At 64.6% G+C, this 56,184-nt stretch carries 57 protein-coding genes, 2 tRNA genes and 4 pseudogenes (1 of these 63 only partly in view); 27 read left to right on the forward strand and 36 right to left on the reverse strand.

The window, feature by feature from the left end; all coding sequences use genetic code 11:
• The coding region (locus GJ630_RS20020; protein ID WP_252718766.1) for a hypothetical protein at positions 1-196 on the reverse strand (196 nt) is incomplete at its 3' end.
• Here GJ630_RS20020 and GJ630_RS08720 point away from each other — a divergent pair.
• Complete coding sequence (locus GJ630_RS08720; RefSeq protein ID WP_252718767.1) at positions 176-610, forward strand: CapA family protein; 435 nt, start codon at positions 176-178, stop codon at positions 608-610. The genes GJ630_RS20020 and GJ630_RS08720 overlap by 21 nt on opposite strands.
• Positions 611-649: 39 nt before the next feature.
• On the opposite strand, the gene GJ630_RS08725 is transcribed toward GJ630_RS08720, so the two are convergent.
• Together GJ630_RS08725 and GJ630_RS08730 are read right to left on the reverse strand one after the other, a co-directional pair.
• Entirely contained in the window at positions 650-1,369 is a 720-nt protein-coding gene (locus GJ630_RS08725; RefSeq protein ID WP_014039809.1) for a DICT sensory domain-containing protein, read from the reverse strand.
• Positions 1,370-1,379: 10 nt separating this feature from the next.
• Positions 1,380-1,760, reverse strand: a complete 381-nt coding sequence (locus GJ630_RS08730; RefSeq protein ID WP_023843165.1) for a hypothetical protein — start codon at positions 1,758-1,760, stop codon at positions 1,380-1,382.
• A gap of 97 nt (positions 1,761-1,857) precedes the next feature.
• On the opposite strand from GJ630_RS08730, the gene GJ630_RS08735 reads away from it, so the two are divergent.
• Positions 1,858-2,469, forward strand: a complete 612-nt coding sequence (locus GJ630_RS08735; protein WP_008310273.1) for a translation initiation factor IF-2 subunit beta — start codon at positions 1,858-1,860, stop codon at positions 2,467-2,469.
• Positions 2,470-2,505: 36 nt separating this feature from the next.
• Here GJ630_RS08735 and cysK read toward each other — a convergent pair whose 3' ends face one another.
• Positions 2,506-3,432 (reverse strand): cysteine synthase A, encoded by a 927-nt coding sequence (gene cysK, locus GJ630_RS08740; protein ID WP_050037707.1) that lies wholly within the window; start codon positions 3,430-3,432, stop codon positions 2,506-2,508.
• 119 nt (positions 3,433-3,551) lie between these two features.
• Here cysK and GJ630_RS20310 point away from each other — a divergent pair, with 119 nt between their 5' ends.
• The gene (locus GJ630_RS20310) at positions 3,552-3,677 is read left to right on the forward strand and encodes a hypothetical protein (protein WP_008310277.1); all 126 of its coding nucleotides are present in this window, start codon (positions 3,552-3,554) and stop codon (positions 3,675-3,677) included.
• A 19-nt stretch (positions 3,678-3,696) separates the two neighbouring features.
• Here GJ630_RS20310 and GJ630_RS08745 read toward each other — a convergent pair whose 3' ends face one another.
• Together GJ630_RS08745 and GJ630_RS08750 are read right to left on the reverse strand one after the other, a co-directional pair.
• Positions 3,697-4,398 carry an SOS response-associated peptidase gene (locus GJ630_RS08745; RefSeq protein WP_191449741.1) on the reverse strand — a complete coding sequence of 234 codons (702 nt, stop codon included), beginning with the start codon at positions 4,396-4,398 and terminating at the stop codon, positions 3,697-3,699.
• A 34-nt stretch (positions 4,399-4,432) separates the two neighbouring features.
• On the reverse strand, positions 4,433-6,082 hold the full coding sequence (locus tag GJ630_RS08750) for a thiamine pyrophosphate-binding protein (protein WP_191449742.1): 1,650 nt from the start codon (positions 6,080-6,082) through the stop codon (positions 4,433-4,435).
• A gap of 161 nt (positions 6,083-6,243) precedes the next feature.
• On the opposite strand from GJ630_RS08750, the gene GJ630_RS08755 reads away from it, so the two are divergent.
• From GJ630_RS08755 to GJ630_RS08770, 4 genes and pseudogenes are all read left to right on the forward strand, one after another.
• Positions 6,244-6,630, forward strand: coding sequence for a hypothetical protein (locus GJ630_RS08755; RefSeq protein WP_191449743.1), 387 nt, complete (start codon positions 6,244-6,246; stop codon positions 6,628-6,630).
• Between the two features lie 62 nt (positions 6,631-6,692).
• Positions 6,693-7,972 (forward strand): annotated as a pseudogene (locus GJ630_RS08760) (TIGR00300 family protein).
• A 298-nt stretch (positions 7,973-8,270) separates the two neighbouring features.
• Positions 8,271-9,761: an ATPase domain-containing protein gene (locus tag GJ630_RS08765; RefSeq protein ID WP_191449744.1), complete on the forward strand. Its 1,491-nt coding sequence runs from the start codon at positions 8,271-8,273 to the stop codon at positions 9,759-9,761.
• Between the two features lie 6 nt (positions 9,762-9,767).
• Positions 9,768-11,168: a PAS domain S-box protein gene (locus GJ630_RS08770; protein ID WP_050037702.1), complete on the forward strand. Its 1,401-nt coding sequence runs from the start codon at positions 9,768-9,770 to the stop codon at positions 11,166-11,168.
• A 14-nt stretch (positions 11,169-11,182) separates the two neighbouring features.
• On the opposite strand, the gene GJ630_RS08775 is transcribed toward GJ630_RS08770, so the two are convergent.
• Both GJ630_RS08775 and GJ630_RS08780 read right to left on the reverse strand, forming a co-directional pair.
• A complete protein-coding gene (locus GJ630_RS08775; protein ID WP_050037701.1) occupies positions 11,183-12,049 on the reverse strand; it encodes a ZIP family metal transporter in 867 nt (288 codons plus the stop codon).
• A gap of 45 nt (positions 12,050-12,094) precedes the next feature.
• A complete protein-coding gene (locus tag GJ630_RS08780; protein ID WP_174878657.1) occupies positions 12,095-12,802 on the reverse strand; it encodes an SDR family NAD(P)-dependent oxidoreductase in 708 nt (235 codons plus the stop codon).
• A 97-nt stretch (positions 12,803-12,899) separates the two neighbouring features.
• Here GJ630_RS08780 and aroA point away from each other — a divergent pair.
• The 3 genes and pseudogenes from aroA (at position 12,900) to GJ630_RS08795 (ending at position 16,109) form a co-directional block, all read left to right on the forward strand.
• Positions 12,900-14,187, forward strand: a pseudogene (gene aroA, locus GJ630_RS08785) (3-phosphoshikimate 1-carboxyvinyltransferase).
• A gap of 94 nt (positions 14,188-14,281) precedes the next feature.
• A complete protein-coding gene (gene aroC, locus GJ630_RS08790; RefSeq protein ID WP_146417489.1) occupies positions 14,282-15,481 on the forward strand; it encodes a chorismate synthase in 1,200 nt (399 codons plus the stop codon).
• A gap of 1 nt (position 15,482) precedes the next feature.
• On the forward strand, positions 15,483-16,109 hold the full coding sequence (locus GJ630_RS08795) for a uracil-DNA glycosylase family protein (RefSeq protein WP_191449745.1): 627 nt from the start codon (positions 15,483-15,485) through the stop codon (positions 16,107-16,109).
• Here GJ630_RS08795 and GJ630_RS08800 read toward each other — a convergent pair whose 3' ends face one another.
• Positions 16,110-16,652: a hypothetical protein gene (locus tag GJ630_RS08800; protein WP_023843164.1), complete on the reverse strand. Its 543-nt coding sequence runs from the start codon at positions 16,650-16,652 to the stop codon at positions 16,110-16,112.
• 100 nt (positions 16,653-16,752) lie between these two features.
• On the opposite strand from GJ630_RS08800, the gene GJ630_RS08805 reads away from it, so the two are divergent.
• The 11 genes from GJ630_RS08805 to GJ630_RS08855 all read left to right on the forward strand — a co-directional run bounded on the left by GJ630_RS08805 (position 16,753) and on the right by GJ630_RS08855 (position 23,497).
• Entirely contained in the window at positions 16,753-17,505 is a 753-nt protein-coding gene (locus GJ630_RS08805; RefSeq protein WP_050006899.1) for a hypothetical protein, read from the forward strand.
• Between the two features lie 26 nt (positions 17,506-17,531).
• A tRNA-Ser gene (locus GJ630_RS08810) sits at positions 17,532-17,615 on the forward strand.
• Positions 17,616-18,108: 493 nt separating this feature from the next.
• Positions 18,109-19,371 (forward strand): PGF-pre-PGF domain-containing protein, encoded by a 1,263-nt coding sequence (locus GJ630_RS08815; protein ID WP_014039793.1) that lies wholly within the window; start codon positions 18,109-18,111, stop codon positions 19,369-19,371.
• A 45-nt stretch (positions 19,372-19,416) separates the two neighbouring features.
• Positions 19,417-19,716: a DUF5785 family protein gene (locus GJ630_RS08820; RefSeq protein WP_004593490.1), complete on the forward strand. Its 300-nt coding sequence runs from the start codon at positions 19,417-19,419 to the stop codon at positions 19,714-19,716.
• Positions 19,717-19,771: 55 nt separating this feature from the next.
• Complete coding sequence (locus GJ630_RS08825) at positions 19,772-20,110, forward strand: hypothetical protein (RefSeq protein WP_064288342.1); 339 nt, start codon at positions 19,772-19,774, stop codon at positions 20,108-20,110.
• 108 nt (positions 20,111-20,218) lie between these two features.
• Positions 20,219-20,992 carry a GTP cyclohydrolase III gene (locus tag GJ630_RS08830; RefSeq protein ID WP_014039791.1) on the forward strand — a complete coding sequence of 258 codons (774 nt, stop codon included), beginning with the start codon at positions 20,219-20,221 and terminating at the stop codon, positions 20,990-20,992.
• A gap of 67 nt (positions 20,993-21,059) precedes the next feature.
• On the forward strand, positions 21,060-21,635 hold the full coding sequence (locus GJ630_RS08835; protein ID WP_050037694.1) for a CBS domain-containing protein: 576 nt from the start codon (positions 21,060-21,062) through the stop codon (positions 21,633-21,635).
• 86 nt (positions 21,636-21,721) lie between these two features.
• Positions 21,722-22,189, forward strand: a complete 468-nt coding sequence (locus GJ630_RS08840; RefSeq protein WP_186764074.1) for an N-acetyltransferase — start codon at positions 21,722-21,724, stop codon at positions 22,187-22,189.
• 32 nt (positions 22,190-22,221) lie between these two features.
• Positions 22,222-22,295: transfer RNA gene (locus tag GJ630_RS08845), tRNA-Thr, on the forward strand.
• 35 nt (positions 22,296-22,330) lie between these two features.
• On the forward strand, positions 22,331-22,735 hold the full coding sequence (gene msrB, locus GJ630_RS08850; RefSeq protein ID WP_014039788.1) for a peptide-methionine (R)-S-oxide reductase MsrB: 405 nt from the start codon (positions 22,331-22,333) through the stop codon (positions 22,733-22,735).
• 48 nt (positions 22,736-22,783) lie between these two features.
• Entirely contained in the window at positions 22,784-23,497 is a 714-nt protein-coding gene (locus GJ630_RS08855) for a hypothetical protein (RefSeq protein WP_014039787.1), read from the forward strand.
• On the opposite strand, the gene GJ630_RS08860 is transcribed toward GJ630_RS08855, so the two are convergent.
• From GJ630_RS08860 to GJ630_RS08885, 6 genes are all read right to left on the reverse strand, one after another.
• Complete coding sequence (locus tag GJ630_RS08860; RefSeq protein ID WP_014039786.1) at positions 23,470-23,727, reverse strand: glutaredoxin; 258 nt, start codon at positions 23,725-23,727, stop codon at positions 23,470-23,472. The genes GJ630_RS08855 and GJ630_RS08860 overlap by 28 nt on opposite strands.
• A gap of 66 nt (positions 23,728-23,793) precedes the next feature.
• Complete coding sequence (ndk, locus tag GJ630_RS08865; protein ID WP_008310318.1) at positions 23,794-24,258, reverse strand: nucleoside-diphosphate kinase; 465 nt, start codon at positions 24,256-24,258, stop codon at positions 23,794-23,796.
• A complete protein-coding gene (locus GJ630_RS08870) occupies positions 24,258-24,623 on the reverse strand; it encodes a 50S ribosomal protein L24e (protein ID WP_191449748.1) in 366 nt (121 codons plus the stop codon). Before GJ630_RS08870 ends, ndk begins: the two co-directional genes overlap by 1 nt.
• A 2-nt stretch (positions 24,624-24,625) precedes the next feature.
• Positions 24,626-24,853 (reverse strand): 30S ribosomal protein S28e, encoded by a 228-nt coding sequence (locus tag GJ630_RS08875; RefSeq protein WP_004516764.1) that lies wholly within the window; start codon positions 24,851-24,853, stop codon positions 24,626-24,628.
• 11 nt (positions 24,854-24,864) lie between these two features.
• Positions 24,865-25,227 carry a 50S ribosomal protein L7Ae gene (gene rpl7ae / locus GJ630_RS08880; RefSeq protein WP_004593501.1) on the reverse strand — a complete coding sequence of 121 codons (363 nt, stop codon included), beginning with the start codon at positions 25,225-25,227 and terminating at the stop codon, positions 24,865-24,867.
• 213 nt (positions 25,228-25,440) lie between these two features.
• Positions 25,441-26,454 (reverse strand): nitronate monooxygenase family protein, encoded by a 1,014-nt coding sequence (locus tag GJ630_RS08885; RefSeq protein WP_044951725.1) that lies wholly within the window; start codon positions 26,452-26,454, stop codon positions 25,441-25,443.
• Between the two features lie 87 nt (positions 26,455-26,541).
• Between GJ630_RS08885 and tmcA the strand changes: the two genes are divergently transcribed.
• The 5 genes from tmcA to GJ630_RS08905 all read left to right on the forward strand — a co-directional run bounded on the left by tmcA (position 26,542) and on the right by GJ630_RS08905 (position 32,213).
• The gene (tmcA, locus tag GJ630_RS08890) at positions 26,542-28,779 is read left to right on the forward strand and encodes a tRNA(Met) cytidine acetyltransferase TmcA (protein ID WP_191449749.1); all 2,238 of its coding nucleotides are present in this window, start codon (positions 26,542-26,544) and stop codon (positions 28,777-28,779) included.
• The gene (locus GJ630_RS08895) at positions 28,776-29,273 is read left to right on the forward strand and encodes a DUF456 domain-containing protein (protein ID WP_191449750.1); all 498 of its coding nucleotides are present in this window, start codon (positions 28,776-28,778) and stop codon (positions 29,271-29,273) included. The genes tmcA and GJ630_RS08895 overlap by 4 nt, the downstream gene beginning before the upstream one ends.
• The gene (locus GJ630_RS19510) at positions 29,270-29,434 is read left to right on the forward strand and encodes a hypothetical protein (RefSeq protein WP_004593509.1); all 165 of its coding nucleotides are present in this window, start codon (positions 29,270-29,272) and stop codon (positions 29,432-29,434) included. The genes GJ630_RS08895 and GJ630_RS19510 overlap by 4 nt, the downstream gene beginning before the upstream one ends.
• A gap of 126 nt (positions 29,435-29,560) precedes the next feature.
• Positions 29,561-31,162, forward strand: a complete 1,602-nt coding sequence (locus GJ630_RS08900) for a class I adenylate-forming enzyme family protein (protein ID WP_191449751.1) — start codon at positions 29,561-29,563, stop codon at positions 31,160-31,162.
• Between the two features lie 76 nt (positions 31,163-31,238).
• On the forward strand, positions 31,239-32,213 hold the full coding sequence (locus GJ630_RS08905) for an LLM class flavin-dependent oxidoreductase (protein ID WP_151103032.1): 975 nt from the start codon (positions 31,239-31,241) through the stop codon (positions 32,211-32,213).
• Between the two features lie 4 nt (positions 32,214-32,217).
• Here GJ630_RS08905 and GJ630_RS08910 read toward each other — a convergent pair whose 3' ends face one another.
• From GJ630_RS08910 to GJ630_RS08950, 10 genes are all read right to left on the reverse strand, one after another.
• Positions 32,218-32,949, reverse strand: a complete 732-nt coding sequence (locus GJ630_RS08910) for a GNAT family N-acetyltransferase (protein WP_014039779.1) — start codon at positions 32,947-32,949, stop codon at positions 32,218-32,220.
• Between the two features lie 68 nt (positions 32,950-33,017).
• Complete coding sequence (locus GJ630_RS08915) at positions 33,018-33,377, reverse strand: hypothetical protein (RefSeq protein ID WP_044951721.1); 360 nt, start codon at positions 33,375-33,377, stop codon at positions 33,018-33,020.
• 11 nt (positions 33,378-33,388) lie between these two features.
• On the reverse strand, positions 33,389-35,050 hold the full coding sequence (locus tag GJ630_RS08920; protein ID WP_191449752.1) for an FAD-dependent monooxygenase: 1,662 nt from the start codon (positions 35,048-35,050) through the stop codon (positions 33,389-33,391).
• A complete protein-coding gene (locus GJ630_RS08925; protein WP_191449753.1) occupies positions 35,043-36,707 on the reverse strand; it encodes an electron transfer flavoprotein subunit alpha/FixB family protein in 1,665 nt (554 codons plus the stop codon). Before GJ630_RS08925 ends, GJ630_RS08920 begins: the two co-directional genes overlap by 8 nt.
• 2 nt (positions 36,708-36,709) lie before the next feature.
• Positions 36,710-37,564: an electron transfer flavoprotein subunit beta/FixA family protein gene (locus tag GJ630_RS08930; protein ID WP_191449754.1), complete on the reverse strand. Its 855-nt coding sequence runs from the start codon at positions 37,562-37,564 to the stop codon at positions 36,710-36,712.
• A gap of 204 nt (positions 37,565-37,768) precedes the next feature.
• Positions 37,769-38,098, reverse strand: a complete 330-nt coding sequence (locus GJ630_RS08935) for a ferredoxin family protein (protein ID WP_004593526.1) — start codon at positions 38,096-38,098, stop codon at positions 37,769-37,771.
• Positions 38,099-38,147: 49 nt separating this feature from the next.
• Positions 38,148-39,104 (reverse strand): alpha/beta hydrolase fold domain-containing protein, encoded by a 957-nt coding sequence (locus GJ630_RS08940; RefSeq protein ID WP_371727263.1) that lies wholly within the window; start codon positions 39,102-39,104, stop codon positions 38,148-38,150.
• A gap of 37 nt (positions 39,105-39,141) precedes the next feature.
• Positions 39,142-39,264 (reverse strand): hypothetical protein, encoded by a 123-nt coding sequence (locus GJ630_RS20315; protein WP_014039773.1) that lies wholly within the window; start codon positions 39,262-39,264, stop codon positions 39,142-39,144.
• On the reverse strand, positions 39,236-39,391 hold the full coding sequence (locus GJ630_RS08945; protein WP_154020795.1) for a hypothetical protein: 156 nt from the start codon (positions 39,389-39,391) through the stop codon (positions 39,236-39,238). Before GJ630_RS08945 ends, GJ630_RS20315 begins: the two co-directional genes overlap by 29 nt.
• A 57-nt stretch (positions 39,392-39,448) precedes the next feature.
• Positions 39,449-39,820, reverse strand: coding sequence for an Hsp20/alpha crystallin family protein (locus GJ630_RS08950; protein WP_023843159.1), 372 nt, complete (start codon positions 39,818-39,820; stop codon positions 39,449-39,451).
• 251 nt (positions 39,821-40,071) lie between these two features.
• Between GJ630_RS08950 and GJ630_RS08955 the strand changes: the two genes are divergently transcribed.
• The gene (locus GJ630_RS08955; protein ID WP_191449755.1) at positions 40,072-42,513 is read left to right on the forward strand and encodes a PAS domain S-box protein; all 2,442 of its coding nucleotides are present in this window, start codon (positions 40,072-40,074) and stop codon (positions 42,511-42,513) included.
• 8 nt (positions 42,514-42,521) lie between these two features.
• Here the strand turns inward: GJ630_RS08955 and GJ630_RS08960 are convergent.
• The 11 genes and pseudogenes from GJ630_RS08960 to GJ630_RS09010 all read right to left on the reverse strand — a co-directional run.
• Positions 42,522-44,259: pseudogene (locus GJ630_RS08960) on the reverse strand (glutamate--tRNA ligase).
• 180 nt (positions 44,260-44,439) lie between these two features.
• The gene (locus GJ630_RS08965) at positions 44,440-45,375 is read right to left on the reverse strand and encodes an ArsA family ATPase (protein WP_050037683.1); all 936 of its coding nucleotides are present in this window, start codon (positions 45,373-45,375) and stop codon (positions 44,440-44,442) included.
• An 87-nt stretch (positions 45,376-45,462) separates the two neighbouring features.
• Complete coding sequence (gene idsA3, locus GJ630_RS08970) at positions 45,463-46,503, reverse strand: geranylfarnesyl diphosphate synthase (RefSeq protein WP_129754872.1); 1,041 nt, start codon at positions 46,501-46,503, stop codon at positions 45,463-45,465.
• Positions 46,504-46,507: 4 nt separating this feature from the next.
• Positions 46,508-47,854, reverse strand: coding sequence for a ribonuclease J (locus GJ630_RS08975; protein WP_014039766.1), 1,347 nt, complete (start codon positions 47,852-47,854; stop codon positions 46,508-46,510).
• Positions 47,855-48,118: 264 nt separating this feature from the next.
• Positions 48,119-49,606 (reverse strand): hypothetical protein, encoded by a 1,488-nt coding sequence (locus tag GJ630_RS08980; RefSeq protein ID WP_191449756.1) that lies wholly within the window; start codon positions 49,604-49,606, stop codon positions 48,119-48,121.
• 170 nt (positions 49,607-49,776) lie between these two features.
• Positions 49,777-50,529 carry an isopentenyl phosphate kinase gene (locus GJ630_RS08985; RefSeq protein WP_191449757.1) on the reverse strand — a complete coding sequence of 251 codons (753 nt, stop codon included), beginning with the start codon at positions 50,527-50,529 and terminating at the stop codon, positions 49,777-49,779.
• Positions 50,526-51,509 (reverse strand): mevalonate kinase, encoded by a 984-nt coding sequence (gene mvk / locus GJ630_RS08990; RefSeq protein ID WP_014039763.1) that lies wholly within the window; start codon positions 51,507-51,509, stop codon positions 50,526-50,528. Before mvk ends, GJ630_RS08985 begins: the two co-directional genes overlap by 4 nt.
• A 67-nt stretch (positions 51,510-51,576) precedes the next feature.
• A pseudogene (locus GJ630_RS08995) lies at positions 51,577-53,759 on the reverse strand (PAS domain S-box protein).
• A 370-nt stretch (positions 53,760-54,129) separates the two neighbouring features.
• Positions 54,130-55,467 (reverse strand): cytochrome P450, encoded by a 1,338-nt coding sequence (locus GJ630_RS09000; protein WP_191449758.1) that lies wholly within the window; start codon positions 55,465-55,467, stop codon positions 54,130-54,132.
• A gap of 70 nt (positions 55,468-55,537) precedes the next feature.
• Positions 55,538-55,918 carry a DUF5518 domain-containing protein gene (locus tag GJ630_RS09005; RefSeq protein WP_014039760.1) on the reverse strand — a complete coding sequence of 127 codons (381 nt, stop codon included), beginning with the start codon at positions 55,916-55,918 and terminating at the stop codon, positions 55,538-55,540.
• Positions 55,919-55,976: 58 nt separating this feature from the next.
• Positions 55,977-56,184, reverse strand: partial view of a DUF5518 domain-containing protein gene (locus GJ630_RS09010; protein WP_014039759.1) — the 3' portion only. Its footprint extends 176 nt past the window's final position; 208 of the gene's 384 nt are visible here — the last part of the coding sequence; the start codon falls outside the window, past its right edge; the stop codon is at positions 55,977-55,979.

Raw genomic sequence — 56,184 nt, forward strand, 5'->3', positions numbered from 1 at the left:
CGAGATCGGCCGACCTCTCGATCGCCGTCGTCGCCGTCCACGACCAGTCACCCCAGCTACGCCGCCGACGGCGACAGTCCCGGCACGGCATACACACCGCTGGACCCGAACCACCCGCTGACTCGCCGCCGCGTCGGAGGGCGCGCTGGCGGCGGCCCGCGACGCCGACCCCGACCTGCTCGTCGTCACCGCTCACTGGGGGCCGAACTGGGTGACCGAACCGGGCGAGACACAGCAGGCCTTCGCCCGTTGGCTGGTGGACAACGGGGCCGACGTGGTCCACGGCCACAGCGCCCACGTCATCCAGGGGGTCGAGGTGTACCGCGGTCGCCCCATCATGTACGACACCGGTAATTTCGTCGACGACTACGCGGTCAAGGACGGCTACCGCAACGACCGGAGCTTCCTGTTCGAACTCCATATCGAGGACGGCCGGCTGGCCGCGCTCGAACTCACGCCGGTCGAGAACGCGTACACACAGGTCGGACGCGCCGACGAAGCGGTGGCTGAGTGGCTTCGTGAGACACTCCGGGAGCGCTCTCGGCCCTTCGGAACGGCTATCGAGCGTAATGGCCTCGGACTTCGGGTCCCGCTGTCATGTCCGGCATAGCATCCGCTGGGTGTTTCCGGGCCGACTCGTGGTCAGTTGCTACTCGTCGACAGCCACAACCGCCGTCATGATTTCGTCGACCAGCCGTGCGTTGTACGTCCAGAGACCACGAAACGGTCCGTCCTCGGTTTCTTCGGCGACGAGTGCACACTTGTTCTGGTCGTCGCCGGCGGCGTCGAACGCCAGCAGCCACACCTGTTCGAGCACGGTGTCTGTGAGCGGATGGAACGAGATTCCGGGAATCGCTGGCGGCTCCCAGTCGTCTCGTCCGTAAACGTGGATGTCGAGGTCCGTGTCGCTGGCGAGCGTCTGGTATCGGGCGCGCTGAGAGCGGAAGATCGACAGCGACTGGAAGCTCACTCGAAGCGTTCCCTTCCCGACGCGGTAGGCCCTGTCCTCGAACTCGTGCGACGTTGCGAGCAACTGTGCCGGCGTGAGCGATGCGAGGAGCGTGTTCGCCAGCGCCGAGTGGAGAAGCTGCCGGTCCGGGTCACTGTCAGGCACCCTGCTGTCGTCGGGCTCTGTCGTCGGCTTACATAAGAACGCCTGCAGCGCTGTGAGTGGCGGTGTCCCGGCGAACGCGCCGTCGCGGCGGACGACGACAAACGCGTTCTGGTGTCCAGTCGGGAGTTTCCGCCAGGTGGCGTCGATTCCCTGAGTTGCCAGACGCTCTACCACAGTCTTCGTTGCGGGCGGACCGTACACAGTTATCTCCACGTCCGAGTCCTCGAAGCGTCGGAGGAGGGTACGAACTGTCATCGGCCCACGATCAGTCCTCGTGGTCTGTCTCGGCGGTATCCAGATCGGTTATCGTCGCCAGAACCTCGGCCGTGGATGGCGACAGCGATGCCAGCGTCGCGGTCCGCTGGGCAGCGTCGTAGCTAATAACGCCAGCGTCATCGAGAACAGGGAGGTGGCGGTGGTGGAGCGACGTGCGGGTATCGTCCCAGTTGCGGGCGTCGGTGTCTCGACCACGCGCGCTGGACCAGCCCACGACCACGTCAGTGAGTTCCGCGATTGAGGCCGAGTCGTGTTCGGCGAGGTAAGTGTATATCATCCGCCGGGGCTCGGCTGCCAGCGCCCGTAATAGCGTATCGAGTCGCTCGGACGCGAGTCCCGGCGTCTCCACAGGCTGTTCGTGCTGATCCATGTCAATCAATTATCCACTCTCAGTATTAATATCATTGGCCGATAGGAGATCACAGATGTGACGGAATCCATTTACGTGCCAGCACCGTCTAAGATGTATGAACTACGAGTCCGCCCTACAGCGTGCGTACGACGTACTACCAGACCAACCCCGGGAAGCCGGCGAACGGCTCTCGATTCCCGACCCCGAGGGCCAGACCGACGGGGCGTTCACACGCCTGACGAACTTAGAGGCAATCGCCGACGCAGTCTCGCGGGACGCCCAGCATCTCCACCGCGCCATCCAGCGCGAGTTCGGGACCAACGGCCAGTTCGACGGCGGCGAAGCCCGCTACAACGGGTCGTTCGACACCGCTGATTTCGAGGCCGCCATCGACGCGTACGTCGCCGAGTACGTCACCTGTTCCGAGTGTGGCCTGCCCGACACCGTCCTCAAGAACGAGGACGGCGTCGACATGCTGCGCTGTCAGGCCTGCGGTGCGTTCCGCCCGGTCGCCAAGGGCGCGAGTTCGAACACCCAGCAGGACCGACCCACGCTCGAAGAGGGCGAGACCTACGAGGTCAAGATCACCGGCACCGGCCGCGAGGGCGACGGTGTCGCCGAGAAAGGGAAGTACACCATCTTCGTCTCCGGAGCGCGCGAAGGGCAGGTCGTCGAGGCCTACATCGAGAGCATCAGCGGCACGCTGGCGTTCGGCCGGGTCGCCTGAAGGCTGTTTTCGCCGCATCGCAGCGACGGTTCTCGCTTAGTCCCACAGGTCCGTCGAGAGGTATCGTTCACCGGTGTCCGGCAGGACGGCGACCACCGTCTCGTCGGGGTTCTCGGTGGCGTACTCCGCGGCCGCGTGCAGCGCCGCACCCGATGAGATGCCGACCATAATCCCCTCCTCGCTGGCGAGTCGGTGGGTCGCCTCCATGGATTCCGCCTTGCTCGCGGTCCGCACCTCGTCGACGAGGTCGCGCCGGAGAATGTCCGGAACGAACCCGGGACCGATACCCTGGATGTCGTGGCTGTCCGGGGCATCCGCCGAGAGCAGTTTGGACTGTTCAGGCTCGACGGCGACCGATGTGAGATCCGCGCCGACCTCCTCCTCGATGTACTCCGAGATACCGGTGATCGTGCCGCCGGTCCCGACGCCGGCGACGACGGCGTCCACGTCGCCGTCGGTATCGGCCCATATCTCCGGACCCGTCGTCTCGCGGTGGGCACGCGGGTTCGCCTCGTTCTCGAACTGCCGGGCACGTACGGTACCGGGCGCATCTGCGAGTTCGTTCGCGCGCTCGATTGCCCCGCTCATGCCGCCATCGGCCGGCGTGAGTTCGAGGTCCGCGCCGAGCCCCGACAGCAACTGCCGGCGCTCCTCGCTCATCGATTCGGGCATCGTCAGCACGCAGTCGTACCCCCGTGCAGCGCAGACAGCAGCCAGCCCGATACCGGTGTTGCCGCTGGTCGCTTCAACGACCGTCCCGTCGGCGGGGAGGTCGCCTGATTCGGCGGCCGCCTCGACCATGTACAGCGCGATGCGGTCCTTGACGGAGTAAGGATTGGCCGCTTCGACCTTGCCGAGCAGATTGTCCGCGAAGCTGTCGAGACAGACCAGCGGCGTGTCGCCGATGAGCTCAGTCACACTGGACGCGACAGTACCGTCGTCTCGCTGGGCGTACGACTGCATACACCGGGAGAAGGCGATTAGCCCCCGTAACGACGTACCCAGAATATTGTGGGACGGATACATTCACTCGATTCCGAGTCTCCAGAAGCTTATGTTGCCTCCACACGAGCGTTCCAGTAATGCCCGAGATTACCGTCTCTGAGGGCCTGTACCGCCAGCTATCCGCCGCCGAAAACCAGGTCGAAGAAGAGACGCTCTGGAAGATGTTGCACCAGTTCAAGCGCCAGAACACGCCGAGCGAGTAGCGCCGTTACCCAGCCGTCACTACCCGACTGGTTCGATGAGTTCCGGCGAGTCGTTAGCAGGGCTGTTGACCGCTGACGAAACCGGATAGGTCCGCATCGGGCCGTCGTACGGGTCAAGCAGTGTGGACACGTCGTCGGCGCTGCCGCGCAGCCACGTCGACTCCTCAGCCGGGTCGAGGATGACGGCCATCCGGTGATGGAGGTCAGCGACGGCGTCGTTCGGTTCGGTCGTCACAATCGTGAACGACTCGACGATATCGTCTTCGCCGCCCGAATCGCCGCCGCTCCCGCCGAACTCCCCCAGCCCGGTCTGTCGCTGTGGCGGCTCCCACCGCTCGTACAGCCCCGCCATCGCGAACAGGTCGTCGTCCGGCAGCGCCACGCGATACGGTTGCTTGCCGTCGCTCGTCTCGACCCACTCGTAGAACCCATCGGCAGGGACAAGACAGCGGCGAGCCTCGTAGGCCTCGGCGAACGAACGTTTCTCCGCCAGCGTCTCGGCGCGGGCGTTGATGTGCCCGTGGTCCGTGCGGTTGTCAGCCCAGGACGGAATCAGTCCCCACTCCATCCGCTTGATTGTGCCGGACGACTCGGCAGTGATGACCGGCAGGTCTTGGCTCGGAGCGGCGTTGTATCGCGGCTCGTAGTCGAAAGAAAACTCGGCGTCGAACCGCGTCTCAATTTCCTCGCGAGGAGAGAACAAACTGTAGCGGCCACACATGACCTGCTTTTGGCGTTCCCGCTGGATAAATCCACTACTCGCTCATCCACTCGCTCGCCTGTGGCTCCGTCGGGTCGGTCCTGACCTCGACGAGCGTCGGCGCGTCCGTCTGCACCGCCTCGCGAACCGCCGTGCGGATTTCGGACGGCGTGTCGGCTTGCACGGCTTCCATCCCCATTCCGGCAGCGACGGTTCCGAAGTCAATCGGCGTCGTGTCCCATCCGTACGCCTGGTGGTCGAGGTCGTAACTCCGGCCGGCCTCCTCACTGATAATCGCGTAATCGTCGTTGTTGAGGACGACGACGGTGATCGGGAGGTCCTCGGCGACCGCAGTGTGGAGCTCGTGCACGCACATCATGAGGCCGCCATCACCGGTCAACGCGACGACGGGCGTGTCCGGATTGGCTAGCTGTGCCCCAATCGCCGACGGCAGTCCGGTTCCCATCGTCGCCCACGACCCGGGGTTGACGTAGCTGCGCGGCCCGTACGCCTCGAACGTGTTCAGCGCCCAGACGCGGAACCCCCCGGCGTCGACGGCCGTGATAGCATCCGAAGGGACTGCGTCCCGGAGAGTTTGCAGCACATGGACGGAGGTGAGCGGTGGTTCCGAATCCACGAGCGGTTCGATACGACGCGCAGTGGCATCGCGGACAGCCTGTGCGCGTTCGGTGCCGTCCGCCTTCGTAGCAGGAGCGGTATCAGCCGCCGCGATTTTGTTCTCGACCGCCGTCATCGCGTCCGCGGCATCTGCGAGGATGCCGACAGTCGGGTCATAGCCCGTGCCGAGGTCGTCGGCGTCAATCGTGACGTGAACGAGCGTCTCAGGTAGTTCGACGGACCACCCGCGTGTCCCGTGTGCATCAAGGTCGGAGCCGACGGCGAGTACGGCGTCGGAGTCGGCGAGACAGTCCAGTAGCTCTGGGCTTGCACTCCCGCTCAGGACACCGGCACTGAGGTCGTGATCCTCCGGGAACACGCCTTTGCCTTTGTACGTCGTCACGACGGGCGCGTCAAGTCGCTCGGCGAGGCTTCGGAGCGCCGCCGTCCCACCCGACGCTCGCACACCACCGCCTGCCATGATAACTGGCATCTCGGCCGCGAGCAGGTGCTCAGCGGCTTCCGCAACCGCCTGCTCCGGGACGGTGCTGGTGGACGGAGCCGAAGGTGTGCTTGCACCAGCGATTGGCACGTCCATCTGCAAGTAATTCTTGGGGAGTCCGACTCTGACTGGCCCCTTCGGAGGTGTCTTGGCGATCTGTACCGCTCGGTCGATCGTCGCCGCTGTCGTCTCGGGATTCTTCAGTAGTATGTTCTCTTTGACGACGTTGTCGTAGGTGTCCGGCGGGGTTTCGTGAATCGCATCCCCGCCCTGGAGCGCCGGCTCGGTTTCGATGGCGAAGTGCACCAGCGGCGTGCAGTCGTTCAGCGCGTTTTTCAGGCCGTTCATCGCGTTCATATCGCCCGGACCGGGAACGACAACAGTGCTCGCTATCTGCCCGCTCGTCTCTGCATAGCCCCAGGCCTGATGTGAGACCGCAGTTTCGTGCCGTGCCACGACGAAACGGATGTCGTCTCGCTTGCCGATGGCCTCGTTCAGCGGGAGGGACTGCTTCCCCGGGATGCCAAAGACGGTATCGATGCCGTTCGCGACGAGACGGTCTACCACCGCCAGACTAACGCGCATACTGATTCCTCACTCCGAAGACAATTCACTCTCATGACTTTAGTTCGCCACCGGTCATGCTAGACCGCGTCGGATCGACGCCACAGACGCAGGGGCGGTTGTACTATCGAGCCCTGCATGGCCCGCGAATTTAAATCCGAAAGCGCCCAACTACGTGACAGATGACCACGGACCCCCCGTTCAGCATCCCTGCACACCCACAGCGGCGCTTTCCCCACGGGAGCGGGGTCGAATACGAGGGCGGGACGGAGTTCCGACTCATCCCGGATCGGGAGCGGTCGACGCCGGAACTCGCCGAGACAGTCGTCGACATCCTCTCCGACGGGCCGTACCGCTATGGGGATTTCCACGACCTGCCGATGCCGCTGTGGCTGGTCCGCGACGAGGAGACGACCGACGTGTTCCGCGTCGCCGTCCGCGACGGGACGGTCCGACTGCACGTCCTGCCGACCACAGAGTCCGACGGGCTACAGCGGTTCTTCGAGCGGCTATGTGAGGACAGCGAGGGGGAGTCGTGGGCCGTGCAACGACACGTTGACGGGCGGTAGCCGGGTCGCCGGAGTGGTGCAGACCCAAAACCGTCTTACACACCTGTCTCCATGTCTTGGCCATGACCGTCTCTCGCGAAGTCGAACTAGAGGGCCACATCATCGACTCCGGGATGATGCAGTCCTGTTTCGGCATCATCATGGATCTGGGCGGCTCCTTCTCCGTTCAGGAGTTCGATATCGGCCGTCACAAAGACGAGGAGTCCTACGCCCGGATGCTCGTCGAGGCTGACGACGAAGACCAACTGCAGTCGATTGTTCACGAACTCCACCAGCACGGCGTCAACCCCTCGGACCCGAAAGACGCCACGCTCGTCCCCGCACCCGACGACCAGGTCGTCCCGCACGGGTTCTACTCGACGACGAACCACCCGACGTTCATCCGCCACAGCGGCGAGTGGATCGAGGTCGAGGACATGGAGATGGACTGCGCCGTGGTCGTCGAAGACGGCGAAGCGCACCGCGCCTCGGAACAGTCGAACGGTGACGACGAGGAACCGAGAGACTACCCCCGAGCTTACACCAAGGTCCTGAACGCTATCGAGGAGGGCGACATGGTCGTCACCGACGAAACCGGCATCAAGGTCCAGCCGCCGGAGCGGCCCCGCGATTCGGGCGGCGCGTTCGGCTTCATGCAGGGCGGCGTCTCCTCCGAGCGGCCCTCGGAGTCGACCATCCGCAAGATCGCGAACGCCATCAAAGAGACGAAAAAGGAGGGTGGCAAAGTGATGGCGGTCTGTGGGCCAGCCCTCATCCACTCCGGGGCGCGCGAGGACCTCGCCCGCCTCGTCCGGGAGGGCTACGTCGATATGCTCTCGGCCGGCAACGGCTTCGCCGTCCATGACATCGAGCGCGACATCTACGGGACCTCGCTAGGCATGGACACCGAGAGCCTTGACCATCCCCGCCACGGCCACAAGCACCACATCTACGCCATCAGCGAGGTCATCCGCGAGGGCGGCATCGAGGAGGCCGTCGAGTCCGGCACCATCGGCTCCGGCGTGATGTACGAATGCATCGAAAACGACCGGCCGTTCGTTCTCGCGGGCTCTATCCGCGACGACGGCCCGCTCCCGGACACCATCACCGACGCCGTCGAGGCCCAGAACGCCATCCGGGAGCAGGCCCACGAGGCCGACATGGTGTTGATGCTCTCGACGCTGCTGCACTCGGTCGCCGTCGGGAACTGTCTCCCCTCGACGACGCGGGTCGTCTGCGTCGACATCAACCCCGCGACGTGACACAGCTCCTCGACCGTGGCTCCGCGCAGGCGGTCGGGATGGTCACCGATATCGGTACCTTTGTCCCGATTCTGGCCGAGCAGTTACTCGACGAGGAGTAAGACGACCACGAGCAGCGCGAGTGGTCGCTTTTTCGCCCACGTTTTTTATCGAGTGGTGTGTGACCACAGGGAGCACACCCGAGGGTAAAAAAGGTGGATTGCGGACCTTCGTCCCGATTCTGGCCGAGCAGTTGCTCGACGAGGAGTAGGACGACCACGAGCAGCGCGAGTGGTCGCTTTTTCGCTCACGTTAGTCGAAAGAGCGAGGAGACGCGAATCGGTGTTTCGTGGACTGTCTTCGGTTGTCACGCCCGTGTTCTCGCGAGATGCTTATTACCCGCCATCCGATACTCTCTCTATGCCCTCTCCTTCGCGGCAGTTCACGCGCCTTTCCAGCGGTATCTCCGGTCTTGATTCGCTTCTCAGAGGCGGGCTTGTGGAAGGGCGGCTGTATCTCGTTATCGGGCCGCCCGGAACCGGGAAAACACTGCTTGGCACGCAGTTTCTCGAAGCGGGGATCGAAGCGGGCGACGACGTGCTGTTCATTCACGCCGAAGAATCGGCTGCCGATTTACTGGCGAACACTGCCGAACTCGGCATCGATATCGCCGATGCGACGTTTCTGGATGTCGGCCCCGATTCGGAGTTTTTCATGGAGGCCGAATCGTACGACGTGGTCAAGCCCAGAGACGTCGAGGACGGCCACCTGATTTCGGATATCCGCGAGGCTATCGAGCGGGTCGACCCGGACCGCGTCCTCATTGACCCGATCACACACTTCCAGTATCTCGAACCGACCGAGTACCAGTTTCGGAAGCGTATCATCTCTTTCGCGCGCTTTCTGCAAGACAGGGAGACGACCGTGCTGGCGACCAAGACGCCGAGCAATCAGATGGACAGCCAGCTTCGGTCGCTCAGTGACGGCATCATCTCGCTCAGTTACGGCGATGAGAAGGCGGGTCGGCGTATTCGACTGCGCAAGCATCGCGGCATCGGCCAACAGGACGGCTCACACGGGATGGAAATCCGGGAGTCCGGCGTCGAAGTGTATCCCGCGCTCGAACCGGAACAGCGGACGCGGTCGTTCGACCCCACGCAGTTCTCCGCCGGGGTGCCGGAACTGGACTCGCTCCTCGATGGCGGACTCGAACGCGGGACGGTGACGATTCTCAGTGGTCCCTCCGGCGTTGGCAAGTCGACGACGGCGACGGAGTTCCTGGCCTCCGCAGCGGCAGACGGGTCCCCGGCGCTTGCCTACCTGTTCGACGAATCCATCGACACGTTCACACACCGCTGTGAGACGTTCGGGATACCGCTCTCGGAGTTGCGTGACGAGGGGACACTTCTCGTCGAGGAGATCGAGTCGCTGGCGATGTCGCCCGAGGAGTTCGCGAACCGCGTGAAGACACAGGCCGCGGAGCGCGGGGCCGAACTCGTGGTTATCGACGGCATCGCGGGCTACAAGAACGCGATCAAGCACGGACAGGACGACGTGGAACTGCGTCGGCGGCTCCACGCCCTGACACAGCATCTCACGCGCGGGAACACCGCTGTGATCCTGATCGACCAGCGTAGGGACGTGACGGGGCTTCACGAACCCACGAGCGAGAACGTCAGTTACCTCGCCGACAACATCGTCTTCGAGAACTACATCGAGGTCGGGGGCGAACTCCAGCGAGTCGTCGGCGCGCTGAAAAAGCGCGTCGGCGGGTTCGAGGCGGTCCCCCGCCGGTTCGAGATAACCGCCGACGGCCTTCAGGTCGGCGACCCCGTCTCGGGGATGCACGGCGTGTTCGAGGGCGTGCCCGAACGGCATGGAGACAGCGGCGGACGCTCATCCACTCGCTAACCACCGATGGCCGACGTCCAATTACTGCTGGCCGGCGACGGCAACCGGGAGGCACTCGCCTCCGTCGTCGCCGAACACCACACGCCGATCACGGACGACGAGTTCCGGGAAGTCGACCTCCACATCGTCGACGAGTCGTCGTTTCCGAAGTACAGAGAGTCGATAGAGCAGTACAAACACCGGGCAGATCCGGTGTTTTGCCCCGTGATTCTGGTGCGTCGTGAGGGGACGCCAGTCAGGATTGACCTGCCCGATATCGACGCGGCCGAGCAGCCACTCGTCGTCGATGATATCATGACAGCGCCGCTGGACACGCAGGCGCTCTTTCGAACCATCGCGAACCTCCTCGCCCGGCGCAGCCACACCGAGGACCTCGTTGCGGACCTCAGAGAACAAAACAGCGAACTCCGGCGGTTCAGGAACGCCGTCGAGCATGCGGGCCACGCGATTCTGATAACGAACACCTACGGCGTCATCGAGTACGTCAACCCGGCGTTCGAGGAACTCACCGGATTCAGCGCCGAAGAGGCAATCGGTCGAACACCGCGGATACTCAAGTCCGGTGAACAGAGCGAACAGTTCTACGAACGGCTCTGGGACACGATCTGTCGCGGCGAGGTCTGGACGAGCGAGATCGTAAACGAGCGCAAGTCCGGCGAGCGGTTCATCATCAACCAGACCATCGCCCCGATTCAGGACGCGGACGGGACGATCCAGGGGTTCGTCGGGATGCAGGACGAAATCACCGGTCGCCGACTGCGCGAGCAACAGCTCACCGTGTTCCATCGGATTCTCCGGCACAATCTCCGGAACAACGGAACGACGATCAGTGGACGTGCGGATATTCTGTCAGAGTTAGTGGATGACGACGCCGCTCTCGACCACCTCGAGACGATCAAAGCGAACGTGCAGTCCCTGCTCGACATCAGCGAGAAAGCGCACCACGTACAGGAACTGCTCGCGGACTCGCTTACCGACGATGTCGAGCGCGAACTCGAAGACGTCCTCAGTGACATCACGGACGGGCTGGCCGCAGCATACCCCGACGCCGAGTTCGTCGTCGAGAGCGACTCCGTCTCGTCGTCCGCGATAGATGCAAAGGTAGTCCCAGCGTTGCAGGAACTCATCGAGAACGGTATCAAGCACTCCGACGCATCGGCACCGCGGGTCACCGTCCGGACGGAGCGCCACGACTCGACAGCGACAGTGACGATTGTGGACAACGGGCCAGGGGTCCCGGATCAAGAGCGGCGGGTCATCGAGGCGGCGGAAGAGAAGCCGCTCGAACACGGGTCCGGACTGGGGCTGTGGTTCGCGTACTGGCTCGTCAGCTACGTCGGTGGCGATATCGACATCCGGGTCGATACCGACGGGACGAGTGTGTCCGTGACTATGCCCGTGCGGTGACGACGAACACGCGTTCAGATGGCGACCCACGCCAGCACGATGACGGCAGCGCCGACCACCGTCGACGCGACGGCGTGCGTACGGAGTTCGTCGAGCAGGTCGTGGGAGTGGTCGTGGAGTTCACAGACCTCGTCGATCTCGCTGCCGGCCTCGCAGTTCGGCAGGAAGTCCATCGCGACGTGGAGGAAGATGCCGGCGGCGAACCCGAAGATAACTGCGTTGAGAAGGGCGGACTCCGGGACCGGCAGGAGCGCGGACGGGATCGCCGTCAGGCCGACGCCGGCCGCGGGGAGTAACAGCGCGGTGGCGGACTTGCCGCTGCGTCCGAGCCGCCGGGCAGCAGCGTAGCCGGCCGGTCCCTTGTGTGAGACAATAGCGAGCCCGAGCAGGATACCCAGTTGGGGCATCGAGGCGTAGACCAGCCCGATGACCAGGCCGGCCGAGAGGGCGTGGGCGGCGATGGCAAGCGTCGTCATGTCGAAGGCAGTCTCGACGTGGGTCAGCCGGTGGCCGATAGTGTGGGTGCCGTAGCCGGTGACCAGTCCGGCGGCGATGCCGACGCCGCCGATACGCGCTGCGCCGGCCTGGCCGCCCAGTCCCATCGCCTGTGGAACGAGGAACATGGCCGCCGAGGTGACCATCGCCCCGCTCGCGAGCCCGTAGCCCCAGACCAGTCGGTAGGGGTTCGTTTCATCGGCCCGCGCCCCAAGCCACGCGCCCAGTGCCATTGCCACGAACGCGACCCAGGAGATGACCAGAACCTTACTCGCCCCGCCGGTGACTGCGACGCCGGACAGGATCACCAGGCCGACAACACTCGCGAGGCCGGCGGTGGAGATTCGGCCAGCGTTATTAAAAACTGAGGTTGAGTTAATAGACATTATCTACAATCACCGGCCTGTTGCTAATAAACCCATCGGTGGCGGTCACCGGGTCGCCGACCGATAGTCGCCCCAGTCGATGACGCCGCCGTCCAGTGCTGACGGGTCAGCGTCCCGGAGCGCCCAGAGGACCATTTCGGCGACGGATTCCGGGTCGCGTCCGCCGTCGCCGGAGAGGTCCGTCGCGACCTGTCCGGGGTCGACTGCACCGACCGGGATGTCGAGGTCGGCGGCGAACCCGCGGGCAACGGCCTCCGCGGCGGCCTTCGAGACTGCGTAGGAACCGTATCCGGGCATCCCTTCGCGGGCGACGACGCCCGTCGGGACGACGATGCGGGCGTCCGGACCGAGGTGTGGGACGGCTTCGCGGATCGTCGAGAACACGCCCCGAGCGTTCGTCCGGAGGTGGTCGTCGAAGGCGGCGTAGGATTCCTCGGTAAGCGGTGTCTCGCCGGCGGTTCCGTGGTAGACGCCGGCGTTAGCGACAACGTACTGTATTGCGCCGTCACCGTCTCGTGTGGCAGTTTCGACCAGTCGTTCCACGTCGTACTCGTCGCGCACGTCCGTCCGAATCGCGGTCACGGAGCCGCCTGCATCCCGTATATCGGCTTCGACACGCTCGAGCGCCTCCGCGTCGCGGGCACAGATGACCGTATGTGCGCCCGCTCCCGCTACCGCGTGGGCTATCTGCTCGCCGATACCTTTACTCGCACCCGTGACGACAACGGTCGCGCCGTCCATCGCTGGGACCATAGCGGTGGTACCGCTGCCAGCCACAAGGTCGTTGCTCCCACCGTCGGTGGGGTGAGAGAGCGGTAGCCTCTTGTCGAACGCCCGCTACCGACCGGGCATGGACATCACGATTACCGAATCGACGGTCGAGGGGACGGCGCAAGCACCGCCGTCGAAGAGCTACACGCACCGGGCGGTGCTGGCTGCGGGCTACGCCGACGGCGCGGTCGTCCACGACCCGCTCGTGAGTGCGGATACGAAGGCCACAATGCGAGCGGTCGAGCCTACGGCGGGAGCGTCTCACTGGCTGAAGACGAGTCGACGGTCGAAGTCACGGGCTTCGACGGCCGGCCGGAGACGCCGGACGACGTGATCGACTGTGCCAACAGCGGGACGACGATGCGACTGGTCACCGCGACAGCCGCACTGCAGGACAATCTCGCGGTACTGACTGGCGACGAATCCCTCCGGTCGCGCCCGCAGGGGCCGCTGCTCGATGCCATCGAACAGCTGGACGGCGACGCCGAGTCGACTCGCCGGAACGGACAGGCCCCACTCGTGGTTGGTGGCGGCATCGACGGCGGCGGGGTCGAGATTCCCGGTGATGTGTCCTCGCAGTACATCACCGCACTGCTGATGGCTGGTGCCGTCTCACCGGTCGGCGTCGACATCAGCCTGACGACCGAACTGAAATCGTCGCCGTACGTCGACATCACGCTGGAGGTGCTGGAGGCGTTCGCGTCGACGCCGAGAAGACCGACGCCGGGTTCACCGTCGAGGGCGGTCAGTCCTACACGCCAGCGGGCGGCGACTACAACGTCCCCGGGGACTTCTCGTCGATGAGCTACCTGCTCGCGGCCGGTGCGCTCGCCGCCGAGGACGGCCTGCGCGTCACGTCGGCGTTCCCCAGCGCTCAGGGCGACGCCGCCATCGTCGACATCCTCGACCGGATGGGGGCCGACCTCGACTGGGACGAGGAAACCGGCGAAATCACCGTCACGCAGTCCGAGCTAACCGGTATCGAGGTCGGCGTCGAAGACACGCCGGACCTCCTGCCGACCATCGCGACGCTTGGGGCCGCCGCCGACGGCGTCACCCGAATTACCGACGCCGAGCACGTCCGGTACAAGGAGACTGACCGCGTGAGCGCGATGGCTGAAGAACTGACGAAGATGGGCGCTGAGGTGGAGGAACACCAGGACGAACTGTTCGTCTACGGCGCGGACAGTGACCTCATCGGCACGACCGTCGAAGGCCGCGCGGACCACCGCATCATCATGTCGCTGGCCGTCGCCGGCCTCGTCGCCGACGGCGAGACAACTGTGACCGGCGCGGAACACGTCGACGTGTCCTTCCCGGACTTCTTCGACGTGCTCGATTCGCTCGGCGCGGCCGTCGAGCGGTAGATAGCGGGGATACCGACGCTATCGTCGCCTATAGCGGGACAAGCACCGGCCACATCTACAAGGTTCAAATGCCCCCAACCCCGACACCACTGTAATGAACGGCAACGAGTTCGGTCGTCTGTTCCGCATGACGACCTACGGCGAGTCCCACGGTGAGGCGATGGGCTGTACCGTCTCCGGCGTTCCGGCGGGCGTCGAACTCTCAGAGGAAGAGATACAGAAAGACCTCGACCGGCGCAAGCCCGGCCAGTCGATGATTACCACCTCCCGGGGCGAACCGGATAAGGTGACGATCAACTCCGGGATTCAGGACGGCTACACGACGGGCACGCCCATCGGGATGGTCATCCAGAACAAGGACGCCCGCTCGGGCAAGTACGAGCCGTTCATCACGGCTCCGCGGCCGTCCCACGGGGACTACACCTACTCCGCGAAGTTCGGGACCCGGAACTGGGGCGGCGGCGGCCGCTCCTCGGCCCGCGAGACAGTCAACTGGGTCGCCGCCGGCGGCGTCGCCAAGCAGGTCCTCGAACAGTCCGACTACGACGTCCAGATCAAGGCCCACGTCTGCCAGATCGGCGACGTCGAGGCCGGCCCGGTGACCTTCGAGGACATGCTCGAACACAGCGAGGAAAACGAGGTCCGCTGTGCCGACCCCGACGCGGCCAAGGAGATGCGCGACCTGGCCGACAAGCACCAGAAGGAGGGCGACTCCATCGGCGGCGCGATTTACTTCGAATGTCGCGGCGTCCCGTCCGGCCTCGGCGCGCCACGGTTCGATAGCTTCCCGTCCCGGCTCGGCCAGGCGATGTACTCGATTCCGGCGGTCAACGACTTCGAGTACGGCATCGGCCGCGAGGCCCGGACGACGAAGGGCAGCGAGTACACCGAGAACTGGGAGTTTAGTGAGGACGGCCACCCCACGCCTGTCGGCAACGACCACGGCGGCATCCAGGGGGGCATCACGACCGGCCAGCCAATCTACGGCGAGGTGTCGTGGCACGCGCCGGTGTCGATTCCCAAGACCCAGAAGACGGTCGACTGGGAGACGGGCGAAGGCAAGGAAATTACCGTCACCGGCCGCCACGACCCGGTCCTGCCGCCGCGGGCGGTCCCGGTCGTCGAGGCCATGCTGGCCTGTACGGTCCTCGACTTCATGCTGCTCGGCGGCCGCATCAACCCCGACCGGCTCGACGACCGACCGGGCGAGTACGACACCGACTACCACCCGTCCAGTCCGCAGAACGACCCCGAGGACGCGGACACCCACGCCAAGACCCTCGACGACGAGTAAGATGGACGCCCAACAGGAATCCAAGTCGAACCCGTTCGGGATGGACGAGGCGTGCCAGAACTGCCCCGCACTGTGTGAGACGCGCGAGAACGTCGTCCACGGCTACGGCGACGTGGGCGCTGAGTTCATCGTCCTCGGCGACTCGCCCGCAGTCGGCGCTGACGAGTCCGGTATCCCCTTTACCGGCGAGCAAGAGCGCGAACTGCTCGACATCCTCGCCGCGGTCGACATGTGCTCGGACCCGAACGCCGACAGGCCGCAGCTACAGAACACCTTCCTGACGTACGTGACCCGCTGTCGCCATCCCGGCAGGGCGGCGACCGACGAGGAGGTCGTCAACTGCGAACCGTATCTCAACAGCGAGATACGGATGATAAATCCCGAGATATTGCTACCGGTCGGCCAGCGCCCCCTCGAAGAGTTAGCCTTCGAATACACGACGATGAGCGAGGACGAACTCGACATCGAGGACCGGCACGCGACGACGATCCGCGGTCGGGGATTCGAGATCCTCCCGATGATTCCGCCGAGTGAACAGACCGATGCGGAACGGACAGCGTTTCTGGAGCACCTCAGCGAGACGCTTGGACAGGACTACCGGCAGACGAAGGGCCGACGCGGGCGGTAGTCAGGTATCGGACTGGACTTCGGTCTCAGCGGACTGGAGCAACTCTTCCGGGCTCGACACTGTCCCGTACTCCGTCGCTGCCTGTAGCCGGTTTTCGGCGTCGTGGCGGTACTGGCTCGCCTGTGTCGATTCGCCCTGTTCGCTGGCGTAAGTCATGCCGCTGAGCCACTCGGCGGCCTGCCAGAGACAGGTCGCTTTCTTGCGCGCCCGTTCCGCTAACTCGGTCAGCGAGTCGTCGTCCGCTTCGCGAACAGTCGTCGTGAACTCCTCGACGCTTTCCTCGAAGTCCGACGCGGCACTGTCGAACCCACCGCGAGCGAGCGCCATCTCCCCGTCTTCGACGGTCGCTAGCGCGTCGGATAGCTGCCGGCGCGCTTCGCGATACCGCGTGTAGCCGATATGGTACGCCCGTTGTGCCGCCGCAGTCCCGGACAACGTGGCCTCGCGTTCGCAGTCGCGGCATACGATCTTGGGTCGTGGCTCCCCGAGAACCCGGTACTCCGACCCACATCCGTCACATCTGTAGGTCTGGGATTGCTCCATATAGTTTCTCTTAGTTATCAAATACTGCTCACATCTTATAATTGTTCTGTAGCTGCGTCGGAACACAAGCGACTAATCACAGTCGGGCCGAGAAGACAGTATGACTACGGTAACTGTACTGGCTGATCCGCCAGTCGAAGGGTTCGTGTTACAGGACCTGGCGGGCGACCTCTTGGACGACGCCGAGGCGGCCAAGCTGTACGAAGCCATGCTGCTCGACGTCTGTCGTGCGGTGGAGATCAGCGGGGCCGAGCTGTTGGTGAACTACCGTGCCTCGGAGCAGGTCCCGGACGGCGTAGACCCCGAGACCGCGGTGCGAGAGCCAGTGACAGAGGCCCTCGAATCACCGGGCAACGCCCGGTTCGAGGTACAGGTCGGCTCGACGTTCGCCGGTCGGGTCGGGAACACTGTCACACACCTCCTCAACCGGGAAGACGTCGCAACCGTCGCCGCCGTCGAACCGACAGCGGCACTGTTGAACCGCCAACTCATCGACAGCGCGGCGATGAAACTCCGATCCAGCGGCGTGGTACTCGGCCCTGCTGAGGGCGGCCGTGTCTACTACGCGGGTTTCGGTGAGCCGATAGATTTCGAGGACAGCTACGCCACCCCGGCGGTCGAAACCATCGGCGAGCGCGCCGCGGATGCCGGCCTCGACGTGGACTTTCTCCCGTCAACGCCGGTCCTCGAAACGCAATCGGATCTCAAAACGATGGTTCCGCTGCTACGCGCCCGGAACCGAGCTGGTCGGGTCGTACCGGAACGGACGATGACGTTCTTCGATGACCTCGGAATCCGTGTTGTCGACAACGACGGCGAGCCGACCGTGGTCCGAGAGACCGACAGGTCTTAGAAGGCCCACGCAGTATGCCCGACTGCGGTGGGATGGCAGAGCGGCCTATTGCGCCTGCCTTGAAAGCAGGTATCCTCACGGATTCCTGGGTTCAAATCCCAGTCCCACCGTATTTTGCCACGAACAAACCGTGAGTGGCAAGTACACCAGCTGAGATTTGAAGCCGACGAGTCGCAGCCCTCGCAACGGCGTGAGCAGGACCGTCTCGGCTCGGTTCAAATCCCAGTCCCACCGTATTGCTCCGAGCAAATGCGCGAGGAGCCATCGGTATGTACTGGCGGTTTGAACCCTGCAAGTCGCAGCGCACACAGTGAGTGCGACCGTCTTGCTCTGGTTCGAATGCAACTACAGCAACGTTCGGTCCAGTCTAAGAGCCTACAGAAGAGGTGGACAGAATTCGCTGCCTTCCGATGTGTAGGCACAGTTTACCGAATCGAAGCAATCGGGCGGTTTTATGTCGGTGGTCCGGATTATATCCGTGTAATGGTACGTGAAGATAGGTCCCCAAGACAGCATCTTCCGGGCCTCCCAATCGTCTGTGTCGTCTCTCTCCTCCTCGCAGCCACGGTAGCGGGCCCCGCTGTTGCTGAACCGAGTCTGTTCGTGTCCGGCGCGTCGAAAGACGCGAACACGATACTGGCCGGTGAATCAGTAAACGTTACCGCAACGGTCCATAACACCGGCAGTTCGGGCGGTGCGATGGGTATCGAGTACGTAGTAAACGGCACGACTAGAGCGACCGAACGGGTGGTCGTCGACGCCGACTCGTCGGTCGAGCGGACGCGGGCACTGGAGTTCGATGCCCCCGGAACGTACAGGATTAAGGTCCAGAGCCCAGGGAAATCAGCTGGGCGAGTCAAGGTCAAGCCGGCACTAGTCGAGACAACGCGTACGGACTCGACTACGCGGCAGCTCAAGATACGCGGTGGGACAGTCCCGACGAACGAACCCTACGAACTGAACGTATCGGAACAAACGAACCGATCCTTTGCCGTCCAGTCCTGGACGGTCAACGCATCACGGCAGGCATTCACGCAGGACGTGACCGAGTACACTGATCCCAGCGCGGCAGACCTTGCGGTACCGTCCGGTGACGACGCATCGGTGTTCGGTGTGGTGACTGTCGGGTCGTCGGACGGCGTCGAGCCGTCGTCGATGCAGTTCGCGCTGGACCGCTCAACACTCCAGTCAGCCGGAATAGCACCACAGGATGTCCGCGTGTATCATCGCATCAACGGATCCTGGAAAGCCGCCGAAACGACCGTCGCCACGGAGCAGCCCGACCGTATCGTTTACGAGGCGGATACCGCAGGGACGACGGCCTACGCCATCGGGAAAATTGAGCCGTCGTTCTCCGTCACACGAACGTCAGTCGTCAGCGAACAGGCGACAGACGGATATCGGGTCAGCGTCAGAGGGACTGTCGAAAACGCCGGCAGTGCCCCAGGCACGTACGACGCGCAGATGCGGGTAGACGACGAGGTCGTCAACCAGACCTCAGTGACTGTGCCGGCAGACACCGAACAGACCGTGACGCTGTCGACGGTCGTGACGACGCCGGGGACGTTCCAGATCAGCTTCAACGACGCCAACGCCGGTGAAATCAAAGTAACCGAGAGCCAGCTCCAGACCGACGAGAACGGCGGTGCCGAGCCGAAGACAGAGCCGACGGGAACGGAGCCAGCAGTCCAGACCGAACCCGCGGGTGACGGTGACGGCGGACTCGGGCCGCTCCCGGCGACGGTCATGGGCCTCAGTACAGTGCTGGTCATCGGCGGACTTCTCGGTGCGTTGCTCCTGTTCGGCGTCGTCATCGTGCTCCTCCGACGGGGTGGCAGCCGGAACGACAGCGGCTTCGAACTGTAGGCGGGGAGAGAAACCCTTTTTGTGCCAGTGTCCAGAGAACCGCGTATGGATTGGCCACACGATCCGGACGGTGAGGAAGGAAGCGAGGGCCGGCGCAAGTACGGCCACGCTGTGCTGGCGAAGAAAGTCGACGAGGACGAGGACTTCCCACTGACTGCCGAGGAATACGTCGAACAGTACGGGGACCACCCGGTTCGGATCGACTACGAGACGGTCGTCAGCGTGGCGGACATCTTCGAATACGTCGATCAGGAGGAGTTCGAAGACTTCCCGGACTTCCACAAATCTCTCGGGCGCGCGCTGCGCGAAGCGGACTGGTGGCCGTACAGACTCGAACAGGCCTGACTGCGAAGTGTGTGGGCACGACACATACTTGTGGGAGGCCGATGTAGCGTCGCGTATGGCGACGACATCTTCAAGCGGCGACCGCACCGAGCAGGGACTCCCCGAGGAGGTTGTTGCCGATCTGTTGTCGGACGACACTCGCCGTCGTGCGCTCTCGATACTGGCAGACCGCGGTGAACCGGTTGTCGTAGCAGACCTCGCGGCGGCGGTTCTGGCGGCCCAGCGTGACATCGAGCCAGCGGCAGTCCCTGACACTGACAGGGACGAACTCACCGAGGAACTGTTCACCGAACACCTCCCGAAACTGACGGCAACAGATATCGTAACATACGATTCGATGGTCGGGACCGTCGAGATACAGCGCCCCGACGCGGTGCCGACTGACCCCCGTTGAATCGGCTCGCATGTCCGGAGTCCGACACCGGCCGGACCGGCCTTCAGTCCACTCTGCCGGTTAATTTCGACAGAGCAATACCCGTTGCTTCTAAACGAACGATGGACAGTGACCAACACCCAAATCACCCATATACAGATTGATAACTACGGGCCGTGGACTGTGACGCCTGAGCCCCGCCGTGAAGTCGACCTGCAGACGCTCCAGTCCCGGTTGTACGCTGACCTCGCACAGTTGTTCGGGAACCGCGACGGCTACATCTTCTTCTCGCGGTTCGACAACATGATCGCCGTGACGAACGGACTGGACGAGGCGGCACACGCACTCATTCAGGAGTCCGTCGGCAATCGCTACCCGGTGACGATGAGCCTCTCGGTCGCGACGGGAACGACACCCGTCTCGGCGCTGGGAACGGCAACAGAGCAGCTACAGGAGGCCGGTAGCGCACAGGACAAGGGCCGGCGAGAAGTGCTACGCGGTCAGACGATCGACGAGGAGTTCCGGAAGCCCACAGACGTGCAACTCGCGCATTTCGATGTCGACGACGCCACCGAGAAGTACACCGACCAGCTCAACGAGTTCGACACGTTCATCCAGATCGAGCAGGGGTACGCGGCGCTCATGAAGTATATGCGCGAAGCCCACGACTCGTTGTCGTTTTTCGTCGGCGGCGACAACGTCATCGCGGTCTGTCCGGACCTGGACGAGGCGGACTACCACGACGCAATCAACCACGTCCGTGACGCGGTCGACGTAGAGTTGAAAGTCGGTGTCGGACGCGGGCGGACGGCAGCTACGGCCGGGATGGACGCCAAGCACGCGTTAGAGACCTGTCGGGCGACTGGCGAGGCCGTTACCATCGAAACCGAGACAACCGAGTAAGTTGTGAACCACGCGATATAAACGTAGTGGAGGTATCTTTTAGACCGGTCGTGTGGTACTTAGACACATGAACGGTGAGGTCACTGTGCGGGAGGTTATGAACAGAGAGTACGTCGGTGCAAGCGAGTCCGACGACCTCCTTGAAACGACGGAGTTGCTGATCCGAGAGGACCAGCATCCGATTCTCGTGTTACGGGGGAACGAACCAGTCGGTGTCGCGACGGACAGAGACGTACTGGCATACATCGTCGACGGCGGTGACCCGGAGACTGCCACCGTCGGCGACGTGATGCGTGAATCCATTCCGACAATTGGCCCCGATGCTGGACTCCCGGCGGCCCGGGACCGAATGGCGACACGGTCCGCCGAGTTCCTCCTAGTAACGGCTGACGGAGAGCCGCTCGGGACGCTGACTGAGCACGATATCCTCTCGACTGCACGATTAGAGAGCGAGTCGACAGACGTCGTCGAACAGCCCTCGCCGGTTGCGACAACTGGGCAGGAAGCCACCACCGACGGGATGCAGTCCGCCGTCGAGGATTCGTTCGATAATCAGGGCATCTGTTCCGCCTGTAGCACGTTTACACGGGACCTGGCGTCGTTCAACGGGCAACTCCTCTGTGCGGACTGTCGTGACGTCTGACCCACGCCAGCCGGCCCCGCCTCTCACAGCGGACGGATACGGCGGCGTAGCCGAACTGTTTTGACCGTACGACACGGAGTACCACCGTGGAAATCGCCACCGCCTCGATGGACGACGTGGACACCATCGTCGACCTGTGGGTCCGACTGGCGGAGAGCCAACGTACCCACGGGTCACATCTGTTCGGGGACCGGAACCGGACCGCGGTCCGGGAGACTGTCGTACAGCGCGTTGTCGCCGAGAACGTCCGTATCGCCCGTATAGACCGGCAGATCGTCGGGTTCGTCATGGTGACCATCGACAGCGGCCGGTACGAACAAGACGAGACGCGGGGCATCATCGAGAACATCTTCGTGGAACCGGTCCACAGGAGTCAGGGAGTCGGTAGCGAACTGCTCGATACGGCGGAGGAGCTACTTCGCGAAGACGGTGCGGAGATCCTCGCGCTGGAGGCGATGGCGGACAACGAATCCGCCCGACAGTTCTACCGAGCACACGGCTACGCACCACACCGGATCGAGCTCGAAAAGCCGACCGAAAACGATACTCTCTAAACGGTCCCCACACAACGCAGGTATGCAACCGCGCCAGGGGAGCTTGGGTGGTCCAAGCACTCGACTTGTAATCGAGAGTTCGTGGGTTCAAATCCCACCCCTGGCTTCACGTTTTTACCGCTGGGGTGCATACGGTGGCGCATGAGTGAATCCGAAGGAGAACTCCCGGACAACGACGAAGAGTGGCGCGAAATTCTCTCCGACGAGGAGTACCGAATCCTCCGCGAGTCCGGAACAGAGCCGCGGTTCAGCAGCGACCTCATCGACGTAGAAGACGAGGGCGTGTTCACCTGTGCCGGCTGTGGGACAGAACTGTTCGATAGCGACAGGAAGTTCGAATCGGAGACTGGCTGGCCGAGCTTCTGGGACGTGTATCAGGAAGGCAACGTCGAGACACAGGCGGACAACAGCCACGGGATGGAGCGAACGGAAGTCGTCTGTGCCGAGTGTGGCGGTCATCTAGGCCACGTATTCGACGACGGACCGGAGCCGAGCGGGAAGCGATACTGCATCAACGGCGCGGCGCTCGACTTCGAGTCGGAGTAGCGACCACCGGAACCCTTTTTTCCGTCATTGAAGTTGATACGGCTAGACGTGACTGAACACGGGACCGACGAGGCGGACAACGAGGGGGCCGGGGCGCCGGTCGACGAGTCGCTGGTGGACGAGCCACCGACCGCCGCTGCCGAGCAGCCACAGCCGGAGAGTCACCTGCTAGCTGAGAGCCTCCGAACGTTTCCGTGGCTCCGGGCTGCCGGCGTCGCCGCCGGGACGCTGGCTGTCGAGTATCTGCTCGTCACGCTGCTGTTTCTCGTCGGCCCGCCGGAGGTCGGCCTGCAGGAGCTGTCGGACCGGCTGATCCAGTACGGGTTCGTGCTGTACAACGCCCATCATGTGCCGACACTGGTGACTGCGACAGGTGCCGAGGTGTACGGCTCGGCCGCGCGGAACGTCCTGTACGGTGTTGAGAACGCAAGCATCCCCCCTATCGTCTATTTCCTGATACCAATCGTCTCGCTGCTCACCGTCGGCGCACTGTTCGAACGCTACCGCGGCGATTCCCGGTCGGACAGCCTGCTCGAAGAGGCGGCGCTCGTCGGGACCGGCATCGGCTTTGGCTACGTCGTCACTGGGTTTATCGGGAGCTTCGTATTCGTCCGGACAGTTATGTTCGACGGCGGGGGCGAGGGACAGGCCGCGCCAGCGGTGCTGTGGCTCCTGATTCTGATGTTCTTCCTCCCACTGATATTTGCGAGCCTCGGCGCGGCCGCCCGCTACCTCTACACCGACTGGGCTTCGGGCGCGTAGGTCGTCTCGATAAATTCGAGGATGCGCTCGGACTCGGCCATCGTGACCCCGCGGTCGTCGTCGACCAGCACCGGGACGCCCCGCTGGCCGGAGACCCGCTTCACTTCGTCACGTTCTGAGTGCAGCGCCTCGACCCAGACGCTGTCGTAGTCGATGTCGAGTTCGTCCAGTCGGTCGGCGACCTTCTCGCAGTACGGACAGCCGTCGAGCTGGTAGAGCGTCAGGCTCATACTGAGCGGTACGGACGCCGCCCTCAAGGTGGTTGTGCTCGAAAAAACGCGACAGCCGATCTGTCGTTACTCGTACAGCCAGGGCGCGTCGATCTGGTCCCAGTCGACGAGTTCGTCCTCGTCGAAGAACAGCTCGATTTCGCGCTCGTTTGCGCCCTCGTCCTCGTGGTCGGAGCCGTGGATGACGTTCCGACCGAGGTCGAGGCCGTAGTCGCCGCGGATGGTGCCAGGAGCCGACTCGGCCGGGTCAGTCTCGCCCATCATGGTGCGGACCTGCCGGGTCGCGTCCTGACCTTCCCAGACCATCGCGAACACGGGACCGGAGGTGATGAAGTCGACGAGCCCGTCGAAGAACGGCTTGTCCTCGTGCTCGCCGTAGTGCTCCTCAGCGAGCTCCTGGTCGATCTGCATGAACTTGCCGCCGACCATCTTCAGGCCGCGGTCCTCGAAACGGGAGACGATGTCCCCGATGAGGCCGCGCTGGACGCCGTCGGGCTTGACCATCACGAACGTGCGCTCGTGCTCGGACATTACGCTTCAGCCTCCTCGGCTTCTTCGTCCTCGACGTCTTCGTCCGCGTCGGTCTCGTCAGCGTCGTCGGCGTCAGCTTCGTCCGCAGCCGCTTCCTCGTCGTCTGCGTCAGCTTCCTCGGCGTCAGCTGCCGGCTCTGCTTCCGCCTCCTCAGCTTCGTCTTCAACCTCTGTCTCGACCGCACCGGCTTCGCCGCGGGCGGTGTCGGTCCATTCGAGGTTGCGGGCCTCGCGGCCCAGATCGGCGTTGTTCTCGCACTTCGAGGAACAGAAGTGCGTGGTCGCGCCGTCCTTGTGGACGAACATCGTGCCCGTGCCGGGTTCGATGTCTGTGCCGCAGTAGTCACATTCGCGTGTCCGGGGCATGGTTACTGCCCTCCGATGGTGTCGGCCTCGCGAGCCGTCTCGCGGAGCTGGAGCACGTCACCTTCGCGGACCGGACCGAGAACGTTGCGCGTGATGATGCGCCCCTGGTTCTCGCCTTCGCGGATGCGGCACTTGACCTGCATGGCCTCGCCGTGCATCCCCGTCCGGCCCACGACTTCGATAACCTCGGCGGGCGTGGAACCGCTGCTTTCGGATTCCTCAGCGCTCATCCGAGGTCACCTCACCGAAGCTCCTCGACCTTGTCGGCGATGTCCTCGACATCGGCGTCAGCCTCACCGGCGTCGGTGACGGCTGCGGCGGCCGAGCCGACTTCGAGCCCGGCGGCGTGTCCGAGGTCGTCCTGCTGCTCGACGAAGATGAAGGGGACACCCTTCTCGTCGGCGAGTTCCGGAATGTGCATGACGATCTCCTCGGGCTGGACGTCTTCGGCGACGAAGACGAGCTCGGCGGAGCCGCGCTCGATGGACTTGGTCGTTTCGTTTGTACCCTTCTTTACAGCGCCTGTGTCCCGGGCGACCTCGAGCGCCTCGAGGGCGTCGTCTTCGAGGTCCGCGGGAACGTCGAAATCTACGTATACTGGCATTTGTATGTTCACCTCCTGCGCGCGAGCTCAGGCTCCCCCGCCGTGTCCGGGCCGCGGGGCCCGTCACACCGTGATGGTGTGTATCCTGAAAAGGCTGGGAGCATCATCAACTCGGCGCAGGCTGTACCCCATTCTGTGCCACCGGCCCTAAAAGCGCTTTCGAAGCCGAAATCGCGTGCCAGGCCGGCACACGGGTGCTGTCGGTGGGTCTGCCTACTTTACGGCCGCCGACGCATCGGCCAGCGCAGCCCTCGCGTCGGAGACAAGACGGGCAACCACCTCACCGGCGGGCCGAACGTTCTGTGCGAGGCCGGCGCTCTGACCGGCGTAGTGGGGCAGGGCTTCGACGTCGCCGGTCATGCCCGCAAGCGGGGGCATATCAGCAAGCCGACTGATCGGCTCGCCGTCGGGCATCTGTGCGACTTGTTCGGAATCGTTACCGTCGCTTTCCCCACCTGAATCGGCACCGGCCTGCTGCCTGACCTCATCAGTTTCGAGTACCCGGTGTGGCTGGTCCGGCCAGCCCCGGTCGAACAGTTCGGTGAACCGCGTCGCCGTCTCGGGCGCGTCGACGATGCGTTCCCGGTAGGTCTCGTGTGCCCCCGATTCTGTGGTCGCCACGAACCGAGTGCCGAACCAGCCGCCGTCAGCCCCAAGTGTCAGCGCCGCCGCGAGGCCGCGACCGTCGCCGAGACCGCCGGCCGCGACCACCGGGACGGAAACCGCGTCGGCCACCCGCGGGAGCAGGGCGAAAGTCGTCACGTCGCTCTGAACGTGGCCGCCGGCTTCCCGACCCTGTGCGACCACGACATCGGCTCCGGCGTCGACGGCCGCCCTGGCCTCGGCCGCGCTCGCGACCGTGACCATTACCGTCCCACCAGCCTCGTGGACCCGGTCGATGTACGGCCTGGCATCGCCAAAGGAGAAGGAGACGACCGACGCGCCCGCGTCCAGACACGCATCGAGACATGCCGACGGCGAGAGCACGCCCGTCGACTCGTCGAGGACGACGTTGACGCCGACCACGCCGTCGGTCGCGCTCGCGGCCGCCGTGTACGCATCACGGATCGCGTCGGCGTCGCGCCACGACATCGCCAGCATCCCGAGGCCGCCCGCGTCCGCGACTGCCGCAGCCAGTGCCGGTGTGGAGACGCTCCCGACCGGTGCCTGTACGACTGGGTGGTCGATACCTATCGCAGAGCAGAGCGGGGTCTGGAGGGGTGCCATGCCGGCGACTGTGTCCGATCCGGTAAAAGCGTACCTCGATAGCGCCGTGACCGTCAGGTCCATACTGGCGCGTCCGCCACCACCGGTATGGACATCGCGCGGTCGCTCCGAGCGGAAGCCCGCCGTACAAACGAGCGGCGACTGCTCGTTCTGGCGGGCGATCCCAACCGAACGCGGGAGCGAGCGGCGGCAGCGCTGGACGCGGCTGACGTCCCCAGCGCGGAGACGACCGTCGTCGGGCCGGAGTCGTTCCTCGACTGTGAACACCACGAGCAGTCCCGCGCCGAGGAACTCCTCGGGCGGACCCGGACGGCCGTCGTGCTGGACGCCCACGAGGAACTGCGGCCGGACGCGGTCGGGCGGACCGTCGGTGCAGTCGACGGCGGCGGCCTCTACGTTATTCTCGCGCCGCCACTGGACCGATGGCCCGAGGAGCGGGACGGATTCGATGCCTCCCTCGCGGTCCCGCCGTTCAGGGTCGAGGACGTGACCGGCCACTTCCGCCAGCGGTTCGTCGAAACGCTGCGAGCGCACCGGGGCATCGCCATCGTGGACGCTAACACAGACACAATAGAGCAGAACGGCCTGACGGACCCGCCACCGAGCCGCCCGGTTCCTGCACCGACTCCGCCCGCTGATTCGTGGTTCCGCTTCGAGACCTACGCCCAGTGTCTCACCGACGACCAGCGGGACGCAGTCCAGGCGTTCGAGACGCTGCGGAACGAGGGCGAGGCAGTCGTGGTCGAGGCCGACCGCGGCCGGGGGAAATCCAGCGCCGCCGGACTGGCCGCCGGCAATCTCGCCGTGGAGGGCGATGACGTGCTGGTGACCGCGCCGCAGTACCGGAGCGCCGGCGAGGTGTTCACCCGGGCGGCACATCTACTGGAGACGCTTGGCGTTGATTTCACGCGCGACCGGCCGTCGGACCCCCAGCGGCTCGACGTTTCGGGGGCGGGCTGTGTGTGGTACGCACCGCCGGACGAGGCGGCACTGCTTCCGGCGGACCCCGACGTAGTCATCGTCGACGAGGCCGCAGCCCTGCCGGTCCGGCGACTCGAACAGTTCCTCGACGCTCCAGCGGTCGCCTTCACGACCACCGTCCACGGATACGAGGGGGCAGGCCGGGGCTTCTCCGTCCGGTTCCGTGACCGACTTGCCGAAAGCGACCTCGCCGTCACCGACGTGTCGATGACGACGCCGATTCGATACAGCGACGCCGACCCTGTGGAGGTGTGGGCGTTCCGGGCGCTGTTGCTGGACGCGCGCCCGCCGGTCGACCAGCTCATCGCGGATGCGACGCCGGAGACCGTCGAGTACCGCCGGCTCTCGACGGCTGACCTGCTCGCCGACGAGCACCTGCTTCGGGAGGTCTTCGGCCTGCTCGTGCTGGCGCATTATCGGACGGAACCCTCGGACCTGGCCCGGCTGCTCGACGCGCCCAATCTCACCGTTCGGGCGCTGACACACGAGGATCACATCGTCGCGGTGGCGTTGCTGGCACAGGAGGGCGGGCTCTCGGCAGACACGCGAGCCACGATGTACGAGGGCGGCCGGGTCCGCGGGAACATGCTCCCGGACGTGCTGTCGACGCAACTCCGGGACGAAGCCGCCGGGATTCCGGTCGGCCAGCGGGTCCTCCGCATCGCGACCCATGCCGCGGTCCGGTCCCGCGGGCTCGGCTCCGAACTCCTCTCGGAAATCAAGACGGAGTTCGCCGACCGAGTGGACTGGCTTGGAGTCGGCTACGGCGCGACGCCGGAGCTCGTCCATTTTTGGGCGGATAACGGTTACAGTACCGTGCACCTCGCCACCTCGCGGAACGCGACCAGCGGCGAGTACTCCGTCGTGATGCTGGACCACTGCTCCGACGACGGGGCGGCGCTTGCGGTGCGTCACGGGGGGTGGTTTCAGGACCGAATCACTGCGGTACTGTCGGACCCGCTCGACGACTGTGACCCTGACGTAGTTCGGGCAGTGCTACGAGCGACTGACAGCGAGCCGTCCCTCTCCCTCTCCGAGTGGGAATGGCGGCTGGTTGCCGGCGTCCCCGGCGGCGCGTCGGTCCTCGACACGAACCCGAAGCCGTTCCGTCAACTCACCCGTCGACACCTGTCGGACCCGGCCGACGCGACCGCGCTCTCACCGCGGGAGGAACGCTTGCTTGTCCGAAAGGTCTTGCAGGCACATCCATGGTCGGCTGTCGCCGAGGAGCTGGCGTTCGTCTCTGAGCGGGAGTGTATGCGAACGCTGGGCGGAATAGTCGAAAGACTGACGCGTCTGTACGGCGACGGTTGGGTACAGGAGGAACTCGATAGACACCAATGAGCCTGCTCGGCCTCGAAACGCTGCTGTTTGTACTCGCGTTTGTGCTCCTGGTCGGCGGCGTCGTCGGTAGTCTCACGCCCCAGGTCCCCGGCGCGCTCGTCTCGCTCGCCGGCGTCTATCTCTACTGGGTCGCAAGCGGGATGACCGAACCCGGGACGGTCCTGCTCGTCCTGTTGACGCTGGTCGGCCTGCTGACGTGGGCCGTCGACATAGCGGGCGGTGCCGTCGCCGCACGCGTCGGCGGGGCGTCGAACTGGACGGCGGTGCTGGCCGGCCTCGTGGCGCTCGTCCTCTTTTTCGTCACCGGCCCGCTCGGCATCCTGCTGGGGGTCGCCGGCACGGTGTTCGTCGTCGAGTTCTACCGGCAGGAGGACGCTCGCGGGAGCGCGAAGGCCGCGCTCGTGACGACCGCCGGAATGCTGGCCTCCGGCGTCGTCCAGGCCCTGCTAACCGCGTCGATACTGGTCACCATGGTCGCCGTCGCGCTCCTATGACTCGGTGTGCCGAGGACGACTGCGAGAACGAGGCCGCGGTCGAACTCCACATCCCCTGGGACGCGAACCGCGAAGTGTGTCCGGACCACGCCCGCGTCTGGGCGCAGAAGGACGGCGTCGTCCCCGCGCCGATGGACGGCCACGAGGACGAGTGGCCGTAGGCCGTTGTTCTCCAGAGAGGCATATTAGTTCACACGAAGGTATCGATTCGGGCGGCTGTCAACCGTTCACGAAGAAAATATAATAATAATAATTGGGATTGAATACGACAAGTGAGGCGTGTTATCATGAAACGCGAGATGCTCACCACCGACTTCATCGACCGTGCAGCGGACATCTACGACGACGTGACCGGTATCGTGGCCCACGACGGCACCGAGTACACGTACGCGGAAGTAAACGAGCGGGTCAACCAGTTGGCACACGCGCTGTCGGACCAGGGTGTCTCGAAAGGAAGTCGCGTGGCCGTCCTCGCGCCGAACACGCACTACTTCATCGAGACGCTGTACGCGGCAAACAAACTCGGCGCGGTGTTCGTCCCGCTGAACTACCGGCTCGACCCCGCGAAAATCGAGTATATTCTGAACGATTGCGAAGCCACAACGGTAATCGCCGACTACGACTTCGCCGAGAAAGTCCAGCCGGTACGGGACGACATCCCTGCGGAGACGTTCATCGGCTACAAGCCGGACCGTATCGACGGGGAGTGGGAGGCGTACAGCGGTATCCTCGATGGGCAGCCGACAGCCGAACCGGACCGACCGGAGATGGCCGAGGACGACGACGCCAGCATCAACTACACGTCCGGCACGACGGGGGACCCGAAAGGCGTGGTCAGAACCCATCGGACAGAGAGCTGGCACGCGCTGGTGCTCAACCAGCACATGGAGATACGCGACGACGACACGTACCTCTGGACGCTCCCGATGTTCCACTGCAACGGCTGGGGCCACACCTACGCCATCACCGGGACCGGCGGCACCCACGTCTGTCAGCGGACCTTCGACGCCGCGGACACCTTCCGCCGGGTCCGCGAGTACGACGTGTCGTTCATGTGCGGCGCGCCGACGGTGCTGAACAAACTCATCCAGCACTACCGGGCTAACGACGGCGACATCGTGACACAGGGTGACCGCGACGTGCGAATCGCGACAGCCGGCAGCGCCCCAGCGACGGCGACCATCGAGCGCGTCGAAGACGAGTTCGGCTGGCGCATCATCCACATCTACGGCCTGACCGAGACGGCCCCGATTATCACGACCAGCAACTCCCCGCGGCGCATCGCCGAACGGGGCCGGGAGATCAAGGTCAAGCAGGGGTCGGAGACGCTGTGTACCGACATCAGAATCGTCGACGAAGACGGCGACGATGTGCCACGCGACGGGACGACCATCGGCGAGGTCGTGGTGCAGGGCAACCAGGTGATGGACCGCTATCTCAACAAGCCCGAAATCACCGAGGAGGCGTTCAACGACCGCGTCGAGGGGTACTTCCACACTGGCGACCTCGCGACGTGGGACGAGGACGGGATGATACAGATTATGGACCGCCGGAAGGACATCATCATCTCCGGCGGCGAGAACATCTCCTCTATCGAACTGGAAGACGAACTGTACGATCACCCCGATGTCCTGAAAGCCGCAGTCATTCCGGCTCCGAGCGAAGACTGGGGCGAGACGCCGATGGCAATTGTCGTTCCGACGGCCGACAGCGACGTGACCGAACAGGATATTCTCGAATTTCTCAGGGAACGCGTCGCGAGCTACAAGGTCCCCGCAGGCATCGACTTCCGGGACTCGCTTCCTGAAACGGCGACTGGGAAAATCCAGAAGTACGAACTCCGCGAGGAGTACTGGCAGGAACAGGAGCGCATGATCGGCCAGGAGTGAGCCTGCCGGAGTAGAGAAGAACAGCTTCGAGTTATCAACACGATTCTTTATTAGGGTTCCAGCGGTCGGTTACACCATGCATCTGGGAGTCGTCGTGCCACGCGTCGAGGACCACAGCACAATCGACCTGGCTGTCGAGGCCGAAAACTGGGGCTACGACTCGGTCTGGCTGAACGAACTGTGGGGTGCCAGCTCCGTCGTCGAACTCACAGACATTGCGACACGGACAGAGGACATCGAAATCGGCAGCGCGATACTCAACGTCTTTTCGCGGTCGCCGGCCGTGCTGGCGATGACAGCGACGACCCTCGACAGGGTCTCGGACGGACGGGCAGTGCTGGGCCTAGGAACGAGTACAGCCCGGTCCATCGAGAACATGCACAGCATGGAGTTCGAGCGACCGGTCCGTCGCGCCCACGAAACCATCGACATCGTCAAACAGCTCATGACGAGCGACGAGCGGGTGACCTACGACGGCGAGGTTGCGTCGGTGAGGGGGGTTCCGCCGCTAGACCGCGACGTGCCGGTGTACCACGCCGCGCTCGGGCCGGCGAACAGGCGAGTCGTCGCCAGACTCGCCGACGGCTGGCTGCCGCACATGGTGCCGTTCTCCGAACTGGAGTCGGCGTTCGACTACATCGTGGAGACGGCACGCGATGCCGACCGCGACCCGAGCGAGATTACCGTCGCACCGTACGTGCCGGCGGTGGTCCACGAGGATTCCGAGCGGGCGACCGAGGAACTCCGTCAGCACATCGCCTACTACGTCGGCAGCGGCGAGGGGTATCGCCGGGCTGTCGCGGAGACGTATCCGGACCGGGCGGAGCGCATCGCCGACGCCTGGCAGGCGGGTGACCGCGGGGAGGCGACGGAGCTCGTCACTGACGAGATGACGGCTGACCTCGGCATCGCCGGGACGCCGGAACAGGCACAGGAGAAACGGGATAGAATTGCGGACAGGGCTGTCATCGACCGGCTTCTGCTAACTGTGCCACAGCAGGTCGACGGGGAGCTTGCTCGAACGACGATTCGGGCGCTGGGGCGGACGTAGCGCGCTACAGGTCGATCTCCATCATCACCTCGTCGGCGTACTCGTCGCCGAACTTGTAGTGGTCTTCACGGACGGCTTCGGTGTCCCAGCCGTGGCCTTCGAGGAACTCGATCGCGTCTTCGTTCGTCGATGGGACAGAGTTGTACAGCTTCTCGTAGCCGTTCGACGCCGCCCACTCGGTGCCCCGGGCGAGCAGCTGGGAGCCGATGCCGTGACCCCGATAGCGGTCAAGCACGCCCAGCGTTAGCTCTGCGGTGTGGCTGAGTTTCTCCACTTCAGGGTGTTTGAGGTGGACCCACCCGACAACGTCGTCGTCGATGCAGGCGACGAAGAAGATGCGCGACTCCAGTTCGTTGTGCCGGAGCAGCACGCCCTCGCTGTCCACCACGTCGGCGACGGTCTCCGCGTCGACGTACTCGCCGCCGCCGATAGCGGCTCGGATGGCCCCGACAAGGCCGGTCAGGTCCTCCTGACGGGCCTGCCGAATGGTGAACTCGATGTCGTCGGCCTCGAACTCCTCCTCGACGGTGTCGTTGTACGCGATGCGGAGTTCCCCGTCGATTTCTGCCAGCACGCCGTCCCGTTTGAGTATCGCGACGTGATGGCCGAACGGGCGCGGGTCCATCTGCAGCGACGTCCGTGCGGCTCGTGGCTCAACTGACCCGTGCGATTCGATGTACTCGTAGATGTCCCGTCGGTCCTCGTGGTCGAACTGCAGTGGCTCTGTTAACTCCATGGTATCTGCTACCACGAGACAGTACTTAATCCTTTATCAAAAACCATGTACTTCTCAGTAAACGGTCGCTACTGCTCCGGAACGCCGGTCAGAAGGACTGCCACGTCACGGGCGTTATGCGTGTCGACGAGCAGTTCTGCGGCCGCTCTGACGCTGTAGGTGCCGGCTAACTCCACGCCGTAGCAGGCGGCGTAGCAGTCCAGCCAGTCGTTCATCGTCCGTTCCAGCCGCTCGAACTCCGCTTCGGAGAAGCGGACCCACGACCCGCCGGTCCGGGCCTCGCAGTACAGAGCCACCGTTGGACCGAACCCCTCACGCAACAGTTCCATCGCTCGCTCCTCGTCCGGCGGGTCGGGGTCCAGCGACTCGTGGACCTGCTCGGCCCGGCGGGAGAGCGCCCGAATCCGGTCGTCGTACTGGCCGCTCATCACCGAACAGGTCACCCCTGCTTGAACTCGACGCCCTTGCCGCCGGCGGGGTGTTCCCACTCGGTATCGGCGACGATGGCACAGGTGCCACACTCGACGCAGGGCTGGGTATCGAGGCTCACGAGGTGTTCCTTGGTCCCGTTGGTCTGGACCATCTCGTCGCGGTAACAGCCGCCGCCGAAGTCCTCGGCGCTGACCGGGCAGGCCGTGACAGCAGTGCCGGACGCCTCGAAAGACTTGTCGACCAGTTCGATGTGCGGGTCGCCCACGTCGTAGGTCAGGTCGCCGATACGGTCGGCCAGGTCCGGCGGCGAGACGGTGTTCTCGTCGGTCACGGGCTCGCCCAGTTCCTCCGCGATGACCGTTGGCAGCGTCACGTAGGGCAGTTTGGTGTCGGGGATCATCGACACCATGCGCGGCGACGAGTAGGCCCGTTCGAGCAGTCCGCCTGCCGCGCGGACCCCGAACCGGCCGACGGCGGACTCGGCGATAGCGTTCGAGAGGTCGTCGACGGGGCCGAGTTCGCCGAGCTGTCCGAACACCTTGTATCCGGTTGGCCGGAGCTTGTCCATCACGCCCTCGTCGTGGAGTTTCTTTTCGTACAGTTTGCCGGCCTGAGACGTGTCCCCGCGTGCCCTCGCGTCGGCGAACGCCTCGGCGGCCAGCGCTCCGGCGGTGACCGCGTGGTTCATCCCCTTGATGATGGGGCCCTGAGCCTGCATCTGACCGGCGGCGTCGCCGACCAGCACGAGGCGGTCCTTGTGCGGGGAGGGATGGGCCGCCTTCTTCGAGTCCGGAACCAGTTTCGCACTGTACTCGCGCTCGTCGTACTCGTCGCCGAGCCACTGGGCCATGAGCGGATGCGTGAGCAGGCTGTCGAGCAGTTCGTGGGGCTCGGCCCGCTCCTCGGCGATCGAGTCGAGGTGAAAGACAGTGCCGATGGAGAGCGAGGACTCGTTGGTGTAGAGGAAGCCGCCGCCGCGGACGCCGTCGAACAGGTCGCCCGAGAACAGGTGGGCCGCGCCGTCGTCGGGAGCCACGTCGAACCGGTCGTTGATGACCTCGGGCTCCATGTCGACGACTGCCTTCACGCCCTGGAACCACTCCTCGGGCTCTTCCCAGTCCATCAGCCCGGCGTCGCGGGCGAGTTCGGAGTTGACGCCGTCAGCCGCCACCACGAGGTCGGCTTTGATTGGGTCTAGTTCCTCGGTCGTCACGCCGACGATTTCGCCCCGCTCGCGGAGCAGGCCGGTGACGTGGACCTCGGTCAGCAGGCCGCCGCCGGTCTCGCGGGTGCGCTCGTGGACCTGCTGGGCGAGCCACGAGTCCATCTTCCGGCGGAGCACGGCGTCGGCCCACGCCGTGTCGTGGTGGTGCAGGTCGCCGATGTCGAAGGACTTCACCCTGTCGCCGGCGATATTGTGGATGAGGTTCTCCGTCACCGGCCGCTCCGTCGCTTCCTCGCGGAAGTCGGGAAACAGCCCGTCGATGGTGTAAGGGGCCGACTCCTCCGCGTAGATGAGCCCGCCCGAGACGTTCTTCGAGCCGGCGTCGACGCCGCGTTCGAGCACCAGCGTCTCCACGCCGTTCCGTGCGAGGGTCGCCGCCGCGGCCGCTCCGCCCGGTCCGCAACCGACGACGACCGCCTCGTACTCCTCGTAGGCGTCAGTCATCGCTGGCCTCCATCATCGCACCGAGTTCACCGGCTTCGACGGCCTCGGTCAACCGCGGGAGCACCTCGAACAGGTCGCCCTCGATGAGGTAGTCCGAGAAGTCCCGGATGTCGGCATCCGGATCGGTGTTGACGGCGATGATTGTATCGGACTCGTCACAGCCCACCTTGTGCTGGATCGCGCCGGAGATGCCCGCCGCGATGTACACGTCGGGTTCGACTTCCTGTCCGGATTCGCCGATCTGGCGCTCTTCCGTAACGTACTGCTCGACGTGGCCGTCGAAGGAGTACGACGAGGTGATGACGCCACGGGACAGCCCCAGGTCAGCCTCGTCGAAGGCGTCGACGAGGTCCAGCGCCTGCTCGATGCCCTGTGTCGGGTCGTCGCCGATGCCCCGGCCGACGGCGACGACGACGTCGTTGCCGGTGAGGTCGACGCCGCCGGAGAGGCGGTCGTACTCCTCGACCTCGACTGTGAACCACTCCTCGTCGAGGTCCATCTCGTAGTCGACGACCTCACCGTCGCGCTCGTAATCTGGGTCAGGCATCTCGAAGCTCCCCGGAATCACCGACGCCCCTTGCGGGTGGAAGTCCCGGTTGGGCTTGTCGATACAGAGAATCGTCGAGTACTCGAACCCGGAGAAGTCCGGGCGCTTCATGTGCAACACCCGTTCGAACTCCTTCTTGTCACCGGCGGTGCCGACTTTCGCGGGGTTGGAGATCATCGCGCTCTCGATGTACAGCCCCGAACAGTCGGAGGCCAGCCCGGAGTCGAGTTCGCCCTGGACGAGCGCCGAGAGGTCCCGGCCGTTGTTCGTCGCCGGGAAGATGGTGTAGCGCGGCTCGTGGTAGTCCTTCCACGCGACGTCCTCGCGGCCCTCGGCGGCGAGTTCGCCGCCGGCACGGGCCATGTCACAGAAAATCTCTGTGTAGGGCTGGTGGCGGAACCGTTCCAAACGGGGGTCCTCGTGGTAGACGACGAGATCCGCGCCGTAGGCGATGACGTCCTCGACGTGGTCGCTCGCGTCGGACCCGATGAGCACGGCGACCACGCGCTCGTCCTCATCGTAGTCCTCGTTGTAGGTGTCCATCAGTTCCCGGGCCTTCCCGAGCATCTCCTTCGAGACGTCGACGAGTTCGCCGGCCTGGGTCTCGCAGTACACCCACATGTCGCGGTACTCTGCCCCGACGGTCCCTTCGACCCACTGTTTGTCGTTGGTCGGGTGGTCGAGTTCGGGATACTTCTCCTCCGGCGGAACGTACTCGACTTCCGCCGTCTCCTCACCTTCGGTTTCCTCGGTCCCCTCGACGGACTCGATGCGGCTCTCTATCTGGGACTTCGCCGTCTTGCGGTCCTGGCCCGCTTTCTCGCGTTCGAGCAGGTCTCTGAGCACGTCGCCGTCGTCGACCTCTCGAACCATGTTCGCCACGTCGGCAACCGTGAGGTCAGCGAGGTCGACGGTTTCCGGGTCCATCTCGCCGTCGCCCTCGTCCTCGACTTTCTCGATGCGGTCCTCGATGAGCGTCTTGACCGGGACTCGATCCTCGCCGTCTTCCTCCAGCGCCAGCATCGCCCGCAGTTCGTCCGCGTCGTCGACGTCCTTGATTTTCGGGCCTAGCTCGGCGATCTCGTGTTCCGTGGGGTCGATGTCAGGCATGGTCAGTCACCTACCGCGTACGGCGTCAGTTCGTCCAGTATCGGCTCCAGCGCCTCGCTGTCGTCGGCTTCAATAATCGTCGCCTCACGCTCGGAGGGAGCCTTCGGAATCGGGTCGACACCGGAGACAATGGTCGGGGACCCGTCGAGACCGATGTAGTCCGGGTCGAGATTGAGGTCCTCGTGGTCCCAGACCGTGAGATAGTCCTCGTACTCTTCGGCCCGCTTCTGGGTCTCCTCTCGGAGGTCCTTGTGGTTCAGCCGGTGGCTCGCCTTCCGGTAGGTCGGTTCGAACTCGGGGTCAGCGACGATGAAACACGGCATCGGCGCTTCGACCGTCTCGATCTCGGAGATATCGCCATCGACCAGCCGCTTGGCCCGGACGGTACCGGCGTCCTCGTCGATGTCGAGCGAGACGACGTGGGTAATCATCGGCCAGCCCAGACACCAGCAGGTCTGTGGGCCGGTGTGACCCGTCTCGCCGTCAGCAGTTTTGAACCCGGCAAACACCAAGTCCGGCTGGTCGTCGAGGTTCTGGAGGCCAGTGGCGACAGTCATCGCAGTGGCCCACGTATCTGCGGCCCCCATCTCGCGGTCCGAGAGGAGATAGAGGTCGTCGGCGTACACGTCCCGCATCCCCTCCTGTAAGACCTCTTTGTATCCCGGCGGCCCCATGCTCATCAGCGAGACGTGCCCCCCGTTGCGGACTTTCGTCTGGAACGCCGCCCGAAGCGCGTGCTTGTCGTTGGGGTTCATCACCGTCGGTGTCTTCCCGCGTTCGAGATGGCCATCCTCGTCGAACGATACCTGTCCCTCGCGGAAGTCCGGAACGCCTTTCGTCATAACGACTGTGTGCATGGTATCACGACCCTCGTGAGTTTATCTCACACAAGAATCTATAATAAATGTATGTTTACAAATCTGTATGACAGGTAGGCGTATCTGTCTCAGGGGTTGTAGAATCCAGGTAACACGCTGTATGACGACAGCCTGACAGCTATGGGGCGTTTATATTTAGGGTGTGGAATGCTGTAATCCCGCGGAAACAGGGGGTCCGATAGCTCAGATGCGACCGGCGCGGCCCGGGTCCACGTCGATGGCATCGACCGGACACACGTCGACACAGAGCATGCAGTCGATGCACTGCTCCTCGTGGGCGGGGTCGGCCTTGATTTCGCTCTCCGGATGATCCGGCGTGTCGACCCACTCGAATACGTCGACAGGGCAATCCTCCAGACACGCGCCGTCGGCGATGCAGATATCGAAGTCGACGGCGACGTGTGTCCCGTGGATACCCAGTTCCTCGGGTTCGTCGACCGGCCCCCAAACGTCGTGTCCGTCGTGCTGTTCGACAACGTCGCGGTTCTCCTCGAACTCCGGATCTATGGCCATTGGTATCTTATCTCACTTTTGGGAGCTACTTAACTTTTCGACCTGACCGTCAGAATCCGGGGCCGTCGCGGCGATCCGGGCCCCGAGTGTCCCCCGGTCCGAGATCATCGATACGGTCGGCCGGTCCCGGCAGGTTGCCGCCGGGCAAGCCGGTTCTCTCGCCTGCACCGGCCCTGTCACCAGTATCCGGACCGCCGACTCCGACCCGCCGGATGAACTCGACGGTCCGTTCGTACACGTCATCGTAGTTCGCCCCGTGGAAGGGGAAGCCGTGATCCGACGGCACCGTCTCGTGGACGACATCGGTCATCGGCCCGAGCGCGTCGGCCAGTAGCTCGGACTGGGCTGGCGGGACGACGTCGTCGTTGGTCCCGTGGAGCAACAGCGTCGGCGGGGCGTCGGTATTCACCTGACCGACCGGCGAGGCGAGGTCGTAGGCCGCAGGTTCGTCGTCGGGCCCGCCGCCGAGATACGCCCGGTGGGGCGCGTCGGCTTCGTCGTCAGCGGCGTTATCGAGTGCGTGGAAGTCGTAGATGCCGGCGTAGCCGACGACAGCCGACAGTCCCGAGGACGCGCCGGGGTACAGTTCGGGTTCGAAACCAGGTTCGTCCGCCGTCAGCGCTGCCAGGACGACGAGATTCGCGCCCGCCGAGTGGCCAACGCCGACGATGTGGTCAGTGTCCGCGCCGTAGCTCTCGCCCTCCGTTCTGGCCCACTCGATAGCGGCTTTCACGTCGACCAACGCCGCCGGGAACGTCCACTCCGGCGCGAGGCGGTACTGGGGCTCAACGACGAGGAAGCCGTCCGCCGCGAGGTCGAGCGCGTGCCGTGCGAACTCGCCCTTGTCGCCGGACGTGAACGCGCCGCCGCGGACGAGCACGGCAACCGGTTTCGGGCCGCTGGCCGCTGGCGAGTCGTACAGGTCAAGCGTCAGCGTCACGCCGTCCATCTCGTGGAACGGGATATCCCGCTGGACGGTTACCGACTCGGGAGCGGTATCTGTCACGGGCTACAGTCGGGCCGTCGCGGACATAAGCCCGACGCTATTCGCTCTCGACGCCGTGGTCGAGCGAGGCGTCGGCATCGCGGGCGTCCAACGACGCCTCAGCACCGACCAGTGCCACCACAGTCGCTGGATCACACGGTCGCGATAGCCGACTGGTCACTGCTGCGTTCCTGCAGGCGAACGAAGTCACCGCTGCTGAACTCGCTGTCCGCCGGAGGCTGCCGGTCGATGACTGCCATCCCACTCCCCGGCTCTCTGTTCTTGAGTGGCCTGACAGTCAGTTGCATCGTTCTGAACGAAGCGAAAAAGCTCGGTTCTCGGGCGGTACGCCTGTGGCCCGACGGTCAGCCTTCGACCTCGATCTGCTTGCCGCGGGCCGTCGCGCCTACCTCGACGGGCAGGCGCACCTTGAGGATACCGTTGGTGTAGTTCGCGGCGATACCCTCGTCGTCGACCCGCTTCGGGAACCGGAAGCGTCGGTGGTACGTCCGACGCTCGCCGCGCTGTTCGTCCTCACGTTCGGCGGCGATGTTCAACATGCCGTCGTCCCAGGAGACGTCGATGTCCTCGACGTCAAAGCCCGGGAGCTCGACGTTGAGGACGAACTCGTCGTCCTCTTCGTACAGTTCGTAGTCGTCGCTACCGGTTTCGAGTAGGCGGGACGGGAGGTCAAGACCGCGCATCCAGGAACTCGGTGTGGTTGTTGGCAGTGCCATTGGCCATCACCTCGTGTCCATTTGACACTAGTGTTGCAGTTCGTAAAAAGTCTTACTAACCATGGTATATGACAACAAACAGTAATTCAGCTCATCGAGAGTTTAAAATAACCACTGCAAGTAGGCCCCAGTCGGGTTAGAAGGCATGATTCGGGTAATGAGGAGACCGACTACAGGCAAGCGTATTTTTTACTAATAATACCCATCTATCGATAAGATAAAGTGGGAATAGGAGTATCGTTACTGGAACGATGTACGGCCGCTTCGTGACGGCCCTGTGGGTCCTGACGGGCCTTTCCGCGGTGTTTTCACTGCTCGCGTGGCGCAAGCGGGAGGACCCTGGCGGGACGCCGATGGTGGTGTTTCACCTCGCTCTGTCAGTCGGTGCTGCCAGCTACGCCGTCGACATCACCGCGACGACGCTGTCGACCCAGTTGCTTGCCCGACAGGTCGCGACCATCGCGCAGGGTGCAGTCGCCATCTCCTGGCTGCACGCCGCGTTGCAGTACGCCGACTTCGACCGGGCGGTGACGCGCCGGGCCGTCGGGCTACTGTCGCTTGATCTACTGATGCTGATGGCCGTGTTCGTCTTTCCGGGCGTATCGCTGTTCGACCTCCCGCCCAGCGGCTCCGTGGGGTCGCTGGTGGTGACGCCCGGGACCGGCCTCACAGCGGTGTTCGTCGCCCACATGGCGACGATTCTGATTGCGGCACTCGCCGGGACAATCGTTCTCGTTCAGTTGTTCGTCCGCTCGCGACACCTGTACCGAACACAGGCCGCTGCCGTCCTCGTCGCGGCGCTGGCTCCCTGGACCATTGCGCTGACCCAGCAGTACTTCCTACAGATACCCGAAGACGCCACGATTTTCGCCTGGGGTGTCTCCGGGATAGCGATGACGACCGGGCTCTACACGTTCAAGACACTCGACCCGGTGCCAGCCGCCCAGGAGACCATCGTCGAGCAGATGGGCGATGGAACGCTCGTTCTGGACGTCGACGGTTGTATCAGCCACGCGAACCCAGCGGCCGAGACCCTCCTCGCTGGCCCCGAGGAAACGCTCGTGGGCCAGCAAGTAGACGCCGTCATCCCGACCTGGGACAAAGTCACGGTCGACGACGACGGACAGTCAGACTGGTCGGAACTCGCGCTCTCCGTGGACGGCCAGCAGCGGTTCGTCGAACTAGAAGTGTCACCGTTTACCGACCGGTTCGACGGGCTCGTCGGCCGGCTCGTCGTCCTCCGGGACGTCACGGAGCGGAAGCAGCGCGAACAGCAGCTGGCGCAGTACAAGACGATTTTCGAGGGCGTCAGCGAACCCGTCTACGTCCTCGACGAGCACGACCGGTTCGTCACGTACAACGACCCGTTCGCCGAACTGGTCGGTACCGTCGAGGACAGTCTCGTCGGCGAACGCTTCGAGACGGTGCTGGGACAGATGGAAACCGAACCGATGGACGACGAGCCGGGAGAGTTCCTGATCCGGACCGCGTCCGGCGAACAGGTCCCCTGTGAAGTCGATGCGGCGGACATCGAACTGGCCAGCGGTGAGTCCGGCCGAGTCGGCATCGTCCGTGACATCTCACAGCGAAAGGAAATCGAGTCCGAACTCGCAGTGACGACCGAGCGTCTGGAGACGCTCGTCGAGGCTGCCCCGCTTGCGATTATTGCGACGGACACCGACGGGGTCGTCGAAGTCTGGAACCCCGCCGCGACAGAGCTGTTCGGCTGGTCTGCCGACGAGGTTCTGGGCGAAACAGTCCCCGTCATCCCGGCCGAGAACCGACGGCAGACCGCCGAACTTCACGCGCAGGTACTCGAGGGCGAGCGTCTGGCGGGCCACGAAACGGAACTCCAGCGAAAAGACGGGAGCCGTGTCGACGTGAGTCTTGCCGCCGCCCCGATTCGCGGCCTCAGTGGTTCTGTGGTCGGTAGCGTCTCCGTCATCACGGACATCACCGACCAGAAGCGGCGGGAGCGACAACTCCAACTCCAGAACGAGCGGCTGGACGAGTTCGCCAGCCTCGTCAGCCACGACCTCCGGAACCCCTTGCAGGTCGCCAGCGGCCATCTGGAACTGGCGTCACAGGACGCTTCGGCGGACGTACGCGAGTCGATAACGGCCGCAACGGACGCCCTCAATCGGATGGAGACGCTCATCGACCACACCCTGACGCTGGCCCGCGAGGGGCGTGACATCGGCGACCCCGAACCAGTGTCGCTCCGAGACACGTTCGCTCGAGCGTGGGACGCCGCGCCAACGAGCGCGGCCGAGCGCCGGATTCGAGACCCGCCGGAGCGCGTACTGGCCGACCTCGACCGCCTCGCCGAACTGTTCCAGAACCTCGTGCAAAACGCCGTAGAACACGGCAGTGACGGTGCCACTCCCGGAGCTGGGCCAGCGGCCGATGGCGGAGGAGTAGTCACCATCACGCTCGGAGCCACGCCGGACGGCTTCTACGTCGCCGATGACGGCCCGGGGATTCCGCCGGACCAGCGCGACGCCGTCCTCGAATCGGGCTACAGTACCGACGACGACGGCACCGGCTTTGGCCTGGCGATAGTGGAGACGATTGCCGAGGCCCACGGCTGGGAGCTAACGGTTACCGACAGCGAAGCCGGCGGTGCTCGGTTCGAGTTCAGTGGTGTCGAGACTGGGAGTCAGGGGGAAGAACCGACGGCTGGGTCGTTGTGACGGCGGCCTCAGGGATGGGTGAAGTACGCGACGGACTCCGTGTCCGGGTCGTCCGCGACCTCGTCGAGGCGGGCGAAGCCGATGCGTTCGAACTGAACCACCTCGTCGGCGTCGTAGTGGCGCAGTCCCGGTTCGGCCACGCCTGACACGTCGCCGTCCATCGTCCGGAGGCGGACCTGTGGCCCATCAGCCGGTGCCCAGTGAATCACGTCACGCCCTCCTCGCGGACGGCGTCGATGTCGTCGCCGGTGTACTCGAAAGCGTCGCGGGTGTGGCGGACACAGCCGTACCCCTTGAGCCAGATGCGAGCGCCGTGGTCCGGCAGGTCGTCGCCCTCGACCACGACGCCACTGGTCACTGGAATCTCACGGCGGCCACGCTCCTCGAAGTCCGGATGCAGGGGCGGTTCGCCGGCGTCCGGGCCGCCGACGACCTGGCGCTCGACGAGGCCGCCATGGTCGTCGCTGTTCCGGACGAAGAACGCCCGGTCCGAGTCGTCGTCGATGAGGTCGCGGTTGTTCGAGTAGATCGACGACATCGCCAGATCGACGTTGGAGGTGGACGTGCCCAGTTGAATCATCGCGTCGACGACGGCCTCGCCGCGGATGCCGCGCCGTTCGAGGCTGGCGACGGTCGGCGCGCGGGGGTCGTCCCAGCCCGCCAGTTCGCCGTCCTCAATGAGTTCGGCGATGCTTGACGTCGAGAGGGGCACGTCGTAAGCGTCGACTTGGACGTGGCCCCAGTGGATGACTTCGGGGTACTCCCAGTCGAAGTAGTCGTAGACGAACTGCTGGCGCTTCGCGGAGTCCTGCAGGTCGATACCGCGGATAATGTGGGTGACACCCAGCAGGTGGTCGTCAAGCCCGCTCTGGAAGTCCAGCATCGGCCAGCAGCGGTACTCCTCGGCCGCCGCACGCGGGTGTGGGGTGTCGACCATCCGGAAGGCGACGAAGTCCCGCAGCGCGGGGTTCTTGTGCGTGATGTCGGTCCGGACCCGTAGCACCATCTCGCCGCTTTCGTACTCGCCGTCGATCATCGCCTCGAACTCCTCTCGTGAGGTCTCGGCGTCCTTCTCGCGGTGCGGGCAGGCTTCGCCGCTGTTTTTCAGATCGGAGAACTCACCCTGCGGGCACGAGCAGGTGTAGGCCCCGCCCTTGTCGATGAGCTTGCGAGCGTACTCGTAGTACGTCTCGACCCGGTCACTGGCGTTGACTACGTCGTCGGGCTCAAAGCCAGATAGTCAATGGCGTCCAGAATCGCGTCATAGGCGTCCAGATCCGGCCGCTTGGTCTCGGGGTCGGTGTCGTCGAAGCGGCAGATGAACTCCCCGTCGTAGCGCTGTTTGTACGTCCCGACGACAGCGGCCATCCGCGCGTGGCCGATGTGCCACGGCCCGTTGGGGTTTGGCGCGACGCGCATCCGGACGGTGTCGTACTCCTCGGCGTTGGGCAGGTCCGGCAGCGGGTGGTCTTCACCCTCGTCCTCGCTCTCCAGTTCTTCGAGTTTGTCCGGCGCTAACTCCGCCAGCCGCTCACGGCGTTCCTCGGCATCCATGCCGTTGACCCGCTCGACGACCGGGGCGATAACGCCCGGAATCTCGTCGCCGTACTCGCGGAACTCCGGGTTCTCGCCCATGAGTGGCCCCATGATCGCCCCGACCTGTGCCTCGCTGTCGTGTTTGACCGCGTTGAGGAGCGCGTTCGTCTCCGCCGCCTCCGTGATTCGGTCTCGCAGCTCGTCGTCCATTACCGGGACCTGCGACTGGGAGGGTCAAAACGCCGTCGGACCACCTTTTTCATCGTCGGGTGGCTCGCGATGCTCGCCACCACTCCTTGAAAAACGTGGGCGAAAAAGGCCGGAACCTCACTAAGTTCGGTTCCGGTGAACCGCGCTCGCTTCGCTCGCGCGGATGCTCGTCTTTACAGGTCACTTCACATCCACCAGAGACTCCGCAACCCTGTCCAGCGCGCTAATACCAGTCACCTCGCCGGACTGGTCGGGAATCGTCCACACGTCAAGGTCGGGCAGCGACTCCCGAAGCGCGGCAATAGACTCTTGCTGTACCACCTGCTTCCCCTGACAGCGCTGACAGTCGCCGGCGTCCTCGATGACCTTGTTCACGACCAGCGTCGTCACCGGCACCTCGAACTCCCGGAGCTTCCCGACCAAGCGCTCCGTCTCGCGGACGGCCATCGTCTCCGGAATCGTGACGACCCGGAACGCCGTCTGTTCGGGGTCCCGCAGGACCATCCCGACCCGCTCCATCCGCTCGCGCATCGCGGTGAAGTCGTCCGGGCCGTCGTCGCGCCGGTTCGCCATCGGGCCGAACATCATGGTCCGGGCGGTGTTGACCTTCCGGCGGACCTGATCCCGGAGGTCCATCGCCGTCGCGACGCCGCGGTCCATCACGGACGGGAGGTCGAGCAGGCGGAGCGTGTGGCCGGTCGGCGCAGTGTCGAACACCACGCGGTCCCAGCGGTCGCTCTCGATGTACGTCGCCATGCCCTCGATGGCCGCCAGTTCGTCGCTGCCGGGCATCACGCCGGTCGTGAACAGGTCGGCGATTTCGTCCTCGTCCATCCGAATGCCGGCGTCAGCAAACTCCGACGCCAGCGCCTCGAACAGCGACCGGTAGCGGTCGATACCGGTCTGTGGGTCGATCTCGACACCCCATAGCCCCGACTTGATTTCCGTCGGGTCGCCGCCGACGTCGGTTTCGACGGCGTCGGCCAGCGAGTGTGCGGGGTCGGTGGAGACGACCAGTGTCTCGTGGCCCGCTGTTGCCAGCCGGTGACCGGTCGCCGCCGCAACTGTGGTCTTGCCCACGCCGCCCTTGCCGCCGTAGAGGAGGAACCGAGTCACACGACTGCCTAGGGGCTGACCGGTCTTAGTTGCTGACCAGCACTGTTCAGGGTCGAAGGACGCGGGAAAAACGGACTGTCGGAGCGCTCAGTAGTCGCGCTCGACGAGGTAGTTCGCGATGCCTTCGAGCAGATACCGGGACTCGTTGTCCGGCAGGACTTCGAGGTTCTGCTTGCCGCTCGCGATGAGGTCCTGCCCGGTCTGGCGGGCGTATTCGATTGACCCTACCTCTCGCAGACGCTCGACGGCGTCGTCGATTTCGGCTTCCGAAACGGCCTCGACAGAGTCCGTGTCGACGAGGTCGCCCACGTCGACGCCCTGCTGGCGAGCGTGCAGCGTCACCAGCGTCTGCTTGTTCTCGACGAGGTCGGACCCGCGCTGCTTGCCGAGTTTCTCAGAGGGCGTCGTCAGGTCCAGCAGGTCGTCCTGAATCTGGAACGCACGCCCCACGTCGAGCCCATAGTTGTACAGGGCGTCGACGGTCTCCGCGTCGGCCCCGAGCAGCGTGGCCGGGATCGAGGCGGCCGCGCCGTACAGCACGGCCGTCTTGAGTTCGACCATCTCCAGGTACTCCTCGGGCGTGACGACGTCGCGTTGCTCGAACTCGATGTCGAGGGACTGGCCCTCGCAGATGCGGGTACACGTCGTCGCGAGTCGCTTGTTCGCCTCGACGGTCTGCTCGGGGGCCGCGCCCGTATCGAGCAGGAACTCGAACGCCTTCGAGTACAGCGTGTCGCCGGCGAGAATCGCCGTCGAGAGGTCGTACTCCTTGTGGACGGCGGGTACCCCGCGTCGGAGCGCGTCGTCGTCCATGATGTCGTCGTGGATAAGCGTGAACGTCTGGATGACCTCGATAGCGAGGGCGGCCGACATCATATCGGCCTGCCCGCCCTCGAGCGTCGGGAAGTCACGGTAGTCTGCCGTCAGCGGGTCGACGTCGAGCAGCGACTCCGCGACCAGCAGCAGGACCGTCGGGCGGAGCCGTTTCCCGCCCGCGTCCAGCAGGTAACGCGACGCCTCGTAGAGGTGGTCCGGCTTCTGCACCGGAAGGTCCTCGGGGAGGGCGTCGTTGACCCGGTCTCGTCGGGCGACAATCGCGTCTTCGACCTGCTGATGGCGTTCGGACATCGATTTACTCGGTGAGCTGGATCATGTTGCCGTTGCGGGTGATGTGGAGGTCCCGCCCGGCTTTGTAGCCCATGTTTTCCGCGAGGTCGACGTACGGTGCGAACCCTTCGAGGCTCTGGTGGGCCGGAATGACGTTCTTCGGCTGGAGCGCGTCGAGCATCTCGTAGTGGCCCTCCTCGCGGAGGTGGCCCGAAACGTGGATGTCGTCGTAGATGCGCGCGCCCTGCATGCCCAGGAGCTTCTCGGACTGGTAGCGCTGGCCCTCGTTGGTCGGCTCCGGAATGACCCGGGCCGAGAAGATGACTTTGTCGCCGTCGTCTAGCTCGTATGGCGTCTCGCCGCGGCCCATACGGGTGAGCATCGCGCGGGGCTCGCCCTGGTGGCCGGTGACGATGGGGAGGAAGTTCTCCTTGCCTTCGTTCATGATCCGCTTGAACGTCCGGTCGACGGATTTCCGGTGGCCATACATGCCCAGGTCCTCCGGGAAGTCGACGAAGTCGAGTCGTTCGGCGGTGCCGGAGTACTTCTCCATCGAGCGACCGAGCAGCACCGGCTGGCGGCCGATGTCGTCAGCGAACTCGACGAGGCTCTTGACACGAGCGATGTGTGAGGAGAACGTCGTGGCGACGATGCCGCCGTCGTAGTCGGCGACGCTGTCCATCACGTCTTTGAGGTGGCGACGCGCGACGGACTCGGAGGGCGTGCGGCCCTTCTTGCCCGCGTTCGTACAGTCCTCGATGTAACAGAGGACGCCCTCGCCCTCGCGGCCGATCTCGCGGAACCGCTTCATGTCGATGGGGTCGCCGATGACCGGCGTGTGGTCCATCCGCTTGTCGAGCCCGTAGACGACTGCGCCTTCCGGCGTGTGAAGCACGGGGTTGATGGCGTCGATGATGGAGTGTGTGACGTTGACGAACTCCAGTTCGTTGCGCTCGCCGATGGACATCGTCTCGCCGGCGTCCATCTTGACGAGGTCGTTCTGGACGCCGAACTTCTCCTCGCTCTTGATCTGCTGTTTGACGAGTTCGATGGTGAACGGCGTCGCGACGATGGGTGCGTCGTAGCGGTGGGCGAGCTTGGAAATCGCGCCGATGTGGTCGAGGTGACCGTGTGTCGGCACGATAGCCTTCACGTCGCCTTCCAGGTCGGACATGACCCGGTCGTCCGGGATGGCACCCATGTCGATGAGGTCCAGCGAGTGCATCCGTTCCGTCTCGACGTTGTCGTGAATCAGTACCTTCGAGAGGTTCAGGCCCATGTCGAAGATGACGACGTCGTCCCCTGCACGGACGGCCGTCATCTGTCGGCCTACAGCCTCGTAACCGCCAATTGTCGCAATTTCGACTTCCATAGTTGTAGCTCCGAGTGGAAAGCCGGCCGCGGGCATCCGGTGGGGCACGGCAACGACGGTATCTGCAATGTAGGCGACTTCGTCCGCGTCGGCGCTCCAGGCCAGTCGGGTACGCCCGTAGCCTGGGCAACCGCAGTGGGAGGGACTTCCGTCCCGCAACTTACATCCGCCGTCTGCCGGCCGCCAAACCGCAGTCCGCGGGCGGCCGTGCGCTCGGTTACTCCGGACTACAACGGCGCTTCTTAAAACGGTGTGGGTTCGTCGCTACTCGTCGTCTAAGGGGTCCGAGAGCGGGTCGTCGTCACTGGAGACGTCGAAACCAGTGACACCGTCGTCCGCGAGCGTCGCGTCCTCGTCGTCAGTCGCGTCCGCGTCCTGAGACTCCGCCTCGCTCTGCACGCTCTCGTCGACCCCGGAGTCGGATTGCTCGTCACCGGTGCCGCCACCGAACAGGTCGTCCGTCGTCCGCGGGCCACTGGACGTGTCTGGCCTACCGGATTCGTCAAGTAGTCGGGTGTCCTCGGTTACGGCGTCGCGCTGGTCCGCCTCGTCAGCATCCGGCGTGCCGACGCCAGTGGGGTCGCTATCGGCTTCGGGTTCGGTTTCCCATTCGTCGGCCGGTGCTGGCTCGTCGTCTCCCCAGTCGTCGGCCGCCGCGGGTTCCTCGCTCTGCGTGTCGAACTCCGCGGGGTCCGGCGGAGTCCACTCCTGTGGTTCCGTGCTCGATTCTGGTTCCTCGGCGGCGTCCTCAGCAAGCAGGTCGCGGTCCGACTGCTCGCTGGGTTCAGACTGGGGCTCTACCGTTTCCGACTCACCGGCGAGGTCTGTCGGGGATGGCTCCGCAGTAGTGTCGTCCACTGCTTCGGATTCCGGTCCAGCAACGTTTTCCGCCGGCTGTTGGTTCGATAGCTGTTCGTTCTGGGCCGTCTCCACTGCGTCTCCGTCCGTCGCCGCGGCCATCGTGTCGTCGGTCGACGGTGGTTCTGAAGTGTCGTCGGTGTCCAGAAGGTCCTTGTCTGTCACTGGGACATCGCCTGCCACCGGGTCATCAGCTGTCGCCGGGTCAGCATCCGCCAGCGGATCTTCGTCGGCTGCCGTCGCCGGTGCGTCATCAGTCCCGGCCGCCGCAGCGTCGGACGTAGCGGACGCCACTGTCCCGTCGGATGGGTCGGAGGGTTCCTGTGCGGACGCGTGGATCTCCGAGTCTCCGGACGAGTCCGCGTCCGGCTCGGAGTCAGCGACCGGCTCCGATACCTCGGGTTCGGCCGTTGCCGGCTCGACAGCCGCTGAGTCGGCGGCCGGTTCCGTCTCCTGAGAAACCGCCGGTTCAGTCCCGGCCGGCTCCGGCGTCGGTTCTTCCGATTCCGTGGCCGATTCGGTCGCCGCTGCGGCGCTATCATCGGCAGTTTCAGTTGCTGCCTGGTCGCTCGCTGGAGGACTGGCGGCTGCCACATCGCTCGCACCACGCTGTGCTGTCTGGGCCGCGAGCGTGCCCGCCATCGTCGCGTCGGCGATGAGCTTGTGGCTCAGGCCGAGCAGGCCGGAGAGCAACAGGAGCCCACCGAGCGCACCGACGACGACGCCGAGTACCGCGCGATAGCCTTGCGTCCCCGAGAACGAGTCGAGAGAGCCGTTCTGTATCAGCACGTACCCTGCAGCGATGAGGCCGCCACCGACGCCGGCGACGACAAGCAATGTCCCGAGAAACCTCGTTCCGTATCGATAGACGTCGGTCAGACCTACTGCAGACATAGTCGCATAATTGATAACAGAGGACAAATATGTTACGACAGCCGAAGAAGTGATATTTAAGCTATCAGTCTGCCAGACCTGGGCAGAGATACCCTGTATCAGCCAGCCTGGGCACACTATGGACTAAATCGCTTTCTGGAACGGGCCAGTCGACGACAGTAGTAGCAGTCTCACCAGTCGTCATCACCAGCGATAGTCGTTCCCGGGCTCTCACCGGCGAGAAACGCGGGGAGTGCGTCGGGCCCGAACACGACGGCGGGGGCCGAGAGGGCGAGCAGCGCACGGACCTTGCCGGCCATCCCACCCGACACGTCCGTCGCGTCGCTCCCGCCCAGTGCCGATGCGACGGCCTCGAATGTCTCGATGCGGTCGATGACGGTCCCGTCTTCGTCGAGGACGCCGGGAACAGTCGAGCAGACGCCGACGCGGTCCGCGTCGACAGCGGGCGCGAGTTCGACGACCAGTTCGTCGCCGCTCAGAACCGTCGCGCCCGCACCGGCGTGTGCGACGAGGTCGCCGTGGAGGACCGGGACGAACCCCTCGTCGAGCAGCGTCGTGACCTGCGCCGTCGGCAGCGAAAGGTCACTGTCGGCGTCGCGTGTGGCCGCCGAAAACGGGTGGACTGGGACGGCCGGAACCCCCTCCTCGGTGAGTTCATCGACGACAGCGGCGTTGAGCCGACACATCGCGCCGTGGATGGCCTGTACGCCGTCCACGTCGTGGGTCCCCGCGGTCGTGCTGACACCGTAATCGGCGGCGTGGTGGTGGCCGAAGCTCCCGCCGCCGTGAACGACGACGATATCCTCCCCGACTGCCGATTCGGCGATAGCCGACGCCGCCGCCGACAGAGCGGCCGTATCGACCGTCTCGGGTTCGTCTTTCTCCGTGATGACACTCCCACCGAGTTTGAGGACGGCCGTCATTCCTGCCGGACCCCGTCGGTGTCCAGTTCGGCCCGGAAGACGTCCTCACACCCCGGCGTGTACTTCAGCGCCGTGAGCGCGTCGTCCGTCTCGTCCAGCGCGACGATACAGCCACCGCCACCGGCTCCGGTGAGTTTCGCGCCATGTGCGTCGGCGTCGCGGGCCGCCCACACCATCGAGTCCAGCGACCGCGAGGAGACGCCCAGCGCCGAGAGCAGTCCGTGGTTGAAGTCCATCAGTTCCCCGAGCCGCTCGTAATCGCCCGTTTCCAGCACCGCTTCGCCCTCGCGGACGATATCGCCGATTGCCGCGACGGTGTCGGCAGCGAAGTCGTATTCATCGCGGAGGGTCCGGACGCCGGCGACCAGTGCGCCGGTGTCGCCGGCCCCGCCGTCGTAGCCGATGACGAAGGGGAGGGTGTCGATGCCGTCCAGCCGCCGGCAGTCGTTGCCCTCCACGCGGACTGCCCCGCCCATCGCCGAGCAGAACGTGTCCGCCCGCGAGGCCTGCCCGTCCTGTACCTCGTGTTCGACCTGATAGGCGCGGTCGGCGATTTCGCTCGCCGGCAGTTCGACGCCGAGTTCCCGGGTCGCCGCGTCTATCGCCGCGACGACGAGCGCGGCAGACGACCCCAGCCCCGCCCCGAGCGGGATGTCGCCCTCGACGGAAATCTCGAAGCCCGCTTCCGGCGCGTCGGCCGCGTCACGGGCCTGTGCCACTGCCTCGTTGACGTACCCCATGCCGGCTTCGACGAGCGATTCGGCGACGTCCACGTCCGGATGGCTCTCCCCGTCGCCGGTGTACTCGACGGTAAAGCCGTCCAGTTGCAAGTCGTTCGCGTGGATGCGTAACCCCTCGTCAATCTCAGTTGCCGTCACATGCACTCGCCGCTCGATGGCGCAGGGCACCGCCGGCTCACCGTAGACGACCGCGTGCTCCCCGAACAGGTACACCTTCCCGGGAGCGCTCGACGTGACCATACCCGCCCGTGTGCACCCAGGGCGTTAGGCGTTTTCGGAGTCGACGGTCAGGACAACCCTCGGGATACTACTCAGAGACAGTGTCGACATCGGTGAACTCAAACCGGGCGCCGCCGTCGCTGCCGCTGCCGACGCGGACCGCCCAGCCGTGGGCGTCAGCGACCTGTTTCACGATGCTCAGGCCGAAGCCGGTCCCTTCGACCGCCGTCGAGTAACCGGCATCGAACACGTCTCCGCGGTCGGCCACAGGGATACCGGGACCGTCGTCCGCGACGTAGAAGCCGTCGGCCAGTTCGCCCACGGTCACGGTCACGCCGTCACCGCCGTGCTCAACCGCGTTGCGGACGAGATTCTCGAACAGTTGTCTGAGGCGGCTCTCGTCGGCGCGGATGGGCCGGTCTATGTCAGTGCGGAGCGTCGCGGCTTTCGTATCGACGTTTTGCCAGCACGTCTGGACAAACTGTTCGAGGTCAACCACGACGGGCGAAGCGGGTGACGCGCCGTCGCGTGCGAGCGTGAGCAGGTCGTCGATGAGTGTATCCATCCGCTGGTGTGCGCCGTCGATGGCGTCGATATGCTCGCTATCGGATTCCTCTCGCAGGAGTTCGAGTTGGCCGCGAGCGACAGTCAGCGGGTTCCGGAGGTCGTGGCTGACGACGCTGGCGAACTGTTCGAGCTGTTCGTTTTGCTGTTCGAGTTCCTGCTCGCGCTCCTTGCGCTCCGTGAGATCACGCTGATCGCCAGGAACCGGTCCTCGCCGTCGAGGCTGAGTCGGAGCAGATGTACTTCGACCGGCATCGTCGACCCGTCGCGGCGTTCGTACAGGCCCTCGAACTTGCGGCGCTCGTTGACACTGAACCCCGAAAGCTGTGTCTGCACGTCCTCGGCGTCGAACGTCAGGTCGAACTCCCAGATCGACCGCCCGAGCACCTCGCTCTCGTCGTACCCCAGTTCCGCACAGAACCGCTGGTTCACGTCGCGGATCGTCCCATCGGCGTCGAGCACGTCGATCATGTCCGGTGAGTTCTCGAAGAGGGCTTCGAGGCGTGACGATGTTTCCTCTAACCGTTGCTCGCGTCGTTTCCGCTCCGTGATGTCCTGCTGGAACCCGACGTAGTTGACGACTGTCCCGTCGTCGTCGTCTCGAACCGGCGCGATCCGAACCCTGTTCCAGAACTCGGTCCCGTCCTTCCGATAGTTCCTGAGTTCGACCGTCACCCGCTCCTCTGCGTCAATCGCGTCCCGCATTGTAGCGACGGACTCCGGATCGGTGTTCTCGCCCTGTAGCATTCGGCAGTTCTTCCCGAGTAACTCCGGAAGCGAATAGCCAGTCAGGTCGCGGTAGTGGTCGTTGGCGTAGATCAGCGGATTGTCCGTCTGGCCAGGGTCGGTGATAACGACACCGACCGGGGCCTCGTCTATCGCGCGTTTGTTCCGGAGTAGCTTCTGTTCGCGCTCTTTCCGGTCGGTGACGTCCCGAGCGACGCCGACGATGCCGTCGATAACACCATCGACGACCAGCGGCGTTAGCTGGTACGCGACCACCGCGTGTCCGTGGCCGGGGAACTCTGCTTCGATTTCGCCGCTAAGCTGCTCCCGCGTTCCGTCGAGCAGTTCCTGGTAGCGGTCTCTCTCACCCTCGGTTCGAATACGCGGAACGAGTCTACTGGTCTGTCCTTCGAGCGCAGCGCGCGTCGTGTCGTACCACTCTGCTATGGTCTCGTTGACGATTTCGAACCGCCCCTCCGCATCGTAAATACAGGCTGCCTCCTGCATGGAGTTGACCATCCGCTCGTAGCTCCGGAGCGCTCGGTTCCGCTCGGTGGTCGCCTGCTGTGAGCGGTGATGCTCGACGGCGTCAAAGATTCGGTTCGTCAACTCCACATGCTGTTCGGTGCCCGGCTCTTTCCTGAGGTAGTCCGTGACACCGGCCGAAATCGCCTCGCTGGCGACCGCCTCGCTCCCCCGGGCAGTGTAGATAATAAACGGGAGGGTCGGATGCTCGTCACGGACCGTTTCCAGAAGCTCGACACCGTTCCGTTCGGGCAGGTCGTAGTCGGAGACGAGACAGTCTACGGTATCGTCAGCCAGCCTCGCCACAACCTCGGGAGCAGTGCGCACCGTTTCGACCGTGAAACGGCCGTTCTCGCGTTCGAGCGCCGTCGACAGCGTTTCGGCGTCGTCCGAATCGGTGCCGACGTAGAGGACCTGAACCCTGTCGTCCCCGTTGACAGCGGTCTCAGACGTCATTCGGTATCCCGTTCGAGTCTGGCCATTGCGCCGGGATAGATATCGTTCCCTGCTCAAGAGCAGTCGGAGTGATATGGCTCTGGGAACTGTCTCGGGACAGGTCCGGTCGCAGGACAACTGCAAACGGCGCGGGACGAGTGCCGCCAGTGGTGTTCTGCAGCAGTGTCATGATGGTCGAGTAGTCGGCTGTGAACGGGGCCCTCCCACCGTGACCGCGGCTGAAATCAGGTCACCGGAGAGACGTTCAGTCCGCTGTTCTTGTACGCTTACACGGGGTTCTGCAGTAAATAGCTGATGACCAAGTCCCTGTCACGTCGATCCCGCACTGTGAGGCGACGACGACACCGGAGTGGTCACATCGGAGTCCGCGCTACCGTTCCTGCACGCGCATCGACATTTCCTGCCGAGGATGGGCGGTCAGCGACGGCAACAACTCCAGAGGCGTCTCCCCCTGGAACTCCAGTCGGTACTGGCTAGCCGTCGTCGCGGTGATGAGTTGCGCTTCGAGCATGGCGAGATGCTTCCCGATACAGTGGCGCGGGCCACCACCGAACGGGAAGTAGGCGAACCGCGGGCGCTCGCCCGCTCGTTCGGGCTTCCAGCGCTCCGGGTCGAACGTCTCTGGGTCGTCGTAGAACCGCTCGGAGCGGTGGACGCCCCACTGAGGGACCATCAGCGTCGTCCCCGGCTCGACCTCGTAGCCCGACAGCGTCACGTCCTCGGTCGGCTCCCGGAATATGGTGTACACCGGTGGGTAGAGCCGCATCGCTTCCTGAATCACCCATTCGAGGTAGTCCAGTTCGCGGACGTGCTCCATCCCCGGCCGGTCGTCGCCGATGACGTCGTCGAGTTCCTCGTGGACCCGCTGTTCGACTTCGGGGTGTTCCGACAGCAGGAACCAGGTGTAGGTCAGCGTCAGCGCCGTCGTGTCGTGACCGGCAAGCAGCATGGTCATCATCTCGTCGCGCAGTTGGTCGGGCGACTGGTTCCCCTCGTCGCGGGCACGCAGGAGCACCGACAGGAAATCCATCGGGCCGTCCTCAGCCGTCCCAAGCGATTCTTCACGGACCGCGATGATGTCGTCCAGCACCTCGTCCAGCGTCCGCACGGCGCGGTCGAACTCGGCGTCGTCGGGCATCGGCATCCACTGCGGCATGGCGAACCGGATAGGGTCCGGCTCGAACCGCTGGCCAAGCGGCAACAGTTGTTCCTCGATGGTCCGGACTCGCTGCTCGGAAAGCTCGACGCCCATCATCAGGTCCAGAATTACGTCCAGCGTGACCCGGGTCATCGACTGCTCGGCGTCGATGACCTCGCCGTGGGACCAGTCGGCGATCCGGTCCTCCGCGTGGTCGGTGATGCGGTCGGCCATCCCCGACAACCGAGCCATCGAGAACGCGGGGTTGGCGAGCTTTCGCTGCTGCTCCCACGTCTCCCCTTCGCTCAACAGCAGTCCGTCACCCAGCAGATCCCCGAGCGCATCTCCCTGAAAGTCGGGCTTGCGGAACCGGTCTGCCTCCGAGACCAGCACGCGCTCGATTGCCGTCGGATCACACAGCATGACCGTATCCATCGGCCCCATGTCGAAGCGGGCGACATCGCCGTATGCTCGCTCCAGCGCCGAGATGAACCGGAACGGGTCCCGAGCGTACGTGCGACTACTGCCGAACAGCGGTTCGCCCTTCGGTCCGGGCGGCGTCTTTGACATCGGCTGACGTTAGTGTCGGACACGCTTGAATGGTATGCCAAATGTCGGGCAGCGGGCGGTTCACGTGCATTCAGAGCCAGCGGTTGGCGTCTAGGTCCCAGTCGGTGTGTGCCGATATCCAGACGCCGCCGAGACCACCGAGAGCGCTGAGACCGACAGTGTACAGCAGAAAGAACGTGAACACGAGCGCCAGAAACAAGTCGTACCCCGGTGCGCCGGGCGGAATCCCGAACCCGAGGAGGCCAGCGATGTACAGCGCTGGGAGAAAGAGGGCAAGCAAGGGAACCATCGCGCAGACGCCGGCCAGCGTTCCCAGCCAGAGCCCCGTCCGGTAGCTGCCGCCGTGGTTCGCCGCGGCCACGGCACCCCCAGCCACCGACGAAAAGGGAACGAACGACAGCGCAACCGTGACGAGCGCCCCGATACCGGCGTTGGTCACCGACTCACGCATATGCGTTCTCGGTAGTGGCGTCCCCCGTGATGTAGTTACCGACAGCGCGGCTGGCCAGTCAGTCGCCGATGGTCGTGTCGTGCTTGACGTAGTTACCCAGCCAGCCGCCGAGCGCGCTCAAGCCGAGGAAATACGCGGCCGTCATGACTGTTCCGAGGACGAGCACGAGCAGTCCCACCGCGCCGAACACGCCCAGTGCTTCGGGCACAAATGCCAGAAATGCGGCCAGAAAGACGAACACGACCACGAAGAAGACCAGCGATATC

The organism is Haloarcula sp. CBA1122 (genome assembly GCF_009741785.1).
GTDB lineage: Archaea > Halobacteriota > Halobacteria > Halobacteriales > Haloarculaceae > Haloarcula > Haloarcula hispanica.

Coding starts and splice junctions, on each gene's coding strand:
- GJ630_RS08775 (WP_050037701.1), bottom strand. CDS start 12,049: ATGTCTATTAACTCAACCTCAGTTTTTAATAACGCTGGCCGAATCTCC.
- GJ630_RS08910 (WP_014039779.1), bottom strand. CDS start 32,949: ATGGAGTTAACAGAGCCACTGCAGTTCGACCACGAGGACCGACGGGAC.
- GJ630_RS08795 (WP_191449745.1), top strand. CDS start 15,483: ATGGACGCCCAACAGGAATCCAAGTCGAACCCGTTCGGGATGGACGAG.
- msrB (WP_014039788.1), top strand. CDS start 22,331: ATGAGTGAATCCGAAGGAGAACTCCCGGACAACGACGAAGAGTGGCGC.
- GJ630_RS08835 (WP_050037694.1), top strand. CDS start 21,060: ATGAACGGTGAGGTCACTGTGCGGGAGGTTATGAACAGAGAGTACGTC.
- GJ630_RS08945 (WP_154020795.1), bottom strand. CDS start 39,391: ATGCAACTGACTGTCAGGCCACTCAAGAACAGAGAGCCGGGGAGTGGG.
- GJ630_RS08825 (WP_064288342.1), top strand. CDS start 19,772: ATGGCGACGACATCTTCAAGCGGCGACCGCACCGAGCAGGGACTCCCC.
- GJ630_RS08950 (WP_023843159.1), bottom strand. CDS start 39,820: ATGGCACTGCCAACAACCACACCGAGTTCCTGGATGCGCGGTCTTGAC.
- GJ630_RS08820 (WP_004593490.1), top strand. CDS start 19,417: ATGGATTGGCCACACGATCCGGACGGTGAGGAAGGAAGCGAGGGCCGG.
- GJ630_RS08800 (WP_023843164.1), bottom strand. CDS start 16,652: ATGGAGCAATCCCAGACCTACAGATGTGACGGATGTGGGTCGGAGTAC.
- GJ630_RS08980 (WP_191449756.1), bottom strand. CDS start 49,606: ATGTCTGCAGTAGGTCTGACCGACGTCTATCGATACGGAACGAGGTTT.
- mvk (WP_014039763.1), bottom strand. CDS start 51,509: ATGGTCACGTCGAGCGCTCCCGGGAAGGTGTACCTGTTCGGGGAGCAC.
- rpl7ae (WP_004593501.1), bottom strand. CDS start 25,227: ATGCCAGTATACGTAGATTTCGACGTTCCCGCGGACCTCGAAGACGAC.
- GJ630_RS08900 (WP_191449751.1), top strand. CDS start 29,561: ATGAAACGCGAGATGCTCACCACCGACTTCATCGACCGTGCAGCGGAC.
- GJ630_RS08780 (WP_174878657.1), bottom strand. CDS start 12,802: ATGGTCCCAGCGATGGACGGCGCGACCGTTGTCGTCACGGGTGCGAGT.
- GJ630_RS08955 (WP_191449755.1), top strand. CDS start 40,072: ATGTACGGCCGCTTCGTGACGGCCCTGTGGGTCCTGACGGGCCTTTCC.
- GJ630_RS08915 (WP_044951721.1), bottom strand. CDS start 33,377: ATGAGCGGCCAGTACGACGACCGGATTCGGGCGCTCTCCCGCCGGGCC.
- GJ630_RS08920 (WP_191449752.1), bottom strand. CDS start 35,050: ATGACTGACGCCTACGAGGAGTACGAGGCGGTCGTCGTCGGTTGCGGA.
- idsA3 (WP_129754872.1), bottom strand. CDS start 46,503: ATGTCCGAACGCCATCAGCAGGTCGAAGACGCGATTGTCGCCCGACGA.
- GJ630_RS08870 (WP_191449748.1), bottom strand. CDS start 24,623: ATGCCCCGGACACGCGAATGTGACTACTGCGGCACAGACATCGAACCC.
- GJ630_RS08755 (WP_191449743.1), top strand. CDS start 6,244: ATGACCACGGACCCCCCGTTCAGCATCCCTGCACACCCACAGCGGCGC.
- GJ630_RS19510 (WP_004593509.1), top strand. CDS start 29,270: ATGACTCGGTGTGCCGAGGACGACTGCGAGAACGAGGCCGCGGTCGAA.
- GJ630_RS08930 (WP_191449754.1), bottom strand. CDS start 37,564: ATGCACACAGTCGTTATGACGAAAGGCGTTCCGGACTTCCGCGAGGGA.
- GJ630_RS08770 (WP_050037702.1), top strand. CDS start 9,768: ATGGCCGACGTCCAATTACTGCTGGCCGGCGACGGCAACCGGGAGGCA.
- cysK (WP_050037707.1), bottom strand. CDS start 3,432: ATGCAGTCGTACGCCCAGCGAGACGACGGTACTGTCGCGTCCAGTGTG.
- GJ630_RS08805 (WP_050006899.1), top strand. CDS start 16,753: ATGACTACGGTAACTGTACTGGCTGATCCGCCAGTCGAAGGGTTCGTG.
- ndk (WP_008310318.1), bottom strand. CDS start 24,258: ATGTCCGAGCACGAGCGCACGTTCGTGATGGTCAAGCCCGACGGCGTC.
- GJ630_RS08905 (WP_151103032.1), top strand. CDS start 31,239: ATGCATCTGGGAGTCGTCGTGCCACGCGTCGAGGACCACAGCACAATC.
- GJ630_RS08885 (WP_044951725.1), bottom strand. CDS start 26,454: ATGGCACCCCTCCAGACCCCGCTCTGCTCTGCGATAGGTATCGACCAC.
- GJ630_RS08745 (WP_191449741.1), bottom strand. CDS start 4,398: ATGTGTGGCCGCTACAGTTTGTTCTCTCCTCGCGAGGAAATTGAGACG.
- GJ630_RS08935 (WP_004593526.1), bottom strand. CDS start 38,098: ATGGCCATAGATCCGGAGTTCGAGGAGAACCGCGACGTTGTCGAACAG.
- GJ630_RS08895 (WP_191449750.1), top strand. CDS start 28,776: ATGAGCCTGCTCGGCCTCGAAACGCTGCTGTTTGTACTCGCGTTTGTG.
- GJ630_RS09000 (WP_191449758.1), bottom strand. CDS start 55,467: ATGTCAAAGACGCCGCCCGGACCGAAGGGCGAACCGCTGTTCGGCAGT.
- GJ630_RS08860 (WP_014039786.1), bottom strand. CDS start 23,727: ATGAGCCTGACGCTCTACCAGCTCGACGGCTGTCCGTACTGCGAGAAG.
- GJ630_RS20310 (WP_008310277.1), top strand. CDS start 3,552: ATGCCCGAGATTACCGTCTCTGAGGGCCTGTACCGCCAGCTATCCGCC.
- GJ630_RS08985 (WP_191449757.1), bottom strand. CDS start 50,529: ATGACGGCCGTCCTCAAACTCGGTGGGAGTGTCATCACGGAGAAAGAC.
- GJ630_RS08725 (WP_014039809.1), bottom strand. CDS start 1,369: ATGACAGTTCGTACCCTCCTCCGACGCTTCGAGGACTCGGACGTGGAG.
- tmcA (WP_191449749.1), top strand. CDS start 26,542: ATGGACATCGCGCGGTCGCTCCGAGCGGAAGCCCGCCGTACAAACGAG.
- GJ630_RS08750 (WP_191449742.1), bottom strand. CDS start 6,082: ATGCGCGTTAGTCTGGCGGTGGTAGACCGTCTCGTCGCGAACGGCATC.
- GJ630_RS08735 (WP_008310273.1), top strand. CDS start 1,858: ATGAACTACGAGTCCGCCCTACAGCGTGCGTACGACGTACTACCAGAC.
- GJ630_RS08730 (WP_023843165.1), bottom strand. CDS start 1,760: ATGGATCAGCACGAACAGCCTGTGGAGACGCCGGGACTCGCGTCCGAG.
- aroC (WP_146417489.1), top strand. CDS start 14,282: ATGAACGGCAACGAGTTCGGTCGTCTGTTCCGCATGACGACCTACGGC.
- GJ630_RS08765 (WP_191449744.1), top strand. CDS start 8,271: ATGCCCTCTCCTTCGCGGCAGTTCACGCGCCTTTCCAGCGGTATCTCC.
- GJ630_RS08925 (WP_191449753.1), bottom strand. CDS start 36,707: ATGCCTGACATCGACCCCACGGAACACGAGATCGCCGAGCTAGGCCCG.
- GJ630_RS08975 (WP_014039766.1), bottom strand. CDS start 47,854: ATGGAAGTCGAAATTGCGACAATTGGCGGTTACGAGGCTGTAGGCCGA.
- GJ630_RS08875 (WP_004516764.1), bottom strand. CDS start 24,853: ATGAGCGCTGAGGAATCCGAAAGCAGCGGTTCCACGCCCGCCGAGGTT.
- GJ630_RS09005 (WP_014039760.1), bottom strand. CDS start 55,918: ATGCGTGAGTCGGTGACCAACGCCGGTATCGGGGCGCTCGTCACGGTT.